49 protein-coding genes (1 of these 49 only partly in view) are annotated in these 57,058 nt (G+C 71.4%); 29 read left to right on the forward strand and 20 right to left on the reverse strand.

What is annotated here, in order from left to right; translation table 11 throughout:
* The 3 genes in view from ACZ7OU_RS15520 to ACZ7OU_RS15530 are tightly spaced (at most 53 nt apart) and all read right to left on the reverse strand, a layout consistent with a single transcriptional unit that may run on beyond the window.
* A protein-coding gene (locus tag ACZ7OU_RS15520; RefSeq protein WP_470241278.1) for an IclR family transcriptional regulator crosses the window boundary here: on the reverse strand, positions 1 to 19 show its 5' end (the start). Its footprint begins 752 nt before the window's first position; the window shows 19 of its 771 coding nt (coding positions 1-19); its start codon is at positions 17 to 19; its stop codon lies beyond the left edge, outside the window.
* Positions 20 to 72: 53 nt separating this feature from the next.
* On the reverse strand, positions 73 to 1,449 hold the full coding sequence (locus ACZ7OU_RS15525; RefSeq protein ID WP_470255480.1) for a GMC oxidoreductase: 1,377 nt from the start codon (positions 1,447 to 1,449) through the stop codon (positions 73 to 75).
* Between the two features lie 18 nt (positions 1,450 to 1,467).
* Positions 1,468 to 2,211: an SDR family NAD(P)-dependent oxidoreductase gene (locus ACZ7OU_RS15530; RefSeq protein ID WP_470255481.1), complete on the reverse strand. Its 744-nt coding sequence runs from the start codon at positions 2,209 to 2,211 to the stop codon at positions 1,468 to 1,470.
* Between the two features lie 105 nt (positions 2,212 to 2,316).
* On the opposite strand from ACZ7OU_RS15530, the gene ACZ7OU_RS15535 reads away from it, so the two are divergent.
* Genes ACZ7OU_RS15535 through ACZ7OU_RS15545 form a run of 3 tightly spaced genes read left to right on the forward strand, consistent with a single transcriptional unit; the run spans position 2,317 to position 5,798 of the window.
* Positions 2,317 to 3,360, forward strand: a complete 1,044-nt coding sequence (locus tag ACZ7OU_RS15535; protein WP_470255482.1) for an ABC transporter permease — start codon at positions 2,317 to 2,319, stop codon at positions 3,358 to 3,360.
* Positions 3,302 to 4,348, forward strand: coding sequence for a sugar ABC transporter substrate-binding protein (locus ACZ7OU_RS15540; RefSeq protein WP_470241274.1), 1,047 nt, complete (start codon positions 3,302 to 3,304; stop codon positions 4,346 to 4,348). Before ACZ7OU_RS15535 ends, ACZ7OU_RS15540 begins: the two co-directional genes overlap by 59 nt.
* A gap of 1 nt (position 4,349) precedes the next feature.
* On the forward strand, positions 4,350 to 5,798 hold the full coding sequence (locus tag ACZ7OU_RS15545) for a sugar ABC transporter ATP-binding protein (RefSeq protein WP_470255483.1): 1,449 nt from the start codon (positions 4,350 to 4,352) through the stop codon (positions 5,796 to 5,798).
* 40 nt (positions 5,799 to 5,838) lie between these two features.
* Here the strand turns inward: ACZ7OU_RS15545 and ACZ7OU_RS15550 are convergent, their stop codons facing one another.
* The gene (locus tag ACZ7OU_RS15550; protein ID WP_470255939.1) at positions 5,839 to 8,430 is read right to left on the reverse strand and encodes a glycoside hydrolase family 3 protein; all 2,592 of its coding nucleotides are present in this window, start codon (positions 8,428 to 8,430) and stop codon (positions 5,839 to 5,841) included.
* A 288-nt stretch (positions 8,431 to 8,718) separates the two neighbouring features.
* Positions 8,719 to 9,252 carry an Lrp/AsnC family transcriptional regulator gene (locus ACZ7OU_RS15555; RefSeq protein WP_470255484.1) on the reverse strand — a complete coding sequence of 178 codons (534 nt, stop codon included), beginning with the start codon at positions 9,250 to 9,252 and terminating at the stop codon, positions 8,719 to 8,721.
* A 68-nt stretch (positions 9,253 to 9,320) separates the two neighbouring features.
* Between ACZ7OU_RS15555 and pdhA the strand changes: the two genes are divergently transcribed.
* From pdhA to ACZ7OU_RS15585, 6 genes are read left to right on the forward strand one after another with little or no spacing between them, the layout of a single operon-like run.
* On the forward strand, positions 9,321 to 10,391 hold the full coding sequence (gene pdhA, locus ACZ7OU_RS15560; protein WP_470255485.1) for a pyruvate dehydrogenase (acetyl-transferring) E1 component subunit alpha: 1,071 nt from the start codon (positions 9,321 to 9,323) through the stop codon (positions 10,389 to 10,391).
* Positions 10,391 to 11,386, forward strand: coding sequence for an alpha-ketoacid dehydrogenase subunit beta (locus tag ACZ7OU_RS15565; protein ID WP_470241270.1), 996 nt, complete (start codon positions 10,391 to 10,393; stop codon positions 11,384 to 11,386). Before pdhA ends, ACZ7OU_RS15565 begins: the two co-directional genes overlap by 1 nt.
* Positions 11,379 to 12,554 (forward strand): dihydrolipoamide acetyltransferase family protein, encoded by a 1,176-nt coding sequence (locus ACZ7OU_RS15570; RefSeq protein WP_470255486.1) that lies wholly within the window; start codon positions 11,379 to 11,381, stop codon positions 12,552 to 12,554. Before ACZ7OU_RS15565 ends, ACZ7OU_RS15570 begins: the two co-directional genes overlap by 8 nt.
* Positions 12,555 to 12,610: 56 nt before the next feature.
* On the forward strand, positions 12,611 to 13,159 hold the full coding sequence (locus ACZ7OU_RS15575) for a hypothetical protein (RefSeq protein WP_470255487.1): 549 nt from the start codon (positions 12,611 to 12,613) through the stop codon (positions 13,157 to 13,159).
* Positions 13,156 to 14,142, forward strand: a complete 987-nt coding sequence (locus tag ACZ7OU_RS15580) for a hypothetical protein (protein ID WP_470255488.1) — start codon at positions 13,156 to 13,158, stop codon at positions 14,140 to 14,142. The genes ACZ7OU_RS15575 and ACZ7OU_RS15580 overlap by 4 nt, the downstream gene beginning before the upstream one ends.
* 45 nt (positions 14,143 to 14,187) lie before the next feature.
* A complete protein-coding gene (locus ACZ7OU_RS15585; protein WP_470255489.1) occupies positions 14,188 to 15,213 on the forward strand; it encodes a class I SAM-dependent methyltransferase in 1,026 nt (341 codons plus the stop codon).
* A 5-nt stretch (positions 15,214 to 15,218) separates the two neighbouring features.
* On the opposite strand, the gene ACZ7OU_RS15590 is transcribed toward ACZ7OU_RS15585, so the two are convergent.
* The 6 genes from ACZ7OU_RS15590 to ACZ7OU_RS15615 all read right to left on the reverse strand — a co-directional run bounded on the left by ACZ7OU_RS15590 (position 15,219) and on the right by ACZ7OU_RS15615 (position 22,088).
* Positions 15,219 to 15,719 (reverse strand): putative immunity protein, encoded by a 501-nt coding sequence (locus tag ACZ7OU_RS15590; protein ID WP_470255490.1) that lies wholly within the window; start codon positions 15,717 to 15,719, stop codon positions 15,219 to 15,221.
* 38 nt (positions 15,720 to 15,757) lie between these two features.
* Complete coding sequence (locus ACZ7OU_RS15595; protein WP_470255491.1) at positions 15,758 to 16,888, reverse strand: NAD(P)/FAD-dependent oxidoreductase; 1,131 nt, start codon at positions 16,886 to 16,888, stop codon at positions 15,758 to 15,760.
* Complete coding sequence (locus tag ACZ7OU_RS15600; protein ID WP_285475999.1) at positions 16,885 to 17,205, reverse strand: bifunctional 3-phenylpropionate/cinnamic acid dioxygenase ferredoxin subunit; 321 nt, start codon at positions 17,203 to 17,205, stop codon at positions 16,885 to 16,887. Before ACZ7OU_RS15600 ends, ACZ7OU_RS15595 begins: the two co-directional genes overlap by 4 nt.
* A gap of 182 nt (positions 17,206 to 17,387) precedes the next feature.
* The gene (betA, locus tag ACZ7OU_RS15605; protein WP_470255492.1) at positions 17,388 to 19,046 is read right to left on the reverse strand and encodes a choline dehydrogenase; all 1,659 of its coding nucleotides are present in this window, start codon (positions 19,044 to 19,046) and stop codon (positions 17,388 to 17,390) included.
* Between the two features lie 9 nt (positions 19,047 to 19,055).
* On the reverse strand, positions 19,056 to 20,624 hold the full coding sequence (locus tag ACZ7OU_RS15610; protein ID WP_470241262.1) for an amino acid permease: 1,569 nt from the start codon (positions 20,622 to 20,624) through the stop codon (positions 19,056 to 19,058).
* Positions 20,625 to 20,660: 36 nt separating this feature from the next.
* A complete protein-coding gene (locus ACZ7OU_RS15615) occupies positions 20,661 to 22,088 on the reverse strand; it encodes an aldehyde dehydrogenase family protein (protein ID WP_470255493.1) in 1,428 nt (475 codons plus the stop codon).
* A gap of 91 nt (positions 22,089 to 22,179) precedes the next feature.
* Here ACZ7OU_RS15615 and ACZ7OU_RS15620 point away from each other — a divergent pair, with 91 nt between their 5' ends.
* The gene (locus tag ACZ7OU_RS15620) at positions 22,180 to 22,758 is read left to right on the forward strand and encodes a TetR/AcrR family transcriptional regulator (RefSeq protein WP_470255494.1); all 579 of its coding nucleotides are present in this window, start codon (positions 22,180 to 22,182) and stop codon (positions 22,756 to 22,758) included.
* A 263-nt stretch (positions 22,759 to 23,021) separates the two neighbouring features.
* Positions 23,022 to 24,143, forward strand: a complete 1,122-nt coding sequence (locus tag ACZ7OU_RS15625; protein ID WP_470255495.1) for an aromatic ring-hydroxylating oxygenase subunit alpha — start codon at positions 23,022 to 23,024, stop codon at positions 24,141 to 24,143.
* Positions 24,144 to 24,149: 6 nt separating this feature from the next.
* Here ACZ7OU_RS15625 and ACZ7OU_RS15630 read toward each other — a convergent pair whose 3' ends face one another.
* The gene (locus ACZ7OU_RS15630; RefSeq protein ID WP_470255496.1) at positions 24,150 to 24,797 is read right to left on the reverse strand and encodes a GntR family transcriptional regulator; all 648 of its coding nucleotides are present in this window, start codon (positions 24,795 to 24,797) and stop codon (positions 24,150 to 24,152) included.
* Positions 24,798 to 24,855: 58 nt separating this feature from the next.
* Between ACZ7OU_RS15630 and glyA the strand changes: the two genes are divergently transcribed.
* The 9 genes from glyA (at position 24,856) to ACZ7OU_RS15675 (ending at position 35,935) form a co-directional block, all read left to right on the forward strand.
* Positions 24,856 to 26,130 (forward strand): serine hydroxymethyltransferase, encoded by a 1,275-nt coding sequence (gene glyA, locus ACZ7OU_RS15635; protein WP_470255497.1) that lies wholly within the window; start codon positions 24,856 to 24,858, stop codon positions 26,128 to 26,130.
* A complete protein-coding gene (locus tag ACZ7OU_RS15640; protein ID WP_470255498.1) occupies positions 26,127 to 27,341 on the forward strand; it encodes a sarcosine oxidase subunit beta family protein in 1,215 nt (404 codons plus the stop codon). Before glyA ends, ACZ7OU_RS15640 begins: the two co-directional genes overlap by 4 nt.
* Before the next feature lie 9 nt (positions 27,342 to 27,350).
* The gene (locus ACZ7OU_RS15645; protein ID WP_470255499.1) at positions 27,351 to 27,629 is read left to right on the forward strand and encodes a sarcosine oxidase subunit delta; all 279 of its coding nucleotides are present in this window, start codon (positions 27,351 to 27,353) and stop codon (positions 27,627 to 27,629) included.
* Positions 27,626 to 30,163 carry a 2Fe-2S iron-sulfur cluster-binding protein gene (locus tag ACZ7OU_RS15650; protein ID WP_470255500.1) on the forward strand — a complete coding sequence of 846 codons (2,538 nt, stop codon included), beginning with the start codon at positions 27,626 to 27,628 and terminating at the stop codon, positions 30,161 to 30,163. Before ACZ7OU_RS15645 ends, ACZ7OU_RS15650 begins: the two co-directional genes overlap by 4 nt.
* Positions 30,153 to 30,620, forward strand: a complete 468-nt coding sequence (locus tag ACZ7OU_RS15655) for a sarcosine oxidase subunit gamma (RefSeq protein ID WP_470255501.1) — start codon at positions 30,153 to 30,155, stop codon at positions 30,618 to 30,620. The genes ACZ7OU_RS15650 and ACZ7OU_RS15655 overlap by 11 nt, the downstream gene beginning before the upstream one ends.
* Positions 30,617 to 31,459 (forward strand): formyltetrahydrofolate deformylase, encoded by an 843-nt coding sequence (gene purU, locus ACZ7OU_RS15660; RefSeq protein ID WP_470255502.1) that lies wholly within the window; start codon positions 30,617 to 30,619, stop codon positions 31,457 to 31,459. Before ACZ7OU_RS15655 ends, purU begins: the two co-directional genes overlap by 4 nt.
* A gap of 13 nt (positions 31,460 to 31,472) precedes the next feature.
* Positions 31,473 to 33,908 carry a GcvT family protein gene (locus tag ACZ7OU_RS15665; RefSeq protein ID WP_470255503.1) on the forward strand — a complete coding sequence of 812 codons (2,436 nt, stop codon included), beginning with the start codon at positions 31,473 to 31,475 and terminating at the stop codon, positions 33,906 to 33,908.
* A 17-nt stretch (positions 33,909 to 33,925) separates the two neighbouring features.
* Positions 33,926 to 34,441 (forward strand): cyclodeaminase/cyclohydrolase family protein, encoded by a 516-nt coding sequence (locus ACZ7OU_RS15670; protein WP_470255504.1) that lies wholly within the window; start codon positions 33,926 to 33,928, stop codon positions 34,439 to 34,441.
* Positions 34,442 to 34,555: 114 nt separating this feature from the next.
* Positions 34,556 to 35,935, forward strand: a complete 1,380-nt coding sequence (locus ACZ7OU_RS15675; RefSeq protein ID WP_470255505.1) for a S1C family serine protease — start codon at positions 34,556 to 34,558, stop codon at positions 35,933 to 35,935.
* 16 nt (positions 35,936 to 35,951) lie between these two features.
* On the opposite strand, the gene ACZ7OU_RS15680 is transcribed toward ACZ7OU_RS15675, so the two are convergent.
* Positions 35,952 to 36,326 (reverse strand): MarR family winged helix-turn-helix transcriptional regulator, encoded by a 375-nt coding sequence (locus ACZ7OU_RS15680; RefSeq protein WP_470241248.1) that lies wholly within the window; start codon positions 36,324 to 36,326, stop codon positions 35,952 to 35,954.
* 86 nt (positions 36,327 to 36,412) lie between these two features.
* Here ACZ7OU_RS15680 and ACZ7OU_RS15685 point away from each other — a divergent pair, with 86 nt between their 5' ends.
* Positions 36,413 to 37,873 (forward strand): MFS transporter, encoded by a 1,461-nt coding sequence (locus tag ACZ7OU_RS15685; protein WP_470255507.1) that lies wholly within the window; start codon positions 36,413 to 36,415, stop codon positions 37,871 to 37,873.
* Positions 37,874 to 38,005: 132 nt separating this feature from the next.
* Here ACZ7OU_RS15685 and ACZ7OU_RS15690 read toward each other — a convergent pair whose 3' ends face one another.
* Positions 38,006 to 38,464, reverse strand: a complete 459-nt coding sequence (locus ACZ7OU_RS15690; RefSeq protein WP_470255508.1) for a carboxymuconolactone decarboxylase family protein — start codon at positions 38,462 to 38,464, stop codon at positions 38,006 to 38,008.
* A 47-nt stretch (positions 38,465 to 38,511) separates the two neighbouring features.
* Between ACZ7OU_RS15690 and pdxR the strand changes: the two genes are divergently transcribed.
* Positions 38,512 to 39,897, forward strand: a complete 1,386-nt coding sequence (pdxR, locus tag ACZ7OU_RS15695; protein ID WP_470255509.1) for a MocR-like pyridoxine biosynthesis transcription factor PdxR — start codon at positions 38,512 to 38,514, stop codon at positions 39,895 to 39,897.
* Positions 39,898 to 39,900: 3 nt separating this feature from the next.
* Here pdxR and ACZ7OU_RS15700 read toward each other — a convergent pair whose 3' ends face one another.
* Together ACZ7OU_RS15700 and ACZ7OU_RS15705 are read right to left on the reverse strand one after the other, a co-directional pair.
* Positions 39,901 to 40,254: a VOC family protein gene (locus ACZ7OU_RS15700; RefSeq protein WP_470241244.1), complete on the reverse strand. Its 354-nt coding sequence runs from the start codon at positions 40,252 to 40,254 to the stop codon at positions 39,901 to 39,903.
* 67 nt (positions 40,255 to 40,321) lie between these two features.
* Positions 40,322 to 41,122 carry a glycoside hydrolase family 25 domain-containing protein gene (locus ACZ7OU_RS15705; protein ID WP_470241243.1) on the reverse strand — a complete coding sequence of 267 codons (801 nt, stop codon included), beginning with the start codon at positions 41,120 to 41,122 and terminating at the stop codon, positions 40,322 to 40,324.
* A 259-nt stretch (positions 41,123 to 41,381) separates the two neighbouring features.
* Here ACZ7OU_RS15705 and ACZ7OU_RS15710 point away from each other — a divergent pair, with 259 nt between their 5' ends.
* Positions 41,382 to 42,962 carry a substrate-binding domain-containing protein gene (locus ACZ7OU_RS15710; RefSeq protein ID WP_470255510.1) on the forward strand — a complete coding sequence of 527 codons (1,581 nt, stop codon included), beginning with the start codon at positions 41,382 to 41,384 and terminating at the stop codon, positions 42,960 to 42,962.
* A 7-nt stretch (positions 42,963 to 42,969) separates the two neighbouring features.
* Positions 42,970 to 44,715, forward strand: a complete 1,746-nt coding sequence (locus tag ACZ7OU_RS15715; RefSeq protein WP_470255511.1) for a glycosyltransferase family protein — start codon at positions 42,970 to 42,972, stop codon at positions 44,713 to 44,715.
* On the opposite strand, the gene ACZ7OU_RS15720 is transcribed toward ACZ7OU_RS15715, so the two are convergent.
* Positions 44,709 to 45,359 (reverse strand): class I SAM-dependent methyltransferase, encoded by a 651-nt coding sequence (locus ACZ7OU_RS15720; RefSeq protein WP_470241240.1) that lies wholly within the window; start codon positions 45,357 to 45,359, stop codon positions 44,709 to 44,711. The genes ACZ7OU_RS15715 and ACZ7OU_RS15720 overlap by 7 nt on opposite strands.
* Before the next feature lie 126 nt (positions 45,360 to 45,485).
* On the opposite strand from ACZ7OU_RS15720, the gene ACZ7OU_RS15725 reads away from it, so the two are divergent.
* Entirely contained in the window at positions 45,486 to 49,496 is a 4,011-nt protein-coding gene (locus ACZ7OU_RS15725; RefSeq protein WP_470255512.1) for an alpha-(1->3)-arabinofuranosyltransferase, read from the forward strand.
* 27 nt (positions 49,497 to 49,523) lie between these two features.
* Here the strand turns inward: ACZ7OU_RS15725 and ACZ7OU_RS15730 are convergent, their stop codons facing one another.
* Complete coding sequence (locus ACZ7OU_RS15730) at positions 49,524 to 50,759, reverse strand: lipopolysaccharide biosynthesis protein (protein ID WP_470255513.1); 1,236 nt, start codon at positions 50,757 to 50,759, stop codon at positions 49,524 to 49,526.
* A 70-nt stretch (positions 50,760 to 50,829) separates the two neighbouring features.
* On the opposite strand from ACZ7OU_RS15730, the gene ACZ7OU_RS15735 reads away from it, so the two are divergent.
* Genes ACZ7OU_RS15735 through ACZ7OU_RS15745 form a run of 3 tightly spaced genes read left to right on the forward strand, consistent with a single transcriptional unit; the run spans position 50,830 to position 53,761 of the window.
* Entirely contained in the window at positions 50,830 to 52,512 is a 1,683-nt protein-coding gene (locus tag ACZ7OU_RS15735) for an MmpA family trehalose lipid delivery protein (protein WP_470255514.1), read from the forward strand.
* Between the two features lie 3 nt (positions 52,513 to 52,515).
* Positions 52,516 to 52,698, forward strand: coding sequence for a hypothetical protein (locus ACZ7OU_RS15740; protein WP_470241236.1), 183 nt, complete (start codon positions 52,516 to 52,518; stop codon positions 52,696 to 52,698).
* 4 nt (positions 52,699 to 52,702) lie between these two features.
* The gene (locus ACZ7OU_RS15745; protein WP_470255515.1) at positions 52,703 to 53,761 is read left to right on the forward strand and encodes a hypothetical protein; all 1,059 of its coding nucleotides are present in this window, start codon (positions 52,703 to 52,705) and stop codon (positions 53,759 to 53,761) included.
* Positions 53,762 to 53,831: 70 nt separating this feature from the next.
* Here ACZ7OU_RS15745 and ACZ7OU_RS15750 read toward each other — a convergent pair whose 3' ends face one another.
* Entirely contained in the window at positions 53,832 to 54,971 is a 1,140-nt protein-coding gene (locus ACZ7OU_RS15750) for a glycosyltransferase family 4 protein (protein ID WP_470255940.1), read from the reverse strand.
* 97 nt (positions 54,972 to 55,068) lie between these two features.
* Here ACZ7OU_RS15750 and ACZ7OU_RS15755 point away from each other — a divergent pair, with 97 nt between their 5' ends.
* Entirely contained in the window at positions 55,069 to 55,818 is a 750-nt protein-coding gene (locus tag ACZ7OU_RS15755) for a class I SAM-dependent methyltransferase (protein WP_470255516.1), read from the forward strand.
* On the opposite strand, the gene pgfA is transcribed toward ACZ7OU_RS15755, so the two are convergent.
* On the reverse strand, positions 55,815 to 56,882 hold the full coding sequence (gene pgfA / locus ACZ7OU_RS15760; RefSeq protein WP_470241233.1) for a cell envelope lipid trafficking protein PgfA: 1,068 nt from the start codon (positions 56,880 to 56,882) through the stop codon (positions 55,815 to 55,817). The two genes, ACZ7OU_RS15755 and pgfA, sit on opposite strands and share 4 nt — an antisense overlap.
* Positions 56,883 to 57,058 lie beyond the last annotated feature (176 nt).

A 57,058-nucleotide genomic window follows, 5' to 3' on the forward strand; every position in this document is an offset into this window, starting at 1 on the left:
ACTTCGGCGGGCCGCTCATCCCGTGATGATGATCCGGTGGCGGCGGGGAGGCAACGTCGCTGAGCCGAGCGGTCACCGGATCGCCTCGGCGACCTTCGCGGCGAGCGCGCGCACGGTCAGGTCCGGGGCCACCGAGAGCACGGCCGGCAGCAGGGACGCGTCGGCGACGTACAGGCCGTCGACGTCGTGGGATCGCCCGTCCGGGCCCACCACCGACCGGGCCGGGTCGTCACCCATCGGCGCGCCGCCCTGCGGGTGCGCCGCGAACAGGCCGCTCCACACGACGTCGCGGGCCCCGGCCGCGCGCAGGTGGTCCACCGCGAACTCCAGCGCCGCGGCCAGCCGTCGCCGCTCGGCCGTCGAGAACCGCTTGCCCACGACGACCTCGCCCCCGGCGCCGAGGCCGGCGACGGCGGTGTTGTCGTCGGTGACCGGCACCCGCAGACCCGTCCAGCCCGGATGGCCGCGCACGACCTCGGCCAGCCGACCACCCCACAGCGGCCGGTGCCCGGTGTCGACCAGGCTCGCGGCGAAGTCGACCGGGCCGGGCAGCGCGGCCGGTTCGACGGCGAACCCCGCGCCCGCGCGGGCGTCCGGTGACCGGGCGAGCAGGCCGTACACCAGCCGGGCCGGGCGCAAGCCCAGCGTCCGTCCGGTCAGCCGCGACGATGGTGAGTCGATCTCGGCGGTTTCGTGGGTGTGCAACAGGATCCGGGGCGTCGCGAGCGGGCCGGCGGCGAGCACGACGACCGGGGCGAGCAGCACTCCGTCGCCCCCGTCGCACGTGTAGGCGACGCCGGTGACCTTCGGGTGCGGCCCCGACGTGTCGACCAGGACGCGCCGGACCTCGTGCCGCCGGCGCACCCGTGCCCCGGACGCCGGCACCGGGCGTTCGTACCACGGTTCGAGGTCGGCCGGCCCGAACGGGCCCGCCGCGCCGAGCAGCCCGGTGCGCTCGTGGAACTTCGCGACGTCGGACGCGGGCGCGCGCTCGGCCTTCGCCGGGCCGGGCGGGGTGGGCGGCCCGATCGGCTCCTCGTCCACAGTGGACAGGAACCGGGCCGGCGCCGGGGTGCCGTCGACCAGCAGCACGTCGGCACCGCGCCCGGCCAGGTCGGCGGCGATCGACGCGCCGCCGACGACCACGACGTCCGCCCGGTCGGGGCCGCGCCGCCCCGGCGGGGCGTGGTCGCCGTAGCCCGCTTCGATCGCGAGGCGCCGGAACCGGTCGAAGGCGGCGCTGCCGGCCAGCCGCGACAGGGCCGGCGCGTCCGAGACGCCGGCCATGAGCCCGATCGCCGCGTGCACGGCGTCCTCCTCGGCGGGGGTGAGGGCGGGCAGGGTCGCGGCGAGGTACCGGTCCGGCCGGGCGGCGGCCGAGCCGGGGACGAGCAGCTCGCAGACCCGCGTCACCACGGCCGCCTCGCCGGCGCCCAGCAACTGGCTCACGCGGCCCCCTCGGTGCACTCAATGGAACGCCGAACCGCCGTCGACGTTCAGCGTCTGGCCGGTCAGGAACCCGCTGCCCTCGTCGCACACGTACCGCAGGGTCGACACCAGGTCCGCCGGGCTTTCGGTGCGCGGCACCGCCTGGCTCGCCCGGACCCGTTCGAAGCCGCCCTCGGCGCCGGTCGTGCGCGCGGCCGTCGCGGTCGTCGTCAGTCCCGGCGCGATCGCGTTCACCGTGATGCCTTCCGCGCCGACCGCGTTGGCCAGCGCGCGGGTGAACCCGACCAGGCCCGCCTTCGACGTCGTGTACGCGACCAGGTCCGGCGGCCCGAGGAAGACGACCGCCGACACGATGTTCACCACCCGGCCCCAGCCGGCGGCCCGCAGGTGCGGCAGCGCGGCCCGCGTCACCAGGAACGGGCCCTCCAGGTTGAGGCGCATGACGTCGCGCCAATCGTCCACAGTGGTCTCTTCGAAGGGGATCGGCGGGTAGATCCCGGCGTTGTTCACCACGATGTGCAGCGCGCCGAAGGCGGCCACGACCTGCTCCACGGCGGCTTCGACGGCGACCGGGTGCGTCACGTCCGCCGTCACCGGCAGGAACTCCCCGCCCGCGGCGACCACCCGCGCGGCCGTCTCGGCCTGGTCGTCCACGTCCCAGCCGGCCACGCGGTGGCCGAGCCCGGCGAGCGCCACGGCGAACTCCTGGCCGAGCCCGCGCGCGGCCCCGGTGACGACGGCGACCCGGCTGGTGGACGGCATGACGGGCAGCGTGGCGGCCGGTGCCGGGTCGCGACAAGGTCACCGTTTCACCCACCGAAACGCGCGTCTTGCCGAACCCGGGCCCGGCTGGTGACCTTCGCGGCTATGTCCACGCCCCCGTGGTACCGCCACGTCCTGCGCGACGAGCTCGGCGTCGTGCTGGTTCTGGCCGTCCTGGTGGGCGTCGTCGGGCTGGCGCACCCGGACTTCCTGCGCCCGGTCAACCTGCTCTCCACCGCGCAGAGCTCGGTCTACGTCGGCTTGATGGCCTGCGGGATGGTGTTCCCGCTCGCGATGCGCGAGGTCGACCTGTCGCTGGGCGGGCAGTACGCGCTCGGCATCGTGCTGGGTGCCGTGCTGATCCGCGACGGCTGGTCGCCGTGGCTCGCCCTGCCGGCGATCCTGGTCGTCGCGACCGTGCTGGGCTGCCTCAACGGCGCGATCACGACGTACCTGCGGCTGCCGTCGTTCATCGTCACCCTCGCCGCCGCGCTGCTCTTCCGCGGCGCCGCGCTCGCGCTGGCCGACGGCAAGCAGATCAGCGGCATGCCCCTGGACCACCCGTTCTTCAGCGTGCTCGGCGGCGAGCTGGCCGGCATGCCGGCGTCGGTCTGGGTGCTGCTCATCGCGACGATCGCGCTCACGGTGGTGTTCACCCGGACCCGGTTCGGGGCGCGGGTGCGGGCCGTCGGGTCGAACCCGGACGCCGCCGAGTTCAGCGGCCTGCCGATCGCCCGGACGCGGATCGCCGCGCTCGGGCTGTCCGGGTTCATGGGCGGCGTCGCGGCCGTGCTCGGGCTGGCGTTCTTCACCGCGGGCGACCCGACCGTCGGCAACGGCTACGACCTCACCGCGATCGCCGCCTGCATCATCGGCGGCACCCCGCTCGCCGGCGGGCGCGGCTCGGTGCCCGGCGCGGTGCTCGGCAACCTCATCCTCACCACCGTCGCGGCCAGCCTGGTGTTCCTGCAGGTGCCGATCAACTGGACGACGTTCGCCACCGGCGCGGTGATCCTGGTCGCCGTCGCCTTCGACAGCGTGCTGCGCCGGACGCGCGGTCACGGCCTGTTCCCCCGCTCGAGGAGGAAACATGAAACGCACCCCGATCCTGATCCTGATCACGTGCCTGACGCTGAGCGCCTGCGGTAGCTCGGGCAACTCGGGCGGCGGCGGTCAGCTGAAGATGGGCATCGCCGTCGCGAACATCAGCCTCAACTTCGCCCACGAGATGGTCGAGGGCGCGGAAACGGCGGCGCAGCACGAGGGCGGCGTCGACTTCAAGGCCGTCGGGCCGCCCAACACCGACGGCCCCGCCGAGCAGCAGCTGTTCACCAACCTCACGCAGACCAACCCGGACGGCGTGGTGCTGGAGAACCTCGACCCGCCGATCTTCACCCGGCCGGCCGCGACGGCGATCGACCGCGGGGTCCCGGTGGTCGCGCTCGACACCGCGCCCACCGACGGCAGCAAGATCACGTTCTACGTCGGCAACGACAACTACGACCTCGGCGTGCAGCTCGCATCCGAACTGCTGAAGCGGTTGCCCGCCAACCCGTCCGGGACGGTCGTCGTCGGCGTCCCGAACCCGGGGACGCCGGTGCTGGACAGCCGCGCTCGCGGGATCAAGGAGACGCTCGCCGCGAAGGCGCCCGGGATCAAGACGCTGGGGCCGTTCCAGACCTACAGCGACCCGAACCAGAACTACGGCGCGTGGGCCGCGCTGGTGCACGCGAACCCGTCGGCGCTGGCGTTCCTCGGCGTCGGTGACGCGGACAGCTACGACCTCGCGAAGATCAAGCAGACGGAGAACGGCAAGTACCTCGTCGCGGGCGCGGACGTCGACGCGAAGACGTTGCAGGGCGTCAAGGACGGCCTCGACTTCGTCACCATCGACCCGGAGCACTTCCTCAAGGGCTACGTCGTGACGGCGCTGCTGATCCGGTCGGTGAAGGAGAAGAAGCCGCTGCCGCAGGGGTGGCTGCGGATGCCGGGCCTGGTGGTCGACTCGTCGAACATCGACGCGGTGCTCAAGCGCCAGACGTCCACGCAGGCGGCGTACGACTTCTACAAGCCGGAGATCGACCGGATCCTGGCGAACCCCGCCGCGTCGATGCGGCCGCTGGCCGAGGCTCGCTGACGTGCTGCGCGCCACCGGCCTGACCCGGCGCTACGGCGGCGTCACCGCACTGTCCGAAGTGGACTTCGCGCTGGCCCCGGGCGAAGTGCACGCGGTGGTGGGGGAGAACGGCGCGGGCAAGTCGACGCTGGTGAAGATCCTCTCGGGCGTCCTTCGGCCGGACGCGGGTTCGCTCGCGCTCGACGGTTCGCCCGTGGCGTTCTCTTCCGCGCGCGACGCGGTCGGCCGCGGAGTCGCGCTGGTGGCGCAGGAGCTGGCGGTGTTCCCCGATCTGACGGTGCTGGAGAACCTGTTCCCGCTTTCAGCGCCCCGGCGGGGGTTGCTGCTGAGCCCGCGGCGGATGGCGTCGCTCGCCGCGCCGGTGCTGGCGGAGCTGGGCTTGGACGTCCCGCTGGACGCCCGGGCCGGTTCGCTGTCGCTGGCGGACCAGCAGCTGCTGGAGATCGGGCGGGCGTTGCTGCGGGACCCGGCGGTGCTGGTGCTGGACGAGCCGACGTCGGCGTTGCCCGCCGAGGCGGTCTCGCGGCTGATGGGCGTGCTGCGCCGGCTGCTCGCGCGCGGGGTGGCGGTGCTGTACGTGTCGCACTTCCTGGAGGAGGTGCTGCGGATCGCGTCACGGATCACGGTGCTGCGCGACGGCCGGTCCGTGCTGTCGGGCGTGGAGACGGCGTCGGTCGACCTGGACGGCGTGGTGGCGGCGATGCTGGGGGACCGCGTGGTGGTGCCCGTCGCTTCTCGTCCGCCGCCCCGGCCCCGGCCGCCCGCGGTCGTGGTCGAGGAACCCGCGTTCGCCGTGGCGGAGGGCGAGATCGTCGGCCTGGCCGGCCTGCAGGGCGCGGGACACCTGGAGGTACTGGCCGCCCTGTCCGGGCGGGCGCCGTCCCACGGCCGGATCCACATCGGCGGCCGCCCCGCGCCGCGCTCGGTGCGGGCCGCGGTCCGGGCCGGGATCGCGTTCGTCCCGAGCGACCGCAAGCGCTACGGGCTGATGCTCGACCAGCCGGTGTGGCGCAACACGAGCGCGGCCGCCTGGCTCGGCGCCGGCCGCGGCGGGTGGTGGCTGCGCCGAGCGTCCCACGTGGCGGCCGCTCAGCGGCACATCGAGCGGCTGCGCATCCGCGGCGGGCCGGAAGACCTGGTGGCCACCCTGTCCGGCGGCAACCAGCAGAAGGTGGTGTTCGCGAAGTGGCTGGAGGCGGACCCAGTGCTCCTGGTCCTGGACGACCCGACCCGCGGAGTCGACGTCGGCGCCCGAGCCGAGATGCACGCGGTGATCACTTCGCTCGCGGTGGCCGGGAAGGCGGTGGTGCTGGCGTCGACGGATTTGGTGGAGCTGTGCGAGCTTTGTGACCGGGTGCTGGTGTTCCAGCGGGGCCGGGTGGTGGCGCGGTTGACGCGGTCGGAGCTGTCCGAACGCGCGCTGAGCGTGGCGATGAACGCCGGAACGTGAACCGGGCCGGGAGCTTCGCGCTCCCGGCCCGGCCGGATACCTAGGTCAAGCTCGAACAAGGCCTCGCATCAGGATCTTTCGCCCCGTTCGGGACCCAGCGCACGTTCGCGAACGACGCCTGGAACGCCGCGTCCGTGTACACCAGGAACGGGGTGTTGATGTGCTCGAAGTCCAGCCCGTTGTTGAAGCAGGACAACGGGATCTTGACCGTCGTCTTCGGGCCGCCCGCGAGATCCGTGAACAGCTTCGTCGCGTTCACCTCCGAGAAGCACGGGTAGACGCAGTGCATGCTGATCACCGTCCGGTTGACCGGTGCCTGCTGGACCGTCGTGTCGAACTCCAGCGCCCCGTCCGCGTTGAGGTAGCTGCGCAGGTCGTTCGTGCCCGCCGTGTTCTGCATGTAGAGCTGAGCCGCTCCGGTGCCCGTCCAGGTCGCCTTCAGGCCGTCGCCCTGCACGTTGACGTCGGTCGGGACCGTGTTGATCTCGGGGTGGTCGGCCGTGCCGTCCGGGCCGATCACGGTGCCGCCCCAGTTCGAAGCCGAGCCGATCTGGCTGGTGTACGGCGCCACATCCGTGCGGTCGTAGATCGACAGGTCCTCGGTCGCCGTCCCGCCGCCGCCGGTGGACCCGCAGGTCGCCGGGCCGGGGGTCTCGTCCAGCTGGCCGATCGTGACGCGCTGGCCGCTCTTCAGGCCGTAGCCCAGCTTGAACAGCGGGTCGTAGTCCGGGGACCACGGGTTGAGCGGCGACTGGCACGCGCTCTTCGGCCACGAGTACGACAGCGTGCCCTGGTAGCCCGTGCCGTCCTTGCCCTTGACCAGCATGTCGGCGACGCCGCCGCCCTCGGTGCCCGGCAGCCAGGCCGCGACGAACGCGTCCGAGCGGTTGATCTCCTTGTTCATGTACAGCGGGCGGCCGCCGACGTACACGGTGACGACCGGGGTGCCCTTGCCGCTGACCTTGTCCAGCACGGCCAGGTCCTCGGGGTAGAGCTTCGACGCCTCGAGCGTCTTGCGGGTCAGGTCGCCGACACCTTCGGCGTACGGCGTCTCACCGATCACGGCGATGACGGCGTCGTAGCCCTTCGGGTCCACGGTGCCGGTGGCGTCGAAGGTGACGTTCGCGTCGCCGAGGTCCTGCTTGATGCCGGTCAGGATCGAGGTGGCGTTCGGGAAGTCGGCGTTGGTGTTGCCGGTGCCCTGCCAGCTCAGCGTCCAGCCGCCGGTCTGGTTCGAGATGTTGTCGGCGCTCTTGCCGACCACCAGGACCTTCGACTTCGGCTTGAGCGGCAGCACGTTGCCGTTGTTCTTCAGCAGCGTCTGCGACTCGCGGGCCGCGTCGCGGGCCAGCCAGTTGTCCTTCAGCGCCTCGTCGGAGTTGGCGTACGAGCGGTCGGACGGCTTCTGCGACTCGAAGAGGCCGTCGCGCACCTTGACGCGCAGGATGCGGGTGACCGCGTCGTCGATCCGCGACATCGGGATCTGGCCGCTCTGGACCTGGGCGATCGTGTTGGTGATGAACGCCTTCCAGTCCGCGGGCACCATCACGACGTCGATGCCGGCGTTGATCGCCTGCGGGCACGACGAGTTCGTGCAGCCGGGGACCTGGCCGATGGCGTTCCAGTCGGACACGACCAGGCCGTCGAAGCCGATCTTGCCCTTCAGGATCTCGTTCATGGCCTTGTCGCTGCCGGTCAGCTTGCCCTCGTTGATGCCGAGGTCCGGGTTGGTCCAGCTGTTGAACGAGACCATCACGGTCTGCGAGCCGGCGGCGAGCGCGCCGTAGTAGCCCTGGCCGTGGATGTTGATCATGTCGGCTTCGGACGACGGGTTGACGCCCTGGTCCTGGCCCTTGATCGTGCCGCCGTCACCGATGAAGTGCTTGGCGGTGGCGATCACGCCGTTGTAGCCGATGCGGCTGGTGGCGCCGTCCTGGAGGCCGTTGATGTCCTCGTAGCCGTAGGAGCGGGTGATCCGCGGGTCCTCGGAGAAGCCCTCGTAGGTGCGGCCCCAGCGGTCGTCCTGGACGACGGCGAGGGTGGGCGAGAAGGCCCAGTCCTGGCCGGTGGCGCGGACCTGGCGCGCGGTGGCGCCGGCGACGTCGCGCACCAGGCACGGGTCGTGCGCGGCGCCGAGGCCGATGTTGTGCGGGAAGACGGTGGCGCCGTAGACGTTGTTGTTGCCGTGCACGGCGTCGATGCCCCAGATGACGGGGATCTTCGTGCGGCTGGTCTTGGAGGCGTTCCAGTAGGCGTCGGCGAGGTTCAGCCAGTCCTGCTGGGTGGCGTGCTTGTTGCCGCCGGGCCACGCGCCGCCGCCGTTGAGGACGGTGCCGATGGCGTACTGGCGGACCTCGTCGGGGGTGATCGAGGTGATCTCGGGCTGCGTCATCTGCCCGACCTTCTCCTCGAGGGTCATCCCCGCGAGGATCTGGGCGACGCGCGCCTCATCGCCGGCCTTCCCCTTGAGCCGGCTGTCGACCTTGGGCCAGTCCGCCAGGGTCGGCAGGCTGTTCTCGATCTTGGCGCAGCCGTTCTTGTCCTTGGCAGGCTGGCCGATGACGGGCTGGGCCGGTGCGTCTGCTTGGGCGGGCGTCGCTTGGGCGATCCCACCCAGCAGGCTCAGGCTCATCAAGGTGACGAGCGAACTTCGGCGCGCACGGGACCACGCGCGTGATCTTCTGGCCATGGTCTGGTCCATTCTGCGGTGAACGGCGGCGGACCGGCCGATCCTCACCGGGCGAAGGGGACGGCGTCAATAGGTTTCGAGCTGGTTATTTCTCGACATAAAATAAGAGTCGGCGGGAGAGTGGCCACGCTTAGCCGGTGCGCCGGTGAAGGTCAAGGGCACTGCCGGGCAAGGGTTCTGCCCGGCGGTCGCGAGGATGGGTCCGTGCGGGTGATCCCGGCGGCGTTCGGCTCAGTGCAGTACTGAGCCCGGCAGCTCCTCGAAGATCAGCCACGTCCGGGTCGACCGGACCCCCTCCAGGGCCTGCAGGCGCTCCAGGACGACGTCGCGGAGGGTTTGGTTGTCCGGGGTTCGGACCAGCAGCAGGATGTCGAAGTCGCCGCCCACCAGGGCCACGTGGTCGACGTACGGGATCTCGTGCAGGTCCGTCGCCATCGTGCGCCAGGACGTCTGCTCCACCGTCACCATGATGTACGCCGACGTCCCCAGCCCGGCCCGGCGCGGGTCGATCCGCGCGCCGAAGCCGGTGATCACCCCTTCCGCCATCAGCCTCTCCAACCGCGCGTACGCGTTCGTGCGCGAGATGTGCAGCTTTTCGGCCAGCGCCCGGACCGCCAGGCGGCCGTCCGACGACAGTTCCGCCAGCATCGCCCGGTCGACCTCGTCGAGGGCCGGGGCCGTTCGTCCCGCGAGGCCGGGGACAGCCGACGTCGGGAAAGACGTTTGGTCACCGGAAGGCCCTTGAAAAGACTGTTTGTCGCTCATTTCGCCCAACCCTTGAACAGAAGGCCGCCGAGAACCACCATTCGAGCATCATATGTCTGCGAGAGGTGGTGCCCGTGGAAACCCTCCTGCCGTCTACGACGCCGGTGCGGTTCGTCGCCGAGGACGGGACGCGCGCCGACCGGCACGGCCGGTACGCCGAGCCCGCGAAGGACCGCCTGAAAGCCGCCTACCGGCTGATGGTCCTGGGCCGCCGGTTCGACGTCCAGGCGACCGCGCTCACCAAGCAGGGCCGCCTCGCCGTCTACCCCTCCAGCGCCGGCCAGGAGGCCTGCCAGGTCGCCGCCGCGCTCGCGCTCCAGGACAACGACTGGCTCTTCCCCACCTACCGCGACTCGGTCGCGCTCGTCGCGCGCGGCCTGAAGCCCGGCGAAGTCCTGACGCTGCTTCGCGGCGACGCGCACTGCGGCTACAACCCCACCGAGACGCGCGTAGCGCCCCAGTGCACTCCGCTCGCGACGCAGACTCTGCACGCCACCGGTCTCGCGCACGCGATGCAGCGACGCGGCGAAGACGCCGTCGCGCTCGCGCTCATCGGGGACGGCGCCACCAGCGAAGGCGACTTCCACGAGGCGCTCAACTTCGCCGCCGTCTTCAAGGCACCCGTGGTGTTCTTCGTGCAGAACAACGGCTACGCGATCTCCGTCCCCTTCGAGAAGCAGAGCGCCGCGCCCGCGCTGGCGTACAAGGGAATCGGCTACGGCATGCGCTCGGAGCAGGTCGACGGCAACGACGCCGTCGCGGTCCTCGCCGTCCTCGACGACGCCGTGAAGCACGCCCGCGAAGGCAAGGGCCCGGTCCTCGTCGAGGCCCACACCTACCGCATCGACGCCCACACCAACGCCGACGACGCCACCCGCTACCGCGACGCCGGCGAAGTCGCGAAGTGGCGCGAAGCGGACCCGCTCAAGCGGCTCGGGACCTACCTGAAAGACGACCTGACCGAAACCGACGTCGAGCGATTCCAAGCGGAAGCCGAAGAGTTCGCCGAGTCCGTCCGCGACACCCTGAACGCCGACGCCGAGCTCGACCCGATGTCCCTGTTCGACCACGTCTACGCCGAGCCGACCCGCCAGCTGCAGCGCCAGCGGGCGATGGTCGCGGCCGAGCTGGAGGCCTGATGACGACCACGATGGCGCAGGCGCTCAACGCGGCCCTGCGGGACGCGCTCAAGGACGACGACCGCGTGCTGGTCTTCGGCGAGGACGTCGGCACGCTCGGCGGCGTCTTCCGGGTCACCGACGGCATCACCGCCGACTTCGGCGAGGACCGCTGCTTCGACACGCCGCTGGCCGAGTCCGGCATCGTCGGGTTCGCCGTCGGGATGGCGATGGGCGGCTTCCGCCCGGTCGTCGAGATGCAGTTCGACGCCTTCGCCTACCCCGCGTTCGAGCAGATCACCTCGCACGTCGCGAAGCTGCGCAACCGCACCAAGGGCGCGCTGGAACTGCCGATGGTCATCCGCATCCCCTACGCCGGCGGCATCGGCGGCGTCGAGCACCACTGCGACTCCAGCGAGGTCTACTACACGCACACGCCGGGCCTGCGCGTCGTCACGCCGGGCACCGCGCAGGACGCCTACGACCTCCTCCGCGACGCCATCGAGTCACCCGACCCGGTCGTCTTCCTCGAGCCGAAGGCCCGCTACTGGTCCGGCGAAGAGGTGAGCTTCACGCGCACCGGCCCCGCCATGGACCAGGCCGTGGTGCGCAAGACCGGCAAGGACGTCACGCTCATCGCGTACGGCCCGATGGTCGCCACGGCGATGGAGACCGCCGAAGCCGCGAAGGACGAAGGCTGGGACGTCGAGGTCGTCGACCTGCGTTCCTTGAGCCCGTTCGACGACGAGACCGTGACGGCGTCCGTGCGCCGCACCGGGCGGGCCGTCGTGGTCCACGAGGCCGCCGGCTTCGGCGGCTACGGCGCCGAGGTCGTCGCTCGCGTCACGGAGCAGTGCTTCCACCAGCTGCACGCGCCCGTGCTGCGCGTGACCGGGCTCGACATCCCGTACCCGGCGCCGAAGCTCGAGCGCCACATGCTGCCCGGCGTCGACCGGATCCTCGACACGATCGCGCGCCTGCAGTGGGCCGACACCCCGGTGGTGGCCGGTGCCTGACTTCCTGCTGCCGGACCTCGGCGAAGGCCTGACCGAGGCGGCGATCCTCACCTGGCACGTCGCGATCGGAGACACGGTCAAGGTCGACCAGATCGTCGTCGAGGTCGAGACGGCGAAGGCCGCGGTCGAGGTGCCCGTGCCGTTCGCCGGCGTCGTGTCCGCACTGCACGGCGAGCCGGGGCAGCTGCTGCCGGTCGGCGCGCCGCTGCTGTCCGTCGGCGGGTTCGCCGAACCGGGCGTCACGACGTCCAGCGGCAGCGGCAACGTCCTCATCGGCTACGGCACCGCGCCGACGACCCGGCGCAAGCGTGTCCGCCGCGTCGAAGCTCCCGCACCGAAGGCGAAGGCGCCCGGCGTGATCTCGCCGTTCGTCCGGAAGCTGGCGTCGGACAACGGGATCGACCTCGCGAAGCTCACCCCGACCGGCCCGGACGGGATCATCCGCCGCGCCGACGTCGAGGCGGCGCTCGAGAAGCCCGTCGCCAAGGGCAAGCGGATCCCGCTCACCGGGGTGCGCAAGGCCGTCGCGGACAAGCTGACGACGTCCCGGCGCGAGATCCCCGAAGCCACGGTCTGGGTCGACGTCGACGCGTCCGAGCTGGTCGCCGCGCGGGTGGCCCTGAACGCCAAGACGGACCGGCCGGTGAGCCTGCTCGGGCTGATCGCGCGGTTCGCCGTCGCGGGCCTCAAGAAGTACCCCGAGCTGAACTCGCGCGTGGAGGGCGACGAGATCGTCCTGCTGGACGAGATCCACCTCGGGTTCGCCGCGCAGACCGACCGCGGGCTGGTCGTGCCGGTCGTGCGGGACGCCGGTGAGCTGTCGACGCGGGACCTCTCGGCGGCGATCGGCGACCGCGCCCGCACGGCGCGCGACGGCAAGCTCACGCCCGCGGACCTCACCGGCGGGACGTTCACGGTGAACAACTACGGCGTCTTCGGCGTCGACGGCTCGGCCGCGATCATCAACCACCCCGAGGCCGCGATCCTCGGCATCGGCCGGATCATCGACCGGCCGTGGGTGGTCGACGGCGCGCTCGCGGTCCGGAAGGTCTGCGAGCTGACGCTGGCCTTCGACCACCGCGTCTGCGACGGCGGCACGGCGGGCGGGTTCCTGCGGTTCGTCGCGGACTGCGTCGAATCGCCGGTCACGGCACTGGGCGACCTGTAGCGACTCACCGTGCGCAGTGAGTCGGTGGTGACGGTCGTGGCACTTAAAGTGTTCGCGTGACGACTCCAGCCCAGCACGACCGGGACCAGGCGGAAGCGCGCGTGGGCCGGCTCAAGCAGGACCTGCGCGGCGGGCTGGCGACCCCGCCCGCCGACGTCGAGGCGATGGACGAGCTCGTCGCGACGGCCCACCGGCTGCTCGACTCCGAGGTGGCGTTCGACGACGCGAAGCACCGCCTCGCGAACGCCGAGCTCGAGTCGCGGCACGCGGCGACGCAGCGCGCGGTCGTCTACTTCGCGGCCGCGCCGGTGCTGGTGCCGCTGGCCGCCGCGGCGATGGTGCTGTTCGACGTGCTGTCCCCGGTGTGGCTGCTGGCGCTCGTCCCGCTGTTCGCGGCAGGCCTGTGGATCGGCTTCGCCCCGGTCCGGCGGGTCGGTGACGTCATCCGCGAGCGGACGCGGGCGGCGTGGGCGGGCAGCGTCACGGCCGGGCTGCTGGTGGGCGCGCTGGTCCCGTGGTCCGGGGCCGTCGTCGCCACGATCCTGACGGCGCTGGGCGTCGCGGCCACGTGCGGGCTGCTGTGGCGGGAGGGCCGGATCCCGTGAGCCACGGCTACGCGACCTACGGCGACGATCCCGAGTTCACGCAGGAGTACGCCGAGCCCGTCGACTCGACGCGGCAGGACCTCGACGAGCTGTTCGCGGCCGTCGACGGGCTGCGCGCGGCCGTCGAGGAGTCCGACGACCGCGTGCGGCAGGAGGTCGCCGACCTGACCGACCGCGTCGAGCGGAGTGGCGGCGACCGGCAGGAGGACCGCATCGACCTGCTCGGCCGGCAGCTCGAACGGCTGCGCCAGCAGGTCCAGGCCCTGGAGCGCGCGGTGCGCGTGGCCGACGGCGTGCCGCGGATCAACCTCGACGAGGTCGGCACCGAGACCCGCGCGCTCGCGGCCGAGGCCGCGCGCTGGGACGACCTGCACAAGGAGCTCGTCACGAAGGAGCAGCGCGCCCGGCAGGAGCAGGAGCTGCTCCGGCTGGATGCGGTGCGGGCGGCCCATTCCCGGTGCGACGCCGACCTGGTCGAGGTGATGCGGGTGCTGGCGTCGACGGATCGTGCGTCCCGCGCTCGCGGGGACGCGGAGTCGACGTTCCGCGCGCTGTCGACGCGGCGCCGGACGCTGCTGGACGAGGAGATCCCGGCGGCCGTCTCGGCGGCGGACCAGGCGAAGCTGGCGTTGCGCGAGGCGGACGCGGTCGAGGCGCGGATCATGCCTCAGCTGGAACGCGCCGAGCGAGCGTGGCACGACCTGCAGGTGCGGCTGCGCACCCGCATCACGGACGCGCTCGGCTCGAACGCGCTGCTGCCGGCGTGGTTCGGCCACGCGCTGGGGGTCGCCCCGCCGTCCGGGACGTCCGGCGACGCGTGGATTCGCACGGCGGCTTCGGTGCTGGCTTACCGGGTGACGTTCGGGATCAAGGACCCGGCGCTGCCGCTGGGCCCACCGGCGGGCGAGGACGCGGACACGTCCGAACGCCGCTGGACCTGGCGGGCGAGGCTGGAGTCCGATCTCGACGAGCTGGCCCTCTAGCCGGTTCCGCACCGGCCGGCGACGGTGATGAACTACGTTTCGATCATGTCCTACCGAGACGCGACGGCCCACTACACCTCGCCCAAAAGGCGTGATCCGGTCAAGACGATGCTCGAAGAAGTGGTCACCCACCGAGTCCTGCGTGATGCCCTCTCCCGGATCCCGCGTGCGCCCGGCCGGCCGTTGCGGGTGCTCGACGTCGGGTGCGGCACCGGCGACGGCCTGGCGCTGCTGACCGAGCGGCACGGCGCCCTCACCCCGCTGACCGACGAGCACACCCTCGACTACCTCGGCGTCGACATCGACCCCGACATGGTCGACACGGCCCGCGCCCTGCACGCCGGCCGGCGGGCGGAGTTCGTCGTCGCGGACATGCGGTCCGAACTGCCCGCGGGCGACTTCGACCTCTACCTCTCCTGCGGCGTGCCCTACTCCCACCTTCCCCACGAGGACGTCGTCGAGGTCCTGACCGGCGTCATGCGGCGGATCGTCGAGACCCGCGACCGCGCCGTGCTCGTCGTCGACGTCCTCGGCCGCTACTCCGTCGAGTGGACGCCGAAGTGGCCGGAGACCCGCTGGTCCTACAACATGAGCTTCTTCGAGGATGCGACCGAAACCCTTCACGACCGGATGAGCTTCTTCGACCGCGGGTCGCTCGACGCGGCGCTCGTCGAAGCCGCGATCCGGGCCGGGGCCCGGCTGAGCGGGACGACGTTCACCGACCGGTCGATCCTCGCCGGCCGGCACACCGCCACCCTCGCCTTCAACCCGGCGATCCCGCCCTACCGCACCCTCCTCAACGAGCTCGCCCGCGGCACCACCGACGTCGACCCCGCCCGGCTGCGGTTCGAGCCGCCCACCGGGACCGCGCCCCGGCCGGTCGAGCTGTTCTTCGCGGCCTTCGCCGAACGCTGGAACCGGATCATCGCCACCGGAGACGTGCGCTCGCCCGAACGCGCGAAGCAGCTGGCGACGTCGCTCTTCGCGTGGGAACAGCAAGCTCAGCAAGGCCTCGGTACCGGGCACTCCCTGATGGCCACCGTGGTCGTGGAACGTCCCACCCTCGCCTGAGGGAGTCAGGCGCGGAGGGCGGACTCGAGCTGCCGGTGCAGCTCGCCGAGCCGGGACTTGCCCGGCTTGCCGGGCGGGAAGCGGCGGAGGAGGTCGGAGACCGCCGGCGGTGCGTGGTCGAGGGCCCAGCGGATCTCCGCGTTCGCGTCACCGCCGGCGAGTTCGCACGCCAGCGCTGCCTGCTGGGCGGGGCCGACGATGTGCTTCACCTGGTGCGGCGACGCCAGCGGGTGCAGGTAGGCCGCGCCCGCCGCGCCGACGGCCGCGCGGGCGGCGGCGGAAGCGGCGGGGTCGGAAGTCTCGCCCGCCGCCTTCAACGCCGCCCACGCCACCGTGCGAAGCAGCTTTGTCCGCGCAGCGCCCGAAGCGAACTCCCGCGCCGCGGAGATCGCGGAAGCCGGACGGGGATCGTCGGGTACCCGGGTTTCGTACAGCGGCAGCGCTCGCGAAGCGCAGTCGGCGGCCCAGCCCGTCAACGCCCGCAGCTCATCGAGAGTCAGGTCCATGCGGGTGAAGCGTATCTTTGAACAGCCGGTTGAGACTTTCAGACGACCGCCGGCTGCCGGAGCGGACGGCGCAGGCGGTTGAACAGCTTCGCGTTGTTCAGCGCGAACACGCCGACCGTCGCACCGTCCCGCTGCCACACCGCCGCGAACGACGAGGACGACAGGTCGCCGTCGACCACCGAAAGCGTGTCGTCCGGGCGGGGGTGCCCGGCCAGCTGCAGGGTCCCCGCGTACTGGTCCGACCAGACGTACCCGCTCGGCGAGTACGTGCGCGACGTCTGCCCGGCGAGCAGGTTCGCCACCGCGACCGGTGCCTGCTCCGACGCGTTCGTCCAGTGCTCGTGCCGCCGTCCCGCGTACCGGGCCACATCGCCGACCGCGACCACGGACGGCAGCTCCGTCACCAGGCCCGCGTCCACGCACACCCCGTCGGAGACGGTCAGCCCGGACCCCGCCAGCCAGTCGGTCGCCGGGGTCATGCCGACGCCCACGACGACCACGTCGGCCGGGACGAGCGACCCGTCGGCCAGGTGGACGCCCGCCTCGGACATGCCCTCGACCCGGACGCCGCAGCGCAGGTCCGTGCCGTGGTCGGCGTGCAGCCGCGCGCACACCGCCGCCAGCTCCGGCCCGAGCACCGGCGCCAGGGGAGCGGCCAAAGCCTCCAAGACGACCACGTCGAGGCCCAGCGAACGGCACGTCGAGGCCACCTCGGCCCCGATGAACCCGGCGCCGACGATCGCCACCCGCACCCCGGACACCAAAGCCGCGCGCAACGCGAGAGCGTCGTCGAGTGTCCGCAGCGTGTGGGCGCCCTCGAAGCCCGGCAGCGTGCGCGCCCGGCCGCCGGTGGCGATGACGACGCCGTCCGCGTGGACCGACCCGCCGTCCGACAGCAGCACCCGGCGCGCGGCCGGGTCCAGAGCCGTGGCGTGTACGCCGAGACGGAAGTCCAAGGCCAGCGAAGCGAGGTCGCCCGCGTCGAGCAGCTCCAGCGACGCCTGCGACGCCGTCCCGGCGAGGAACGCCTTGGACAGCGGCGGCCGGTCGTAGGGCAGGTGCGCCTCCGAACCGATCAGCACGATGCCGCCGTCGTAGCCCTGGGCGCGCAGCTCCTGCGCGGCGCGGACCCCGGCGAGCGACGCGCCGACGACCGCGATGCGCTTCACGCGGCGTCCTCGCGAGCCACGCCCTGGACGTAGATGACGCCTTCGTCGACGAGGACCGAGTACGTGCGCACCGGCTCCTTCGCCGGCAGGCAGCTCGGCACGCCCGTGCGCAGGTCGAACAGCGCCGCGTGCAGCGGGCATTCGACGAAGCAGCCCTCGAGCCAGCCGTCGGCCAGGGAAGCGTCCTGGTGAGTGCACGTGTCGTCGATGGCGTACAGCTCGCCGTCCTCGGTGTTGAACACCGCAATGGCGGGCGACCCCGGGATCCGGACGGACTCACCCGGGGGCAGCTCGTCCACCGTGCATGCGCGAATCATGAGTCCTCCGAGACAGTTGCGCATTGAGGAACATCGACTGTGATCCGCAACAAAGTCTGAGTCCCGTGAAGCGCGTCGTCAAGGGGCTACGGCCGGGTAGTTTCCGTTACCCGCTAACGGATAATCCGGGCACGTCGAAGGCCCGTACCGAGGATGGCGGTACGGGCGCTACGACGTCCGGGCTAGTTCTCCCCGTGCCGGTAGAACGGCGTCTTGATCGGGGCCAGCGGGGTGTTGCCGAGGATGAGGTCGGCCGCCTTCTCGGCGGTCATCATCACCGGCGCGTAGATGTTGCCGTTGGGGATGTAGGGCATCACCGACGCGTCGACGACGCGCAGGCCCTCGGTGCCGTGCACCCGCATGGTCTGCGGGTCGACGACGGAGCCCTCGTCCACGCCCATCTTCGCGGTGCACGACGGGTGCAGCGCGGTCTCGGCGTCCTTGGCGACCCAGTCGAGGATCTCCTCGTCGGTCTCGACGGACGGCCCCGGCGAGATCTCGCCGTCGTTGTAGGGGTCCATCGCGGACTGGTTGAGGATCTTCCGAGCCACCCGCACGGCTTCGACCCATTCCTTGCGGTCGTTCTCCGTGGACAGGTAGTTGAACTTGAGCGCCGGGTGCTGCCGCGGGTCGGTCGAGGTGATCTTCACCGAGCCGCGGGTGTCGGCGTACATCGGGCCGACGTGCACCTGGTAGCCGTGCCCTTCCGTGGGCGCCGAACCGTCGTAGCGGATCGCCACCGGCAGGAAGTGGAACATCAGGTTCGGGTACTTCACCTCGTCGTTCGAGCGGACGAACCCGCCGCCCTCGAAGTGGTTGGTCGCGGCCGGCCCGGACCGCAGGAACAGCCACTGCGCGCCGATGAAGGGCCGCTTCCACTTCGCCAGCGACGGCTGCATCGACACCGGTTGCTTGCAGGAGTACTGGATGTACACCTCCAGGTGGTCCTGCAGGTTCTCGCCGACACCCGGCAGGTCCTTGACGACGTCGATGCCGAGCTTCTCCAGGTCGCCCGCGTTGCCGACGCCGGAGAGCTGCAGCAGCTGCGGGCTGTTGATCGCGCCGCCGCAGAGGATGATCTCCTTGCCGTACACCTCACCCGGCATGCCCCGGCCCTCGGCGTACTCGACACCGATCGCGCGCGTGCCCTCGAAGAGGATCTGCGACACGAACGCATGCGTCTTCACCGTGAGGTTGGGCCGGTTCTCCACCGGGTGCAGGTACGCGCCCGCCGCGGACAGCCGCCGTCCCTTCCGGACGTTGCGGTCGAAGGCCGCGAAGCCTTCCTGCCGGTAGCCGTTGACGTCGTCGGTGCGCGGGTAGCCCGCCTCCTCTGCTGCGTCGAAGAACGCCTGGAACAGCGGGTTCGACGCCGGACCGCGCTCCAGTTCGAGTGGCCCGTCGTGGCCGCGCCACTGCCCGTCGGGGGCATCGGCGAGGCAGTTCTCCATCCGCTTGAAGTACGGTAGGCAGTGGGCATAGTCCCAAGTGGACATTCCGGGGTCGCCGGCCCAGCGTTCGTAGTCCATCGGGTTGCCGCGCTGGAAGATCATCCCGTTGATGCTCGACGACCCGCCGAGGACCTTGCCGCGCGCGTGGTAGATGCGGCGGCGGTTCATGTGCGGCTCGGGCTCGCTGCGGTAGCCCCAGTCGTAGAACTTCGACCCGATCGGGAAGGTCAGCGCGGCCGGCATGTGGATGAAGACGTCCCACTTGTAGTCGGCCCGCCCGGCCTCCAGGACCAGGACCTTGTTCGAAGGGTCCGCCGACAGCCGGTTCGCCAGCGCGCAGCCCGCCGAACCACCGCCGACGATGACGAAGTCATACGCATCGGAACTCATGGGTCCTCCTCAGCCGGGTAGCGAATCCGGAGCGTTGTCGGGCATGTGTTCGGGGCTCGTGTGCGACGAACCCCAGGTGCGGCGCCGGACGTACAGCATGATCGCACCGATGATCACGATCAGCCCGGTGACGATCACCGCGCCCCACTGGAAGTACCAGTGGTCGTCGCCGTACACCTCGGCGCGCGGCCAGATCAGGTTGACCGTCATCCCGGCGCCGTAGAGGACCGCGACCAGGTTCACCAGCGTGCCCCAGCGGCCGAGCTTGAAGTACGGGCCGTGGTCCGGGCGCGGCCACTGCCCGCGCAGGCGGCGCAGCAGCAACGGGCCGGTGACCATCAGGTAGGGGATGTAGAACAGGATGATCGCGGTCGAGGTCAGGATGAAGAACGCCCGCTGGTTGCCCAGGTTGATCAGCAGCACCACGACGGTGAGGCCGCCGGTGAGCAGCGCCGGCAGGACCGGCGTCTTCGACCGCGGCGACACCTTCGCCATGGCCTTGCTGAACGGCAGCCGGCCGTCGCGGGCCATCGCCCACGCCATCCGGATCGCCGCGGTCTGCACCGCGAGGCAGCACACCGTGATCGCGATCGCCGAGCAGATCAGGAAGGCGTCGCCGAGCCCCTCGCCGAGCGTGCTCTTCAACAGGTACGGCATGCCGGAGGTGCTCAGCTCGTCGGCGTTGATGTCGCCGACGGCCATCATGCCGACCAGCATCACCAGGCCGCCGACGATGAACGACGCCGTGATCGCCCGCAGGATCGCGCGCGGCGCGTGCTTGCGCGGCTGCGTGGTTTCCTCGGCGAGCGAGCCCGCCGTGTCGAAGCCGTAGAAGACGTACGCGCTCATCAGCGACGCCACCAGGAACGCCCCGAGGTACCCGAGTGAGTGACCGTCACCCGTGGCGTGCGTTTCGAAGACCACCTGCGGGCCGCGCTTGATGTGGATGGCCAGCGCGATGATCAGCAGGATGACCGCGGACAGCTCCACCGCGACGCCGAAGTTGTTGATCTTCGCCATCAGCTTGACGCCGATGACGTTCACGATCGTGGCGAACACGACCAGCACCAGGGCCAGGATGATGGCGTTCTGCGCGCCGCCCGGGGTCGACGTCAGCCCGGCGTCGGAGTCGCTGCCGACGATCTGGAACGCGGTCGAGACCTGCGGCAGGATGATCTGATAGGCGACCGCGACGGCGCCGGCCGTCACGATCGCGCCGATGATCATGATCCAGCCCGCGAGCCACGACGTCGCGGGCTTCGCGATCTGTTTCGCCCACTGGTACACCGACCCGGCGAGCGGGAACTGGCCGGCGAGCTCGGCGAAGCACAGCGCGACGGCGAGCTGGCCGAGGAAGACCAGCGGCCAGGTCCAGATGAACGCCGGTCCGCCCGAGGCGAAGCCGAAGAAGAACAGCTGGAACACGCCGGTCATGATCGAGATGTAGGAGAACCCGGCGGCGAAGCTGGAGAAGGAGCCCAGGGAGCGTTCGAGCTCCTGGCGGTAGCCGAACTTCTCGAGGTCGGAGCTGTCGTCCGGGGCAGGCCCCCCGCCCGCCGGCTTTTCTTGCGTGGTCATGGCTACGTCCTCACATCGTGGGTGGGGGAGGGATTTTCAGCCTTTGAACCAGTGCTGCGGAACCGGATCGATGTTCTGGTAGACGTGCTTGTGCTCCTGGTACTCCGCCAGCCCGGACGGTCCGAGCTCGCGGCCGATGCCGGACTTCCCGAACCCGCCCCACTCCGCCTGCGGCAGGTAGGGGTGGTAGTCGTTGATCCACACGGTGCCGTGGCGCAGGGCCCCGGCGACCCGCTGGGCGCGGGACGCGTCCGACGTCCACACGGCTCCGGCGAGCCCGTACTCGGTGTCGTTGGCCAGCGCGATCGCGTCGGCCTCTTCGGTGAAGCGTTCCACGGTGACGACCGGGCCGAAGACCTCTTCCCGGACGATCGCCATGTCCCTCGTGCAGCCGGAGAACACGGTCGGCCGCAGGAAGAAACCGTTTTCGTACTCCGGTCCTTCGGGCCGTTCGCCGCCCGCCCGGAGCGTCGCGCCCTCCTTGAGAGCGCTTTCGATGTACCCCTCGACCTTGGCGCGGTGCTGCGCCGAGACGAGCGGGCCCGTCTCGGTCGCGGGGTCGAGGCCGTCGCCGACCCGGATCCGGTCGGCGCGCGCGGCGAGGTCCGCCACGAACCGGTCATGGATCCCATCCTGGATGATCAAGCGCGCGCCCGCCGAGCAGACCTGTCCCGAATGGACGAACGCGGCCATCAGCGCGTAGTCCAGCGCGGTGTCGTAGTCGGCGTCGGCGAAGACCACGTTCGGGTTCTTGCCGCCGAGTTCGAGGGCGACCCGCCGGACGCCCTTCGCGGCGGCCGTCATGATCTTCTCGCCGGTCGCGTAGCCGCCGGTGAAGGAGACGAGGTCGACGCCAGGGTGCTCGACCATCGCGGCGCCGACGTGGCCCGGCCCGAGCAGCAGGTTGACGACGCCGGGCGGCGTGCCGGCCTCTTCGAGCAGGGCGACCAGCTTGATCGTGGTCAGCGGCGTGACCTCGCTCGGCTTGAGCACGATCGTGTTGCCCGCGGCCAGCGCGGGCGCGACCTTCCACGACATCTGCAGCAGCGGGTAGTTCCACGGCGCGATGAGCGCGCAGACGCCGACCGGCTCGTGCACGATCCGGCTGACGACGGTGGCGCTGCCCGCGTCGACCAGGCGTCCGGCGTCCTTGCCGGCGAGGTCGGCGTAGTAGCGGAAGACATTCGTGACGTCGTCGATGTCGATGCGGCCTTCGCCCAGCGTCTTGCCGGTGTCGAGGCTCTCGGTGCGGGCGAGTTCTTCGCGGTCGCGGACCAGCAGGTCGGCTACTTTGCGCAGCAGTTCGCCGCGCTCGGTCGCGGTGGTCCGGCGCCACGGACCGTCGTCGAAAGCCTTCCTCGCGGCTCTGACCGCGACGTCGACCTCCTCGGGCCCGGCTACGGCGACCTGCTCGATCACCTGGCCGGTCGAGGGGTTCAGTACGTCGAGGTAGCGGTCCGTCATGCGGCCCTTCCCGGATCGGTAGTGGCTGCTCAGTGCCTGGAGTGCGTACATTTGTACGCGAAGCGTGTACAGATGTCCACAAGGGGGCTTGATGGCGAAGAGCGAACCCGGCGCGACGCGGCGCCGTGGTCCGAACGACCCCGAACGGCGGGCGCGGATCGCCAAGGCGGCGATCGAGGTGGTCGCCCAGCGGGGGATCGACGGGCTCACGCACCGCTCGGTCGCCGCGGCGGCCGGCGTCCCGCTCGGCTCGACGACCTACCACTTCGCGACGCTGGACGACCTGCTGGAGGTCGCCCTGCACGAGGCGGCCGAGAAGAACGTCCACGCGTTGAAGGAGTGGGAGTCGGCGCTCGCGCCGGACGCCGACTTCGCCGCGGCGCTCGCCGACCTCGTCATGGGGTACATCAACGAGCAGTACCGGGACACGGTGGTCGAGTACGACCTGTACGTCGCGGCCCTGCACCGTCCCCGGCTCCGGGCGGCGAGCGCGGCCTGGGACGAGGCGCTGATCGCGTTCTTCGGCTCCCGCACGGACCCCCTGACCGGCCGCCTCCTGGCCGGCCTGTTCTGCGGCCTCCTGATGCAGGCGGCCCTGGCCGACCCCCGCCCGACCCGCGACGAGATCGAAACCCTCTTCCGCCGAGCCATCCACGGCCCCGTGGCCTGACCCAGACGGACGACACGCGTACCTGGCCGGACGACACGCGTACCTGGATGGACGACACGGCACTCGGCCGGTGTGTCGTCCATCTGAGTACGCGTGTCGTCCGGCTGTGTACGCGTGTCGTCCGGAACGTGCCGGAAATCTTGGCTGGGCAGTGAAAAACGTGGGTTGACATCGGGTCTGGGTGGCAGTCACTCTGTTCCGGAGTGAGCAACAAGACGCGTTCTGCGCAACTCCCGAACTGATCCGCGGAGAGGACCACGCCGGTGACCACTACCGATCTGCCGCCGAGCCTGCTCGCCACGCTTCCCGGCAGCTACTACACCGACCCGGCGATCTTCGCGCTGGAGCAGGCGAAGATCTTCGAGGCCGACTGGTTCTGCGCTGCGCGCAGTGCCGACCTCGCCGGGCCCGGGGCGTTCGAGACCGTGCAGATCGGCAAGGAGAGCCTCCTCGTCTCGCGCGGGCGGGACGGGAAGCTGAACGCGTTCCTCAACGTCTGCCGCCACCGCGGCGCGCGGCTCTGCACGTCCGAAAGCGGCACCGTCAAGCGCGCCTTCCAGTGCCCGTACCACGCCTGGACCTACGGCCTCGACGGCAAGCTGGTCGCCGCGCCGAACCTCACCGGGATGCCGGACGTCGACCGCACCACCTTCGGCCTCACCCGCGTCCACCTGCGGGAGTGGCTCGGGTACGCCTGGGTCTGCCTGGCCGACGAGCCGCCGCCGTTCGACGGCAGCGTCGTCGCCGCGGTCACCGAACGGCTCGGCGGCGCCGAGGCGATCGAGGCGTACGGCGTCGACGGCCTCGCGCTGGGCAAGCGCATCGAGTACGACGTGAAGGCGAACTGGAAACAGATCATCGAGAACTTCATGGAGTGCTACCACTGCGCGACGATCCACCCCGAGCTCACCGAGGTCCTCCCGGAGTTCGCGGACGGGTACGCCGCGCAGTACTACGTCGGCCACGGCGCGGAGTTCGGCGGCGACGTCCGGGGCTTCACCATCGACGGCAGCGAGGGCGTCGACCGGCTGCCCGGCGTCACCGAGGACCAGGACCGCAAGTACTACGCCATCACCATCCGCCCGCAGGTGTTCGTCAACCTGGTGCCGGACCACGTGATCCTGCACCGGATGTTCCCGCTGGCCCCGGACCGGACGCTGGTGCGCTGCGACTGGCTCTACCTGCCCGGCGTCGTCGAGTCCGGCCGCGACCTGACGCGCTCGGTCGAGCTGTTCCACCGCGTCAACCTGCAGGACTTCGAGGCGTGCGAACGCTGTCAGCTCGCCATGGACTCACGCTCGTACGCCGGCGGCGGGGTGCTCGTGCCCAGCGAGCACCACATCGGCGAGTTCCACGACTGGGTCCGCGGCCGGCTCGGCGTCTGAAAACGGCTAGATCAGCGCCCGGATGGCGGCCTCGAACCCGGTGACGTGCTCCAGCGTCAACGCGGCCGCCTTCTCGGCGTCGCCCTCGATGATCGCGGTGAGGAGCGGGACGTGCTCGTCGACGTGGCCGGCCATCCCGGACAGCCGGGGCACGAACACGCACCAGATCCGGGTCGCGAGGTTGTCGTACCGGATCAGCGTGTCCTCGAGGAACGGGTTGTGCACGCACCGGTAGATCGCCCGGTGCAGGGCGAGGTCGGTGCGCAGCAGCTCGGCGTTGTCCCCGGCCGGGACGCCGGCGTCGAGCTGCGCGCGCAGCTCGGTCAGGGCCGCCCGGTCGGCCTCGGTCGCGCGCCCGGCCGCGGCGGCCGTCGCCATCGGCTCCAGCGTGCGCCGCACCTCGGAGATGTGCGCGAGGTCGGAGATGTGGACGTCGGTGGCGAACGTCCCGCGCCGCGGGTAGGCGACGACCAGCCGTTCGGACTCGAGGCGTTTCAGCGCCTCGCGGATCGGCGTCCGGCCCATGCCGAGGGTGGTGCCGAGCTCGTCCTCGTTGAGGGGGGAACCCGGGGGGATGTCGAGCATGACGAGCCGGTCGCGGATGAAGCGGTACGCCTGTTCCGCGAGCGACGGGGGATTGACCTGGGGATGCACGCCGCTTAGCCTACATCGACGATTGATATATCAGAAGTCGACCAGACGGAGTTTTGGGATGACCGCGACGATCGACCCCGTGCTCAACCGGACCTTGGCCGACTACGACCCGGCCGTGGCCGACGCGATCGGCGCCGAGCTGCGACGCCAGCAGTCGACGCTCGAGATGATCGCTTCCGAGAACTTCGCCCCGCTCAGCGTGCTCCAGGCCCAGGGCTCGGTGCTCACCAACAAGTACGCCGAGGGCTACCCCGGACGTCGCTACTACGGCGGCTGCGAACACGTCGACGTGCTCGAACAGCTCGCCATCGACCGGGTCAAGGCCCTGTTCGGCGCCGGGTTCGCCAACGTCCAGCCGCACTCGGGCGCGCAGGCCAACGCGGCCGCGATGGCCGCGCTCATCAAGCCCGGCGACAAGATCCTCGGCTTGTCGCTCGCCCACGGCGGCCACCTGACGCACGGTATGCGGATCAACTTCTCCGGCCTGCTCTACGACGTCGCCGCGTACGAAGTGTCCGAAAAGGACTTCCGCGTCGACATGGCCGAGGTCGAGCGGCTCGCGAAGGAACACCGGCCGAAGCTGATCATCGCCGGCTGGTCGGCCTACCCGCGTCAGCTGGACTTCGCCCGCTTCCGGGAGATCGCCGACGAGGTCGGCGCGTACCTCATGGTCGACATGGCCCACTTCGCCGGGCTGGTCGCCGCGGGCCTGCACCCGTCGCCGGTGCCGCACGCGCACGTCACGACGACCACCACGCACAAGACCCTCGGCGGCCCGCGCGGCGGCGTGATCCTGACGAACGAACCCGCGCTGGCCAAGAAGGTCAACTCCGCGGTGTTCCCCGGCCAGCAGGGCGGTCCCCTCGAACACGTCATCGCCGCCAAGGCCGTCGCGTTCAAGATGGCCGGCGAACCCGAGTTCGTCGAACGCCAGCAACGGACCCTGCGCGGCGCGAAGCTCCTGGCCGAACGGCTGCTGACCGAAGACGGCATCTCCGTGCTGACCGGCGGCACCGACGTCCACCTGGTGCTCGTCGACCTGCGCGACTCCGAGCTCGACGGCAAGCAGGCCGAAGACCGGCTCCACGAGGTCGGCATCACCGTGAACCGCAACGCCGTCCCGTTCGACCCGCGGCCGCCGATGGTCACCTCCGGCCTGCGGATCGGCACCCCGGCCCTGGCCACGCGCGGCTTCGGGGACGCCGAGTTCCGCGAGGCCGCCGACATCATCGCCGAGGCCCTCAAGCCCGGTTGCGACGTCGGGAAGCTGCGGGCCCGCGTCACCGCGCTCGCCGAGGCGTTCCCGCTGTACCCCGGGGAGGAGACCCGATGACCGACCTGCCGGAGCACCCGGACTTCCTCTGGGACAACCCCGAGCCCAAGAAGGCCTACGACGTGGTCGTCGTCGGTGGCGGCGGGCACGGCCTCGCCACCGCGTACTACCTGGCCAAGGTGCACGGCATCACGAACGTCGCCGTGCTGGAGAAGGGCTGGCTCGCGGGCGGCAACATGGCCCGCAACACCACGATCATCCGCTCCAACTACCTCTGGGACGAGAGCTCCGGCATCTACGAGCACTCCCTCAAGCTGTGGGAAGGGCTCGAAGAGGACCTCGGCTACCCGATCCTGTTCAGCCAGCGCGGGGTGCTGAACCTCGCGCACAGCCTGCAGGACGTCCGCGACAGCGTCCGCCGCGTCGAGGCCAACAAGCTCAACGGCATCGACGCCGAATGGGTGGACGCGGCCGGCGTCAAGGAGATCTGCCCGATCGTCAACGTCTCCCCGGACGTGCGTTACCCGGTGCTCGGCGCGACCTTCCAGCCGCGTGCGGGTATCGCAAAGCACGACTACGTCGCCTGGGGCTTCGCGCGGGCGGCCCACGAGCTGGGCGTCGACCTCATCCAGAACTGCGAGGTCACCGGCATCTCCACGGTGGACGGCCGGGTCACCGCGGTCGAGACGTCGAGGGGCCGGATCGCCGCGGGCAAGGTCGCGCTGTGCGCCGCCGGGCACTCGTCGGTACTCGCGAAGATGGTGGGCCTCGACCTGCCGCTGGTCTCGCACCCGTTGCAGGCGCTGGTGTCCGAGCTGCTGGAGCCGATCCACCCGACGGTCGTCATGTCGAACGCCGTGCACGTCTACGTTTCCCAGGCGCACAAGGGCGAACTCGTGATGGGCGCCGGCATCGACAGCTACGCCGGCTACGGCCAGTGCGGCGCGTTCCACATCATCGAGGAGCAGATGGCCGCCGCGCTGGAGCTGTTCCCGGTGTTCGCGCGGGCGCACCTGCTGCGGACGTGGGCGGGCATCGTCGACGTCAGCCCGGACGCGTCGCCGATCGTCGGGCTCACCCCGGTCGAGAACCTGTTCCTCAACTGCGGCTGGGGTACCGGCGGCTTCAAAGCCACGCCGGGGGTGGGAGACGTCTTCGCGGCGACCATCGCGCGGGGCAAGCCGCACGAGTACGCCGAACCGTTCACGCTCGACCGGTTCACCACCGGTGCCCTCGTCGACGAGCACGGCGCCGCCGCCGTCGCGCACTAGGAGTCTTTGATGCAGCTGATCCCCTGCCCGTGGTGCGGGCCGCGTGAAGAGGCCGAGTTCCACTACGGCGGCCAGGCGCACGTCGCCTACCCCTCGGACCCGGCCGCGATGTCGGACGAGGAGTGGGCGAAGTTCCTCTTCTTCCGCGACAACCCCAGCGGGCCCTTCGCCGAGCGCTGGAGCCACTCCGCGGGCTGCCGCCGCTGGTTCAACGCCGTCCGCGACACCCGCACCCACGACCTGAAGGCGGTCTACCGCCTCGACGAGCCCAGGCCGGTGATCTCGTGACCCGACTGTCCGGCGTCCCGCTGAAATTCACCTTCGACGGTCGCGAGCTGACCGGGTTCCTCGGTGACACCCTGGCTTCCGCGTTGCTGGCCAACGGTATCCACCGGGTCGCGACCAGCATCAGGTACGGCCGGCCGCGCGGCATCGCCGGCGCCGGCGTCGAGGACTCGAACGCCTTGGTGCAGATCGAAAAGCCGTTCCCGGAGCCGATGCTCAGCGCGACCACCGTCGAGCTGTACGACGGTCTGGTCGCGCGCGGCCTGTCCGGTCAAGGTCGCCTGGCCGCCGAGCCGGACCCGGCCCGCTACGACGCGAAGCACGCCCACTGCGATGTCCTGGTCATCGGTGCCGGGCCCGCGGGCCGCGCGGCCGCTGCCTCCGCGGAAGGGCGTGTGCTGCTCGTCGACGACCAGCCCGACGGCGAAGCGCCCGAAGGTGTCCGGTTCCTCTCGCGGACCACGGCGTTCGGCGTCTACGACGACGGGTTCGTGCTGGCCCTGGAGCGCCGGGGTGAACCCGCCGCGCCCGAACGGATCTCGCGTCAGCGGGTGTGGCGGATCCGGGCGAAGCGGATCGTCATCGCCACCGGCGCCCACGAGCGGCCGATCGTGTTCCCGGACAACGACCGGCCCGGCATCATGCTCGCTTCGGCCGCGCGCACGTACCTGAACCGCTACGGCGTCCTCGCCGGGCGGCGCGTGGTCGTGTTCACCACCAACGACTCCGCGCTCGACGCCGCCTCCGAACTGGCCGAGGCCGGGGCCGAGATCGTGCGGATCGTCGACGCTCGTGAGGGCTACGGCGTCATCGGCACCGACGGCGACGACCACATCACCGCCGCCCACGTCGCTCCGCTGGGCTCGCTGGAGGGGGAGCGGGTGCCGTGTGACCTGCTGCTCGTGTCCGGCGGCTGGAACCCGGCCGTGCACCTGTTCAGCCAGGCCCGGGGCAAGCTCCGGTACGCGCCGGAGCTCGGCTCCTACGTCCCGGACGGCGACCTGCCGAACGTCAGCGTCGTCGGCGCGGCGGCGGGCGAGGGATTGCCGGAAGCGAAGATCCTCTGGCAGGTGCCGGCCCCGGAGTCCGATGTGGACACCAGGTTCGTGGACCAGCAGCGGGACGCGACCGTCTCGGACGTCCTGCGCGCGACCGGTGCCGGGCTGCGCTCGTTGGAGCACATCAAGCGCTACACGACGATCGGCACCGCGCACGACCAGGGCAAGACGTCCGGCATGCTCGCCGCGGGCATCACCGCCGAAGCGCTCGGTGTCGACTTGGCGACCCAGCGGCCCACGACGTTCCGACCGCCGTACACGCCGGTGTCGTTCGCCGCGCTGGCCGGGCGGAACCGCGGTGACCTGCACGATCCCGTGCGCGTCACGACGATCCACCCGTGGCACGTCGAGCACGGCGCCGAGTTCGAGAACGTCGGCCAGTGGAAGCGGCCGTGGTACTACCCGCGGCCGGGCGAGTCGATGCACGACGCCGTCCTGCGCGAATGCCGCGCCGCGCGCACCGACGTCGCGATGATGGACGGGTCCACTTTGGGCAAGATCGACGTCGAGGGTCCGGACGCGGGCTGGTTCCTCGACATGCTCTACACGAACATGATGAGCAACCTCAAGGTCGGCCGAATCCGTTATGGCGTCATGTGCAGTGTGGACGGCATGGTCATCGACGACGGCACGGTCATCCGCGTCGGCGAGGAGCGCTTCCTGGTCACCACGACCACCGGCAACGCGGCGATGGTCCTCGAGTGGATGGAGGAGTGGCTCCAGACGGAGTGGCCGCACCTGCGCGTCTACGCGACGTCGGTCACCGAGCACTGGACCACGATCCCGCTGGTCGGACCGCGCTCGCGGGAAGTCCTCGGCCGCCTGGCGCCGGACCTCGACGTCTCCAACGAGGCCTTCGGGTTCATGACCTGGCACGACGCCGAAGTCGCCGGGATCGCCGCCCGCGTCTGCCGGATCAGCTTCTCCGGCGAGCTGGCGTACGAGATCAACGTCCCCTCGTGGTACGGGCTCGCGCTCTGGAAGTCCATAGTGGACGAAGGTGCCACGCCGTACGGCACCGAGACCATGCACGTCCTGCGGGCCGAGAAGGGCTACCCGATCATCGGCCAGGACACCGACGGGACGGTGACCCCGCAGGACCTCGGGATGTCCTGGGCGGTCTCGAAGAAGAAGGCGGACTTCCTCGGCAAGCGGTCCTTCGCCCGCGCCGAGAACAACCGCCCGGACCGCAAGCAGCTGGTCGGCCTGCTGCCCGTCGACCCCTCGGTGCTGCTGCCGGAAGGCTCGCAGATCATCGAAAGCGAAGTCGTGCCCGAACCTCCCGTGCGGATGCTCGGCCACGTCACCTCCAGCTACGACAGCGCCGCGCTGGGCCGGACGTTCGCGCTCGCCCTGGTGCGCTCCGGACGCGAGCGCGTCGGCGAAACGCTGTACGTCCCGGTCGGCGACGACGTCGTGCCGGTGACCGTGACCGAATCCGTGCTCTTCGACAAGGAAGGAGTCCGCCGTGACGGCTGAAGCGGTCGAAGAACCGTTCCGCACCCAGCTCACCGTGCGCCTCCGCGACGGGCACGCCCTCCTCGGCGTCGACCTGCCCGGGCCGTGCACGTTCACCAGCGGCCACGGCGTCGACATCCTCTGGATGGGTCCCGACGAGTACCTGGTGCTCGCCGAACCCGGCCGCCAGGCCGAGCTGGAAGCGTCGCTTTCCCGGGAAAGCGATGTCGTCGTGGATGTCTCGGCGCAGCGCAACGTCGTGCGGCTCACCGGGGAGCACGCGCGGGACGTCCTGGCCCACGGGTGTTCCCTCGACCTGGAGGTCGCGCCGCCGGGTACGTGCGTGCAGACGTTGTTCGCGCGCACCGGGATCGTGCTCATGGTCCGGAAAGAAGGTTTCACGGTCCTCGTGCGGCAGTCCTTTTCGGACTACTTCCACGCCTGGCTGGCCGACGCGAGTCTGGAGTACGTCTCGTGACCTTCACCTTGACGCTCAAGTGTCCCGAGCGCTCGGGCATCGTGCACGCCGTCACGACGTTCCTCGTCGGGCAGGGCTGCGACATCGTCGAGCACCAGCAGTTCGACGACGACGTCCGCGGCTCGCTGTTCCTGCGCACGTCCTTCACCTGCACTGAAGAGTCCACAGTGGACGACTTAACGCGGGCGTTCGCGCCGGTGGCCGGGGACTTCGGGATGGAGTTCGGGTTCTCCGACGGGACGCCGCCGCGGGTGCTGGTGATGGTGTCGAAGTTCGGGCACTGCCTGAACGACCTGCTCTTCCGCTGGCGCGCGGGCGGCCTCGGTGCGGAGATCGCCGTGGTCGTCTCGAACCACGAGGACCTGCGGCCGATGGCCGAGGCGGCCGGCGTCCCGTTCGTGCACGTCCCGGTCACGGCGGAGACCAAGCCGGAGGCCGAGCAGCGGCTGCTCGACCTGGTCGGGGAGTACGAGGCCGACCTCATCGTGCTCGCGCGGTACATGCAGGTGCTGTCCAACGAGCTGTGCCAGAAGCTCGAAGGCCGCGCGATCAACATCCACCACTCGTTCCTGCCCGGGTTCAAGGGCGCCAAGCCCTACCACCAGGCCTACGACCGCGGCGTCAAGTACGTCGGCGCGACCGCGCACTACGTCACGCCCGACCTCGACGAGGGCCCGATCATCGAGCAGGAGGTCGCGCGGGTCGACCACACCTACTCACCGCGCGAGCTCGTGACCGTCGGGCGTGACGCCGAAGCGCTCGCCCTCTCCCGCGCGGTCCGCTGGCACTGCGAACGCCGCGTCCTGCTCAACGGCAACAGCACTGTTGTGTTCCGGTAGTTAGGAGTCCGTCATGACCGCACCGAAAGTCGTGATCATCGGCGCCGGCATCGTCGGCGCGAACCTGGCCGACGAGCTGACCACCCGGGGCTGGTCCGACGTCACCGTCCTCGACCAGGGCCCGCTGCCGCGCACCGGCGGCTCGACGTCGCACGCGCCCGGCCTGGTGTTCCAGACCAACACCTCCAAGAGCATGACGGAGTTCGCGAAGTACACCGTCGGGAAGCTGCTGGACCTGGACTGCTTCCTCCAGGTCGGCGGCATGGAGGTCGCGACGACGCCGGCGCGCTGGGAGGACCTCAAGCGCAAGCACGGCTGGGCGACGTCGTGGGGCGTCCCGGGCTCGATCATCGACGCCGAGGAGTGCGTCCGCCGGTGGCCGCTGCTCGACGGCTCGCAGGTGTTCGGCGCGCTGCACACGCCGACCGACGGGCTGGCGCGGGCCGCGAAGGCCGTCGAGGTGCTGGCTGAGCGGGCCACCTCGCGGGGCGCTCGGTTTGTCGGGTCGACCCGCGTGACCGACGTCCTGCAAGCGGACGGCCGCGTCACCGGGGTCCGGACCGACCAGGGTGACTTCCCGGCCGACGTCGTCGTCTCGTGCGCCGGGTTCTGGGGCCGCGAGATCGGCGCGATGGTGGGCATGGACGTGCCGCTGCTGCCGCTGGCGCACCAGTACGTCAAGACCGGCCGGGTCGACGAGCTGGTCGGCCGCAACACCGAAGCGGTCGAGGCGAGCCTGCCGATCCTGCGCCACCAGGACCAGGACCTGTACTTCCGCGAGCACGTCGACCGGATCGGCATCGGCTCCTACGCGCACCGGCCGATGCCGGTCGAAGAGTCCACATTGGACCCATCGGTGACCGAGACGGCCATGCCGTCGATGCTGCCCTTCACCGAAGACGACTTCGCGCCGTCGTGGGAGGAGAGCAAGCTGCTGCTGCCCGCGCTGCGGCAGACCAAGGTCGAAGAGGGCTTCAACGGGATCTTCTCCTTCACCCCGGACGGCCAGTCGCTGGTCGGCGAGTCCGCCGACGTCCGCGGCTTCTGGCTCGCCGAAGCGGTGTGGGTGACGCACTCCGCGGGCATCGCCAAGGCCGTCGCCGAGCTGCTGGTCGACGGGCAGTCCGAAGTGGACGTCCACGAGGTCGACGTCCACCGCTTCGAGGACGTCCAGCTTTCGCCGTCCTACGTGAGCGAAACTTCACAGCAGAACTTCGTCGAGGTCTACGACATCCTGCACCCGTTGCAGCCCAAGCTTTCCCCGCGTGACCTGCGCGTGTCGCCGTTCCACGCCCGGCAGCGCGAGCTCGGTGCGGTGTTTCTGGAGGCGGGCGGCTGGGAGCGGCCGCACTGGTTCGAGGCCAACGCGCCGCTGCTGAAGAAGCTGCCGCACGACGCGCTGCCGCCGGCGCGGGACGCCTGGTCGGCGCAGTTCCACTCGCCGATCGCGGCGGCCGAGGCGTGGCACACGCGCAACGGGGTGGCGCTGTACGACATGACGCCGCTGAAGCGCGTCGAGGTCAGCGGGAGCGGGTCACTGGAGTTCCTACAGTCGCTGACCACCAACCAGCTGGACAAGTCGGTCGGGTCGGTCACCTACACACTGATGCTGGACGAGGCGGGCGGCGTCCGCAGCGACGTCACGGTCGCGCGGCTCGGGCCGGAGCTGTTCCAGGCCGGGATCAACGGCAACATCGACGTCGACCACCTCGTGAAGCACGCACCGGCCGGGGTGCAGGTCCGGGACATCACCGGCGGGACGTGCTGCGTCGGCGTCTGGGGCCCGCTGGCGCGTGACCTCGTGCAGCCGCTGAGCGGGGAAGACTTCTCGCACACCGGGTTGAAGTACTTCCGGGCCCGCCGGGCGCGGATCGCCGGGGTGCCGGTCGTCGCGATGCGACTGTCCTATGTGGGCGAGCTCGGCTGGGAGATCTACACCGGCGCGGACAACGGCCTGCGGCTGTGGGACGCGCTGTGGGCGGCCGGGCAGCCCCTCGGCGTCATCGCGGCCGGGCGGGCGGCGTTCAACAGCCTGCGGCTGGAGAAGGGCTACCGGCTGTGGGGCACCGACATGACGACCGAGCACGACCCGTACGAAGCCGGGGTCGGCTTCGCCGTGCGGCCGGCGAAGGGTGACTTCCTGGGCCGGGACGCGATCGAAGGACGTGGCGAGGACACCGCGTCGCGGCGGCTGCGGTGCCTGACAATCGACGACGGCCGCACGGTCGTGCTGGGCAAGGAACCGGTGTTCGTGGACGGGGTCGCGGCGGGCTACGTCACGAGCGCGGCGTACGGCTACACGATCGGCCGGCCGATCGCGTACGCGTGGCTGCCGGCGTCGTCCGACGTCGGCAGCGGGGTGGAGATCGAGTACTTCGGCCGCCGGGTCGCGGCCACCGTGGCCGCCGAGCCGCTGGTCGACCCCGGCATGGAACGGATCCGGCGCTAGGTGGAAAGGCACAGCCCATGCGTGATCAGATCATGAGCGACTTCCTCAAGGCCCTCGCCTCCGACGCCTCCCCGGGTGGCGGGGCGACGGCGGCGCTGCACGTCGCCCAGGCCGCGGCGCTGGTCGGCAAGGCGTCGCCCGACGGGCGCGAAGCCCGGGCGTTGAGCATGCACGCACTGCGGCTGGCGGAGAAGGAAGCGCACGCGGCCGCCACCCTCACCCGGGCGCTCCGGCGGCCGGCGGGTGAAGCGCGGGACTCGGCGGTGGCCGAAGCGCGCCGGCGCGCGTGCGAACCGGCGGCCGAGGTGATCACCGCCGCGGCGGCGGTGCTGGACCTCGCGGACCGGGTGCCACCGGACCCGCTGGTGGCCACCGACCTGGCGGCGGTGGCGGAGGCGGCCCGCGCCGCGGCGATGACGGCCGGGGTGAGTATCGAGATCCACGCCGGAGTGGCCCCCTTGGAGGTGGCCGCGGTGACCGAGCGCGCGGACCGTCTGACCGCCAGTGTCCGGAAGGCGGTGGTCCCGGCGTAACGGCTCCTGATCGCGGGTACATCCACAGCAACTCCATGGAACGACGCCAGGAAATTCTCAGGATCGAGGCGAATCCTGGAGCGGCCGGAGGCTTGTCGAGGGCTGGAGCTGTGCATGAGCGAGTACGACCGAGGACCGCAGGGTGGCGGCGAGTACCCGTACGGCCACTACCCACCGGGCCAGGGCTACTACGACCAGCCGCAGTACTACGGGCAGCAGCCCCAGGACCGGCAGTACCCCCAGGAGCAGCCGTACCCCCAGGACCAGCGGTTCTACGGGCAGCAGCCGTACGACCACCAGTACGGCCAGGCCCGTGACCAGTGGGGACGTCCGTACCCGCCGCAGTACACGCAGCCGGGCTACGGCTACCCGCCGCCCGTCCCGCCGCCCCCGCGGCGGCGGCCGCTCCGCGCGCTGACGGTCGCCGTCGTCGCGGTCGCGCTCGCCGTCGTGGCCGGGCTCGGCATCGGGCACCTCATCTCCTCGAACAGCCCCACCGCGAGCGGCAACCAGAACTTCGGCTTCTCCGGGCAGCCCAGCGCCGCGGCCACCGCACTCGACGCCGACGCCGTGGCCGCGAAGGTCAACCCGGCCATCGTCAACGTCAACACCGAGCTCGGCCTGCAGGGCGCCGCCGCGGCCGGCACCGGCATCGTCCTCACCTCGGACGGCGAGGTGCTGACGAACAACCACGTCGTCGCCGGCGCGACCAGCATCAAGGTCACCAGCATCGGCACCGGGGACACGTACAAGGCGCACGTCGTGGGCTACGACCGCAGCGAGGACATCGCGGTCATCCAGCTCGAAGACGCGTCCGGCCTGCCCACCGCGAGCATCGGCGACTCGTCGACGGTCAAGGTCGGCGACCAGATCCTCGGGCTCGGCAACGCCGGCGGCAAGGGCGGCGACCCCGTGCCCGCGCCCGGCACGGTGACCGCGCTGGACCAGTCGATCACCGCGTCCGACGAGTCCAGCGGGTCGTCCGAGCAGCTCACCGGGCTGATCCAGGTCCGCGCGAACATCGAGTCCGGCGACTCCGGCGGCCCGCTCGTCAACGCGAACGCGCAGGTCATCGGCGTCGACACGGCCGCGTCGACCGGCTACCAGCTCAACGGGCGCCGCAACGGCGGCACTGGTCAGGGCTTCGCCATCCCGATCAACCAGGCCGTCGACATCGCGCACAAGATCGTCGCGGGCACGGCGTCGGACAAGATCCACATCGGCAAGACGGCGTTCATCGGCGTCTCGGTCTCCGACGGCCAGGGCGCCCGGATCCGCGACGTCGTCGCGCGCGGGCCGGCACAGCAGGCGGGCCTCGCGGCCGGGGACGTGATCACCGCGATCGACGGCAAGGCGATCGACTCGGCGACGGCGCTGACGAACGTGATGGACACCCACCACCCCGGCGACAAACTGACGCTGACGGTGACCAGCGCGGCCGGCGGCGCTCAGCAGCAGGTTCAGGTGACGGCGGCCGAAGGGCCCGTGGGCTGAGTCAGCGCAGTGTCTCTCAGCGCAGGGTCTCGTTGAGCACCTCGCGGTGCGTCCGCTTCGCCGCGAGGTACCGCTCCCGGCCGGCGTCGGTGATGGTGACGAAGATGCCGCGCCGGTCCAGCTCGCACAGCGCGCGCTCGACCAGGCCTTCCTTCTCGAGGCGGGCGACCAGCCGCGAGGTGGCGCTCTGGCTGAGGTGGATGGCGCCGGTGAGGTCGGCCGAGCGGCACTTGAAGTCGCAGGTCGCGAGCCGTTCCAGGGCTTCGAACTCGTTCGCGCCGATCCCGTGGCGCTCCTGCAGGCGGCACTCGAGCGCGGTGAACACGGCCGAGTAGCGGGCCAGCAACTCGTGCCACTCCTGGACCAGACCTTGTTCAGCGACGTCGCTCACGGCGACCAACTTAGCATGCACGCACATCAGATGCAAATACATTAAATGCTTAGACATTAGATGCGTGTGCATGTACTGTCGCCGACATGAGCTCTTCCGTGTCCTTGTCCACCACCTCGACCCGGTGGGACGCACGTCTCTGGGGTGTCCTGCTCACCGTTTCGATCGTCATCGGCCTCGACGCGCTCGACGTGTCGATGGTCGGGGTCGCGCTCCCCGCGATCCAGGCCGACCTCGGCCTGTCCACCAACGCGCTGCAATGGGTCGTCAGCGGCTACGTCCTGGGGTACGGCGGGTTGCTGCTGCTCGGCGGGCGCACCGCCGACCTGCTCGGCCGCCGCCGCGTGTTCCTCGTGGCCGTCGCCGTGTTCGCGCTGGCCTCGCTGCTCGGCGGGCTCGTCGACGACGGCGCGCTGCTCATCGCGAGCCGCTTCATCAAGGGCCTGGCCGCCGCGTTCACCGCGCCGGCCGCGCTGTCCATCATCACCACGACGTTCCAGGAGGGCCCGGCCCGCAACAAGGCGATCAGCATCTTCGCCGTGTTCGGGGCGAGCGGGTACTCCGCCGGGCTCGTGTTCTCCGGCCTGCTGACCGAGGTCGGCTGGCGCTGGACGTTCCTGCTGCCCGCGCCGATCGCGCTGGTCGCGTTCGCCGCCGCGTGGAAGCTGATCCCGAGCTACGCGCGGGAAGAGGGCCGCGGCTACGACTTCCCGGGCGCGATCACCGGCGCCGCCGGCTCGCTGCTGCTGGTGTTCGGCGTCGTCGAGGCACCCGAGATCGGCTGGGCCGCGCCGCGCACGCTGATCACGTTCGCCGTCGCGCTCGCGTTGCTGGTGACGTTCGTGGTCATCGAGAAGCGCAGCAGCCACCCGTTGCTGCGCCTGGGAATTCTTCGCTCGGGACCGCTCGCGAGGGCGAACCTCGGCGGCGCGCTGTTCTTCGGCGCGTACATCGGGTTCCAGTTCGTCGTGATGCTGTACCTGCAGCGGGTGCTCGGCTGGTCGGCGCTGCAGACCGCGCTCGGTTTCCTGCCGGCGGCGCTGATCGTGGCGTTCGGCTCCCCGCGCATCGAGCCGCTGATCGACCGGGTCGGCACCCCGCGCACGATCTTCGCGGGCGTCGTCGCGCACGTGCTGGGGTACGCGCTGTTCCTGCGGGTGGACGAGCACTCGGGGTACGCGGCCTTCGTGCTGCCCAGCATGATCCTGCTCGGCATCGGCTTCACGCTGGCGTTCTCCTCGCTGAACATCCAGGCCACGGCCGGGATTTCGGACAGCGAGCAGGGCTTGGCGGGCGGCCTGCTGAACACGTCGCTGCAGGTGGGCGGCGCGATCGGGCTCGCGGTGGTGACGGCGGTCCTGACCGCCAACGGCGGCCGTGAGGCCTCCCCGGCGGCACTGCTCACCGGCTTGACGCCGGCGTTGAGCGTGGTCACCGGCATCGCGGTGCTGGGGTTGCTGATCGCGATCAGCGGCCTGGTGGCCCGGAAGCGAGAGGCGGAGGAACCGGTCCTGGAGCCGGAAGACCTGCTGGCTCTCGCGGACTGAGGGAAAGCGGAAGAGCCACCATCTCGGGGGATGGTGGCTCTTCCGCATTTCACGCCGGGACGACCTCGGCCCGCCGGGAACCGCTGAACCGGAGTGCGGCCAGCAGCGCCGGCACCGCGCCCGGCCGGCGGGTCACCGGGCCACCCGCTCGTCCGTGCCGGGCACCTTCGCCGTCGTGATGGCGATGCGGTTCCACGTGTTGATGGTGAAGATCAGCGCGAGGAGCTGGGCCAGCTCGTCCTCGCCGAACTGGCCGGCGGCCCGGGCGTAGACGTCGTCGGGGACGCCGCCGGCGATCAGCGTCACGGCTTCGGTCAGGGCCAGCGCCGCCTGCTCCTGCTCGCTGAAGAAGTGACCGGCCTCGTGCCACACCTGCACCATGTGCAGCCGCTCCTCGCTCTCGCCGGCCTTGCGGGCGTCCGAGGTGTGCATGTGCAGGCAGTAGGCGCAGCGGTTGAGCTGCGACGCGCGGATCTGGACCAGCTCGACCAGCGCGGGGTCGAGGCCGGCGCGGGCGGCGGCGTCGAAGCCGATCAGGGCCTTGAAGGCCTTGGGGGCGGACTTGGCGAAGGTGAGGCGGGAGTTCGTCATGACCAGAAATCTAGGGCCCGGTTGACCGCCGTGTAGGGTGCATTTCCGTGGCAGATTCATGGGTCAATTCCGGGGTCGACCTCCACCTGGAGCTGGCGGGCGGGAGCAAACGGGCCGCGCTCATCACCGCCCTGCGCGACGCCGTCCGCGGCGGCCGGCTCGCCCCGGGCACCCGGCTCCCGCCCTACCGGTCGCTGGCCGCCGACCTCGGGCTGGCCCGCAACACCGTCGCCGACGCCTACGCCGAGCTGGTCGCCGAAGGCTGGCTGACCGCCGTCCAGGGCTCCGGCACCCGCGTCGCCTCACGGGCCGAGCCGCTCCCGTCGGCCCGGACGCCGAAGACCGCACCGGGCGCTCCGGCGCCGCGGTACAACCTGCGCCAGGGCCAGCCGGACGCGACGTCGTTCCCGCGTCCCGAATGGCTCGCCGCCGCGCGCCGCGCGCTGAGCGTCGCCCCGCACGACGCCTTCGGCCCCGGCGACCCGCGCGGCCGGCGCGAACTGCGGGAAGCCTTGGCCGGCTACCTCGCGCGGGCCCGCGGCGTGCGGACGGCGCCGGAGCGGATCGTCGTGTGCTCGGGGTTCGCGCACGCGCTGCGGCTGCTGTTCCCGGCGGTCCTGCCCGGCCCGCTCGCGGTCGAGGCGTACGGCCTGGCGTTCCACCGCGCGATCCTCGCCACGGCCGGCGTCGAAACGATTCCCCTTGCCCTGGACGAAAAAGGTGCCCGCGTCGCGGAGCTGGACGTGCCGGCGGTGCTGCTGACCCCCGCCCACCAGTTCCCGACCGGCGGCCCGCTGCACCACGACCGCCGGACCGCGGTGGTCGACCACGTCCGCGCGACCGGCGGCCTGCTCATCGAGGACGACTACGACGGCGAGTTCCGCTACGACCGCAAGCCGGTCGGCGCGGTCCAGGGCCTGGACCCCGAGCACGTCGTCTACGTCGGTTCGGTGAGCAAGAGCCTGTCACCCGCTTTGCGGCTCGGCTGGCTGGTGCTGCCGGAGCACCTCGTCGACGCGGTGCTGGCGGTGAAGGGCGAGCGCGAGGCGTGGGCGGGCGTGCTGGACCAGCTGACGCTGGCGGAGTTCCTGGCCTCGGGCGCGTACGACAAGCACATCCGGCGCATGCGCCAGCGGTACCGGCGCCGCCGCGACCTCCTCGTCGGGGCCTTGGCCGAACGGGCACCGCACGTGGTGCCGACCGGCATCGCCGCCGGCCTGCACGCGGTGCTGCGGCTACCGCCCGGCACCGAGCGGTCCGCGGTGAAAGCCGCTACGTGGCAAGGACTCGCGCTCGACGGCCTGGCGGCGTTCCGGCACCCGGCCAGCACGATGTCCACAATGGACGGACTGGTGGTCGGCTACGCGACCCCGTCCGAGCACGCGTACCCGGCGGCGGTGGACGCGCTGTGCCGCGCGCTGCCACCCGCGTGACGGTCAGGCCGGCTGCCACAGTTCGATGCGGTTGCCTTCGGGATCGGTGACCCAGCCGAACCGGCCGACGCCGTCCATGTCCTGGGTCTCCTCGGCCACGTCGGCGCCCTTCTCGCGGAGCTGGGCGAGCATGGCGTCGAGGTCGCGGACCCGGAAGTTGAGCATGGTCTGCTGGGAGCGGGCCCCGAAGTAGTCGGTCCCGGCCTCGAACGGCGCGAAGACCGTCGGCCCCGGCTCCTGCTGCCACAGGCCGTGTTCGTCGGCGCCGAGGCCGAGGGCGTCCCGGTACCAGGCACCCAGTGCCGCCGGGTCCGCCGCGCGGATGAAGTACCCACCGATGCCGAGCACGCGTTCCATGCCGCGATCCTGCCAGCGCGGCGGGGAGTCCGGGGCCGCCGACACGCGGAAGGCCCCGGACCCCGGGTCACCCGACGATGTCGAGCTCGAACGGTTCGGCCGAGCTGTAGTTGATGTCGGCCCACACCGCGCCCGGCAGGTCGTAGCGGCGGTGCGACGTCAGCTTGTTGTCGTAGCCGGCGATCTGCGTGGGGTTGTGGCCGACGCCCTGGTGGTCGCTGCCCCAGGCGTAGATGTCGCCGACCCACATCGGTGTCGCGAAACCGTCGCCGCCGAGCCGTGGCCGGATGATGACCGCCGCACCCGGGCTGCCGGACAGGAACACCCGCACCGTGTTGTCGCTGGTGTTGGGCGGGGTGACGGTGATGCGCTCCATGATCTCCACTCCAGTCGAGGCGGATCCGTTTCCGTCCACTCCGGGCCAGTAGTCGGCCACGGACGAGACGTCGTAGCCCGGGGCGACGTCGCCCCGGTACTGCTTGGCGATCGCACCGGCCGGGATGGCGGGATCGCCGTTGTAGTGGGCGATCCAGTAGTGCGGTTCGGCGACGCCGGCCGACGAGAACGCCGAGCGCACCGAGGGCCAGGTCGAGAGGTTGCAGTAGATGGTGGGGTCGGCGCCGGCCGCGCGGCGCATCCGGACCCAGCCGGGCGCCTCGCCCGGGGTGGCGTCGCCGGGTTCGACGTCCAGGACGTGGCCGTCGTTCGTGCTCGCCTTCTTGACGATGGTGACCTTGACCGCGTTCGGGAACCGCGCCCAGTCGGCGGCCGACCACGGTTCGAGCTTGATCTTGTCGATGTATCCCGCGACCATCTGCGCGCCGGCGGGGATGTGGGCGGCCGTGACCGCGTCGTACATCGTGCGCACGGGTTACGTCTCCGTTCGGTGCCGTTCGCCGTTTCGGGGACGGCGAAATCGTCTCCGCGATCCGCCATCGTGCTTCTACCCATGTGGGACGGGCGTCAAGCGCGAATGTTACGTCGTTTCCTTCCGTCACCAAATCGGCCGCATCGCGCGATTCTTTCACCACGGGCTCACGGGGTGATGGTGACTTTCCGCTATCGGTACTGGCTTCCCGCTCACCCGGCTGGCAAGCTGCCAGGACTCCACGACGGAAGGTACGTGCATGGCGGCACACCCAGCGCGGGCCCGGCGCGTCGACGCGCGGGTCGTCGTCCTGAGCGTGCTGCTCGTGGTCGCCCTGCTCGCCTGGTTCGGCGTCGACTACCTGCGCGACCGCCTCGCCGCCGGCGGCTGCGACACCACGACGCCGGTGCGCATCACGGCGGCGCCGGACGTCGCGCCGGTGCTCACCGCGCTGGCCCGGACCGTGCCGGGGCCGGACTGCTATTCCGTCGAGGTCACGGCGTCCGCGTCGACGGCCACCGCGACCGCGCTGGAAGCCAACGGCGCGAACGGCCCCGACGTCTGGGTGCCGGAGTCGAGCAGCTGGCTGCTGCAGGCACGCGACGGCGGCGCGTGGAACCTGCCCGAGTCCGGGCAGTCGGTGGCGAGCTCGCCGGTCGTGCTGGCCCTGACCGACGACGTCGCGAAACAGGCCGGCTGGCCGGGGAAGTCACCGTCCTGGTCGGACGTCCTCGCGGGAAGCCCGGTCGGGCTGCCCGACCCGAGCCGCGACCCGGCCGGGATCGCCGCGCTGATCGGCCTGCGGCAGCTGACGAAGGACGCGCCCGACCCCGCCGCGGCGTTCACCGAGGAGATCCGCAAGGTGTCGGCCGTCAAGGAGCCGTTCACCGCGTCGCCGGCGTCGGAGCAGTCCGTGCTGGCGCGCAAGCTCGTCGCCGCCTACCCGGCGGCCGGCGTGCCGAGCTTCGACTACCCGTACGTCGTGCTGCCGCGCGCGTCGGAGGCTTCGCGGTCGGCGGCCGAGCGGTTCCTGCGGCTGCTGCTCGACCAGACCGCGACGAAGTCGTTCGCCGACGCCGGGTTCCGCACGCCCGCCGGGCAGCTGCTCGGCGACCGGCCGCGCGACACCCGCACGGACGCCGCGCCGCGCCCGGCCGGGCCACCCGCGCCGGACGCGATGTACGGCGTGCTGCAGGCGTGGGCCGGGGCGAACCTCAGCGCCCGCGTCCAGGTGCTGCTCGACGTGTCCGGCTCGATGGCCGCCACCGTCCCCGGCACCGGCCGCAGCCGGATGGCGCTCACCCTCGAAGCCGCGACGCAGGGCCTCGGGCTGTTCAAGCCGACGACGGAAATCGGCCTGTGGCTGTTCTCGACCAAGCTCGACGGCGACAAGGACTACAAGGAACTGCTGCCGATGCGGTCCATCGCGCAGCAGCTGGCGGGCGGCGGGGTGCAGACGCTGCAGGCGGTCAAGCCGAAGGCGGGCGGCGCGACCGGGCTGTACGACTCGATCCTCGCCGCCTACCAGAACGCCCGTCAGAACTGGCAGCTCGGCCGGATCAACGTCGTCGTCGTGATGACCGACGGCCGCAACGAGGACAGCGACTCCGTCGGGCTGCCCGGCCTGCTCAGCGAGCTGGGCCGGCTGCAGGACCCGCGGAAACCGTTGCCGGTGATCGGGATCGGCATCGGCCCCGACATCGACGCGAGCGAGCTGAAACAGGTTTCGGCGGCGACCGGCGGAGAGTCGTTCACGACACCGGATCCGCGCAAGATCTCCGACGTCTTCTACCAGGCGCTGAGCACGCTCATGTGCCAGCCACCCGCGTGCAAGAAGTGAGGAACCCGTGCTGGAGCTGACCGAAAAGCCCGCGCCACGGGTGACGCGAAGACCGTCCGCCGTCGTGCTGGCGGCGTTCGTCGCCGGTGTGGTGCCGTTGGCGTTCCACACCTGGGCGGCGCTGCACGGGAGCTTCGCGCAGGACGACTTCGTCATGACCTACCGGGCCGCCGTCGCCGGGCCGTTCGACCTCGGGTACCTCTTCCAGGACTACCACGGGCACCTGACCCCGGGCGGGTTCTTCGTCGTGGCGGTGCTGACGTGGTGGGCACCGCTGAACTTCCCGCTCATGATCCTGCCGGTGCTGCTGATGCGGGCGGTCGCGACCGTGCTGTTCTGGTGCCTGCTCGTGCGCTGCTTCGGCCGCCGCTGGGCGATCCTGGTGCCGTTCACCGTGTTCACGGCTTCGACGCTGCTGCTGGTCCCGACGTTGTGGTGGGCGTACGGCATCCAGATCGTCCCGGTGGTGCTCGCGGCCGTCGGGGCCCTGTACTGGCACGTCCGCTACCTGCGCGAGGGCGGCCGGTGGTGGATCGGGACCTTCGCCTGGACGCTGTTCGGCCTCGCGTTCTACGAGAAGGCCGTGGTGGTCCCGCTGTTGCTGGCCGGGGTGACCGTCCTGCTCGGACAGTCCTTCCGGGAGCGGTGGCGCTACTGGGCGGGGCACGCGGGGCTGCTCGTCGCGTTCGTCGTGGGCTACCTCGCGCTGACCTCGAGCCAGGTGGCTCCCGGCGGCACGCCGATGACCGCCGGGACCGTCGCCGACCTGACCGGCCGGATGCTCGGCGACACCTTCCTGCCCGGGCTGGCCGGCGGGCCGTGGTCCGGGCCGGGACCGGGCGCGACCTGGGCGCCGTCGCCGTTCGCGGTGGTGGTCCTGCTGTTCGCCGCGGCACTGGCGCTGATGATCGCCGGTGCGCGCGTGGGCGGGCGCCGGGCCTGGCGGGCGTGGGCGCTGCTCGGGCTGCTGCTCGCCGTGGACGTCGGGCTGCTGGCGTTGACGCGGTTGCGCGAAGTCGGCCCGGCCGCCGGTGACGATCCGCGGTACCTCGCCGAACTGGCGTTCGTGGCTGCCCTTTGTGGAGCGTTCGCTTTCCTGACCCCGGGCGAAGTTGCGCCGTCCGGCGGAAAGCGTGAACGGCCGATCGCGCTAGTAGTCTGCGTGCTTTTGCTCGCCAGTTCCGCGGTGGGATTTTGGCGGCTCGCCCCGGCGCTGCGGTTCGAGCATTCCGCGCAGTACCTGGCGAACGTCCGGGCGGCCGTCGCCGAGGACCCCGATCTGGTCTTCTACGACACGTTCGTCCCGTCCGATGTGGTCCACGAGTGGTTCGGCGCGGACTCGCAGGCGTCGCGGGTGGCCGGCCTGATCCCCGGCACGCACTTCGACCAGCCGACGAACCGGATGCACCTGCTCGACGCCACCGGCACGCCGCACCTGATCACCGGGGTGGCGGCGGAGTCCCGCGGGGTAACGGGACCGGTGCCGAACTGCGGGTACACGGTCGGCGAGACCCAGGTGAGCGTCCCGCTCGACGCGCCGGTGCTGGGCCGGCACCTGCTGAAGATCGACTACTTCACCTCCGACGGCGGCGAAGGCCTGGTGGACCGGACCCCGGTGTGGTTCCAGGCCGGGCTGCACTCGCTGTACCTGCCGGTGGACGGCCTCTTCGACCACATCGGGATGCGGCTGTCGAGCCCGGGCGCGCCGGTGTGCGTCGCGAAGATCGAGGTCGGGAAACCGGTTGCTCAGTAAGGGTCGTACGGGCTGTCGTGGCCCAGCAGCCGGGCGACCGGCCGCAACCGCAGGCGCAGCAGCACCTTGATGACGACGTTGCGCAGGAACCACGGCAGCTGCGCGAGCACGCGCACGCGGTCCGCCGTGGACGGTGGGCTCAGCTTGAACCGCGCCAGCGACGTCGCACGGTCCACAAAGGTGTACCGGCGTCCGAAGAGGACCTTCGCGATCGTGCCGAGCGTGACGCCGATCGAGGAAAAACAGTCGTGGACCAGGATTTCCGCGCCCGGCGGCAGGTGGTCCGACCAGCGCAGGTCGTCGGTGTAGGTCCAGTAGTCGTGCTTGCCGTCGATGTAAAGCAGCTGTAGGGGCCGGTCCCAGTGAGGCCGCAGTTCCGTGCTGTAACCGGCGACGAGCTCGACGACGTCGTCCAGCCCGGCTTGGCGGATGTTCCGCTCGAACAGCTGTCGCGTCGGCGATCCGCCGAACAACCTGCCGTCCACGAAGGGGTCGACGGCGATCACCGTGGCGCCGGCTGTGCGGGCCGCCGCACCGAGGACGATCGTGGATCTGCCCTGGTGGCTGCCGATTTCCAGGATGACGTCACCCTTTTCGAGCCGGCACGCGGCGTTCCACAGCGCTTCGCCCTGCGCGCGCGTCATCCAGCCCTTGACCGGCTCGGCCAGAGCCCAGGCATCTTCGAACGAGATGGCGCACCTGCCAGGAGTTCGGGGGACTCGGAAAATCGTCGGCACATCGTAGCCAGGTTTCCGCCTAGTATCTACCGGATGGTAACCGCCACCCGCGAACGGTCCCGGGACGACGCCCCGCCCTCGGGGGGTGCCCGGAAGTTCTCGGTGGCCGCGTTCTTCCGCCGGCCCAGCACGTGGATCGTGCTGGCGCTGACCACGTTGTCGTTCCTGCAGATGCCGGGGAAGACGACGTTCGACACGAAGCTCGACCTCGCCGTCGACCCGCTCGCCTTCCTCGGTCGCGCGCTGCACCTGTGGAACCCGCAAGCCACGGCGGGGGAGCTGCAGAACCAGGCGTACGGCTACCTCTTCCCGATGGGCCCGTTCTTCGGGCTGTGCCAGGCCGCCGGCGTGCCGGCGTGGATCGCGCAGCGGCTGTGGGGCGCGGTCCTGCTCTCGGCCGCGTTCGGCGGCGCCCTGCTGCTGGCGCGGGCGATGAAGCTCGGCACCGAACGCACGCGGCTGGTCGGCGCGCTCGGGTACGCGCTCGCGCCGCGCATGCTGACCGAAATCGGCGGTCTGTCCGCGGAGATGCTGCCCGCGGTGCTGCTGCCGTGGGTGCTGGTGCCGCTGGTCCGGGCCGGGACGATCGGCTCGCCGCGGCGGGCCGCCGGGCTGTCCGCCGTCGCCGTGCTGTGCATGGGCGGGGTCAACGGCGCGATGGTCGTGATGGCGCTCGTCCTGCCGGGACTGTGGCTGCTGACCCGCAAGTGGACGCGCCACCACGTCGAGCTGGTCCTGTGGTGGTTCGTCTTCGTCGTCGGCGCGACGCTGTGGTGGATCCTGCCGCTGCTGCTGCTCGGCGAGTACAGCCTGCCGTTCCTGGACTACATCGAGTCCGCGACGAACACGACCGCGCCGATGTCGCTGTTCGAGGTGCTGCGCGGGACCAACCAGTGGGTCGCCTACGTCGTGCAGGGCACGCCGTGGTGGCCGGGCGGCTGGTCGCTGATCGACAACCCCGTGCTGATGCTGGCGACCGGGCTCGTCGCCGGCGTCGGCCTGCTCGGGCTGACCCGGCGCGGCCTGCCCGAACGCCGGTTCCTGGTGCTGGGCGTCGTCACCGGCCTGACGCTGCTGACCATCGGCTACGTCGGCACGCTCGACAGCCCGCTCGCCGAGCAGGTCCGGCACCTGCTCGACGGGCCGCTCGCGCCGCTGCGCAACGTGCACAAGTTCGAGCCGGTGCTGCGGCTGCCGCTGATGCTGGCGTTCGTGCACGGCATCGCGAGCCCGGTCCGGGTGAAGTCCGCGCGCCGGTTCCTGCGGCCCGCGCTGGGCCTGCTGCTGGTGCTGGTGATGGCGGCGCCCGCGTGGCTGCTGAACCTGCGTTCCGGGCCGGGCTGGGACGACGTCCCCGGCTACTGGTACGACGCGATGGGCTACGTCGCCAAGGCCGACCCGAACGCCCGGACGCTGCTGCTGCCGGCCACCGGGTTCGGCGAGTACGAGTGGGGCCGCACGGTCGACGAGCCCGCGCAGGCGATCGCGAAGAGCCCGTGGGCGGTCCGCAACCAGGTGCCGCTGGGGTCCGAGGGCAACACCCGGCTGATGGACTCGGTCGACGCGGCGCTCGCCGACGGCCGTGGCGACCCCGGGCTCGCCGCGTTGCTCGCGCGGTCCGGCTACCGGTTCCTGCTGCTGCGCAACGACATCGACCGGGTACGGAACACCGCGCCGCCGATCGCGACGCTGCGCGCGGGGCTGGCCGGCTCGCCCGGCATCGGCAAGGCGGCGGAGTTCGGGCCGCTCGAGATCTACGAGGTCGAGCAGGCGGTGCCGCTCGCCACAGCGACGTCCACAAAGGACGTCCCGACGGTGAGCGGCGGCCCGGAGAACCTGCTCCCGCTGATCGACTCCGGCCAGCTCGACCCGGCGACGCCGACCGTGCTGACCGGCGACGGCGGTTCGCCCGGCGGACCGCGGCTGGTGACCGACGGCCTGCGCCGCGCCGAGCGGAACGTCGGCGGCGTGCGCGACAACCTCAGCCAGACCCTGACCGCCGGCGAGGCGTTCCGCCAGCAGCGTGCCGCCGGTGACGTCTTGCCGTTCCCGGGCGAGGAGCACCAGACCGTCGCCGCCTACCGGGGCATCCGCGCGGTGACGGCGTCGACGGCCGCGTCGTTCGCCGACGCGTTCGGCGGGTCCGACCCGGGGCACCAGCCGTTCGCGGCGATCGACGGCGACCCGCGCACGGCGTGGCACTCGTCGTCGTTCACCGGGCCGGTCGGCCAGTGGCTCGAGGTCGAGCTCGACACCCCGCGGCTGGTGAACGCGGTGGACCTGCAGATGGTGGACGACCTGCGCGTCGGCTGGCCGCCGACCCGGATCCGGATCACCACCGACAACGGCTCGGTCGACCAGCAGGTGATCCGCGGTGCCGGGGCGCACAGCTACACCGTCGCCGCCGGCGTCACCCGCAAGGTCCGGATCACGCTGCTGTCGCTGGTGGTCGGGCGGCAGGACGGGAACGTCGGCATCGCGGAGCTCGCCATCCCGGGCACCGAGCCGCAGCGCGCGCTGGAAGTCCCGGCCGACCTGCCCGCCGGGCCGGCGCCGGGGTTCGCGTTCACGCGTGGCGCCCAGCCGCGGTACGCGTGCCTGCAGTCCGGTGACGCCGTGCGGTGCGACGCTTCCGCCGCGCGGGACGGCGAAGAGCCCGACGGCATCCGGCGGCTGTTCAGCACCCCGGCCGAGCAGACGTTCCTCGTCGGCGGCTCGGTGCTGCCGGCCGGCGGCGGCAAGAACCCGGTGCAGCTGCCGGGGGTCACGGTGGCGTCGACGTCGCAGCTGGCCGGCGACCCGGCGGCGGGCGGGTTCGCGGCGGTGGACGGCGACGCCGGCACGACGTGGCGTCCCGACGCGACCGACCTACGCCCGGCGCTCACCCTCGGCTGGACCGGTCCGAAGCAGATTTCGGGGCTGCACATCGGAGTTTCGCCGTCGAGCGGGGCTCGCGCGCCGCGGCAGGTGCAGCTGATCGGCCGGTCGGCGTCGCGCACGGTGCAGCTCGACGCGAGCGGGTCGGCGTCCTTCGAGCCCCTGGACACCGACCAGCTGCAGATCGTGCTGCCCGGGGACGACGACGACCCGGCGGCTCGTTCCGTGGTGGGGATCGGCAATCTCTCCCTCTCCGGTTCCGAGGGACTGCTGCCCGGACCGGACCCGGCGTTCACGGTGCCGTGCGGGTCGGGGCCGAACATCCACCTCGACGGGCTCGACTACCGGACGTCGGTCCAGGGGACCCTTTCCGACATCACCGCGCACCGGCCGCTGGCGCTGACGATGTGCCGCGACTCGGAGGGTGGGATCTCGCTGCCGTCCGGCGGGCACGAGCTGCGGACGGACCGGTCGGACTCGTTCGTCGTCCAGGACCTGTGGCTGCGTCCGTCGGTCCAGGCGGCGCCGGTCGTGCACCGCGCGGTGCAGGTGGAGAAGTGGGAGGCGGCGTCGCGGTCGGTGAAGGTGGCGCCGGGCGCGGAAGCGGTGCTGGCGGTCCCGGAGAACGCGAACGCGGGCTGGGTGGCCACTTTGGACGGCCGCGAGCTGACCCGCACCCGCGTCGACGGCTGGCAGCAGGCCTGGATCGTCCCGGCCGGTGCGGGCGGCGTGGTGTCACTCGCGTTCACGCCGGACTCGTCGTACCGGACGTCGCTGCTGATCGGCGCGCTGGCGGTTCTGCTGATGCTGGTGGGCGTCTTCTGGCCGGCCCGGCGACGGCCGTTCGCGGTGGCGGCGGGCGGCGCTCTGGTCCCGGTGGTGCTGATCGTGCTGCTGGTGGCGCTGGGCGGGATGCTGCCGGTGGTGCTGCTGATCGCGTGCCTGCTGGCGCGTCAGTTCTGGGAGCGGGCACCCCGGTACCTGGCGTTCGGCGGGATGGTCGTCGCGGCGGTGGTCTCGGTGACGGGCCGGGTGCTGGGCCACGGCCAGGAGTGGGCGTACGGCCCGGTGACGCAGGCGGCGCTGCTGCTGGCCGCGGCGGCGATGGTGGCGACGTGCGTGGACTGGTTCACCCGCAAGGAGAACCCCACGGAGCCGGCCAGCTAGCGCGGGTCGTGAGTGAGAAACAGTGTTCTAACCCTGTTTCTCACTCACGACATCCTGGCGACCGGCTACTCGGCGGGCCCGCAGCTCCAGCACGAACCCGGCGACCGCCAGCCCGCCGGCGCAGCAGGCAGCCACCGTCACCACCTGGGTCGCCGAGGCGTGCAGCCAGGCCGTGATCAGCACCGCCTCCACGCCCACCGCCGCCCACATCAGCACCGCCACCCGGCGGTCCCCGTCGGCCAGCCGCGCGTACAACAGGATCTGGACCAGCGCCAGCATCGACCCGGCCAGCGCGAACGGCCACACCGGCATCGTGCTCCCCGCGTACCGCGCGCCGCCGATCAGCGACAGCAGCGACGGCCCCAGCACCAGCGAAGCCAGCAGCACGACGGCGTCCAAAGACGCGCACACCGCCAACGCCACCGGCAGCACCCGCCGCCGGCCGGCCGAAGCCGCGAACCGGGGGAGCACCAGGACCCCCACCGCCTGCGGCAGCCAGTACGCGATCTTCGTGACGATCGCCCCCAGCGCGTACTCGCCGGCGGACGACGACGGCAGCGTGTGCCGCGCCAGCACGAGGTCCAGGTTCACCAGCAGCACCAGCGCCAGCATCGCCTGCGCCGTGTGGAGCACCTCGACGCCGTGGCGGTCGGCCCAGCGGGGGCGCGGGCGGCCGCAGACCTGCCAGCCCGCCACGACCACCGCCAGCGACCCGAGCGCCGTCCCCGCCAGCGCCCCCGTGGGAGTGCCCGTCACCAGCAGTCCCACCAGCGACCCGCCGACCTTGCCGGCACCTTCCAGGGCGATCAGCCCGGCCAGCAGCGCGAACCGGTGGCCGCCCTGCAGCAGCCCGTGGAACACCCCCAGCAGCGTCAACGGCCCGAGCGCGGCCGTCACCAGCAGCGCCGGCGTCAGCGAACCCAGGTGCAGCAGGAGCACCAGCAACGGGCTGAGCGTCAACGCCGCCGTCGCGACGATCCCGCTCGTCATCAACCCCAGCGCGAACAACGACCCCTGGGCGAGCGACGGCGAGCGCGCGACCCGCAGCGCCACCACCGTCTGCAGCCCCATCGCCGGGACGACGCCGATCACCAGCACCGCCAGCAGCGAGCTCAGCTCCCCGAACGCACCGGGCGCGAGGATCCGCGCGGCCGCGAGGCTCAGCACGTAGCTGCCCGCGTTGTTGCCCGCGAGCGCGAGCGAGACGAGGATCGCCGCGACCCGGTTACCGGTCCGGGCCGGCACTTCGGTGTCTAGGCTCAAGTTCGGGCTCCCGTTACCGGCGGGTAATTTCCAGGGACCATAACCGCGCGGACAGCGGAAAGGAAGGGCAGTGGACGCACCGAGCAGGCGGTTCGCGCTGCCCGTCGTATCCCTCCTGCTGGCGTTCGCCGTCTGCGCGCCGCTGCTCGGCCGCGGGTTCGTCCTCTCCTACGACATGGTGTTCGCGCCCCGGCAATACTTCGTGCCGGACGCCTTCGGGATCGGCGGCACGCTGCCGCGGTCCGTCCCGGCCGACGCCGCCGTCGCGCTGGCGACCACCGTGCTGCCCGGCGACATCGTCCAGAAGATCGTCCTGCTCCTGGCCATCTTCGCCGCCGCCCAAGGCGCCGGCCGGCTGGTCCCGACCGAACACCTGGGCACGCGGCTCGTCGCCGCGACCGCGTACGCGTGGACGCCGTACGTCGCGGAGCGGCTGTTCATCGGGCACTGGCCGCTGCTGCTCACCTACGCCTGCCTGCCCTGGATCGTGCGTGCCGGGCTCGCCGCCCGGAAGCACGAGCCGAACGCCCTGCCGAGGCTGGTGCTCGCGTGCGCTCCGGCGGTGCTGACGCCGCCGGGCGGGGTGCTCGCCGCCGTCGTCATGGCCGTCGCCGCCGGGTCCCGCCGCCTCTGGCAGACCGTCGCGATCGCCATCGTGCTCAACCTGCCGTGGCTGGTCCCGACGTTCCTCGACGCCGGCGGCACGTTCTCCGACCCGGCCGGTGTGACGGCGTTCAGCGCCCGCCCCGAAAGCTGGGGACCGGCGCTGCTCAGCGTGCTCGGCCTGGGCGGAATCTGGAACGCCGAAACGGTGCCCGGCAGCCGGTCCATGCCGCTCATCCCGGTCCTGACGCTGATCGTCGTCGCCATCGCGGTGGCCGGCCTCCGCCCGCTCACGCAGCGGTGGGGGAAAGCGCCCGCCCGCTCGTTGTTCGGCCTCGGTGTCGCGGGCGTGCTCCTGGCGTCACTGGCGACCCTGCCGGGCGGCGACGCGCTGCTGTCCGCGGCCACCCGGCACGTGCCCGGCGCCGGACTCCTGCGTGACGCCCAGAAATGGGTCGCCTGGTGGGCGTTGCCGCTCGCGCTGGGCTTCGCGCTGGCCATCGAAGTCGCCGCGGCCAAGCTGAAAACCGAGCGGGGACGCGTCGCGCTCGTGACGGCGGCGGCGGTCTTCCCCCTGCTCACCATGCCCGACCTGGCCTGGGGCGGCTGGGGACGGCTCGGCACCGCGCAGTACCCGGCCGACTGGCAGGCGGTGTCCGAAGTGCTCGGTGACCGCCCCGGCGACGTCCTGACGCTGCCGCTTTCGGCGTTCCGCGGGTTCGCCTGGAACGACGACCGCACGCAGCTCGACCCGGCGCCGCGCGTCCTCCCGAAACCCGTGCTGATGGACGACACGCTCCAAGTGGGACAGGAGCGCGTCGTCGGGGAGGACCCGCGCATCGGCGACGTCCGGGCCGCGACGTCCGCCCGTGAGCTCACCGACGCGGGTATCGGCTGGATCCTCGTCGAGCACGGGACTCCCGGCTACGTGGACTCGCGGTTGCTCGCCGACGCGACACCGGTGTGGTCGGGTGAGTGGCTGACGCTCTACCGGACCCCGGGTGTGCCCGCGGTGAAAGCGATCTCGTGGGCGCCGGCCTTGCTGGCGAACGGAGTAGCGCTCGCGTCGCTGTGCGTCGCACTGTTGTGCCGCATGTTACCGATGCGTACATTGGGCCGCGGCAGGAGTTCCCCGCCGCAGAAGGAGTGACACGTGGGCACGATCATCGGCGTGGTCGCCGCCGTCATCATCGGAGGCGGTCTGGCGACCGGAGCGGGGTTCGCCCTCACGCAGGGCGCCGACCCGGACAGCGCGGCCCAGGTGCAGGAAAAGCTCAACGCGCAGGTGAAGTACAACCCGGCCGACCACCCGAACAAGCTCTACGGGAACCGCTGACGCGGTGACCCGGCTCGCCTCCGACCACGCGCACCGCGTCGTCGGGCTCTACGGCGACCCCACCGTTTCCTGGAGCATCCTCCTCGAAGCGGACCTCGGCACGCCCGCACCCGAACCGGAGAAGCTCCGCGCCCGGCTGGCGGCCGCCGTCCAGCAGCACCCGCATCTCGGTGCCGTGCCCGAAATCGAGCCGGCCACCGACCTGCCGGCCACTCGCGACCGCTTCGCTTCGGCGCCCTACGAACGAACCGCGCCGCTTCTGCGCGTCGGCGTCGGCGAATCCACGTTGCTCATCGCCGCACACCACGGCGCCCTCGACGGCTTGGGGCTGCTTTCGCTGCTCGGCGTCCTCCTCGACGTCCCGGTTTCCTCGGCGGCGAAGGGGATCGGCGAACGCGCCGGCGGCAAACCCTTTGCCCTTTCGGCCGTCCAGCGGCTCGCTGAGGCGCTTTTCGCGCCCCCGGGCCGGATTACGCCGGACCGGGCGGCCCCGGCGTCGGGTGACGTCTTCTGCGCCCGGCACGAGCCACGGCTGCGCCTGGGGGCCGCGGGGTTCGTCGCGGCCGCCGCCCGCGCCGCCGAAAGCTGGAACCGCGCGCACGGCGCCCGCACGGCCCGCGTGGTGGCCGCGCTGGGCGCGTCGTGGCGTTCGGGTGCGGCGCCGGAACCAGTCCACGACAGCGCGTTCTTCCGCCTGCGGCTCAAGCCCGGCGCGGACGTGGCCGCGGTGCTCGGCGCCCAGGAGCCCGAGCCGGACTTCCCGGCCCGCAGCAGCAGGTTCGCCCGGCTGGGCACGCGCCTGCTGGCGAGCCGCCTCGGCTCGACGTTCCTGGTGTCCAACCTGGGCGTGGTGTCCACGGGGGACACGGTGCGCTCGTTGGCGTTCTACCCGGCCGCGAGTGGACGTTCAGGCGTGGCGTTCGGCGCGGCGACCACCGGCGGGACGACGACGGTGACGGTCCGGGCCCGCCGGCGCGACTTCGACGCGCCCGCAGCGGCTCGGCTGTTGGAGGAGTTTCGCGCCGCCGTTCAGGAGGCCAGCGCGGGGCCGCGCGCGTCCTGATTCAGGACCCGCCGCCGCGACTTCGACGCTCTGCGGCGGCCTGGCCGCTCGGCGAGTTCCGCGGCGCTGTTCAGGAGGCCAGCGCCGGTCCGCGCGCGACCTGACCCAGGACCCGCCGCCGGGGCGCCGGAAGCCCGGAGACGTCCTGGACCAGCGACTCGAACTGCCCGACGCTCACGTCCCAGCTGAACCGCCCGGCCCGCTCGGCCCCGGCCAAGCCCATCTCCGCCCGTCGCAAGCCGTCGGCGAGGAGGCCGTCGACCTGGGCGGTGAAGTCGTCGAAGTCCTCGGCCAGCAGGCCGGTGCGACCCTCCACGATGGACTCGGCCACGCCGCCCGCCGCGCGGTAGGCCACCGACGGCACGCCGTGCGCCGCGGCCTCCATGATGACGATGCCCCAGCCCTCCTTCACCGACGGGCACAGGTGCAGCCACGACCGCGCGAGGATCTCGTGCTTGGCCTGCTCGTCGACCCAGCCGTGCAGGACCACGCGGTCCGCGACCCCGCGCGAAGCCGCGTGCTCGCGCAGCACCTCGTCCCACGGCCCCTGGCCCACCACCTCGAGCTTCAGCGAGGGCCAGCGCCGCGCGAGCTGCGCGACGACGTCGATGGCGTGCTCGATCCGCTTGTGCGGCACCAGCCTGCTCACCGCGACCAGCGTCGGCGAAGCGTCCCGTTCGGACGTGCACACCGGCGGCGTGTCCAGGCCGTTCGGCACCACGGTCACCCGCGAACGCTCGATCCCGAGGCCCGCCAGCTCCGCCTTGGTGACCTCGGAAACCGTGGCGTACCGGCACTTCCGGAACAGCCACGGCGCCAGCCGCGACTCGATCCACCAGCCGACCCGGCCCAGCGTCTCGCCGAGCGCGCTGATCCACTGTTCCTTGTGGACGTGGTGCACGAGCACCAGCACGGGACAGCCGGCGACCAGCCTCGCGAAGAACGGCATGCCGTTCTGCACGTCGACCACCAGGTCGGCGCGGGCCCGGCGGATCGCGCGCAGCGCGTGCGCGTACACGCCGAACTTGTTGCCGCGGCGCCGGTAGCGGACGCCGTCACGCCATTCGCCGTCGGTCGCGCCCGGGTAGGCGGCGCACTGGATTTCGACCCGGTACCCGGCTCTCGCGAGCCCTTCGGCCATCCGCTCGACGTACCGCTCCGACCCGCCGCCTTCGGGGTGGCCGGTGTCGCGCCAGTTGACGAGGAGCACTCGAGGTCGTTCCATCGGGTTATCCAAACTGTAGCGACGATGCTAGGTTACCGGTGCGTACACAGTAGAGGAACGTATTCGGGAAAGCGACGGTTCAATGGTAGGCAATCCGGTTCTCGACCGGCCTCATCGGGCCACGCTGAGTCGTTCCGTCACGCTCTTCCGCACCTTCCTGACCGAGCAGACCGACCCGGACGGCTTCTATTCGACGCTCGCCGCCGACTCGGTCCGGCAACTGGCGGCACACGCTCCGCTGTCCGGCCGTACCGTGCTCGACGTCGGCGGCGGACCGGGCTATTTCTCCGACGCCTTCCGCGCGGCCGGCGCGGTCTACCTCGGCCTCGACCCGGACGTCGGCGAGCTGTCCGCGCGCGGCGAGCCCGGCGAGAACATGATCCGCGCCAGCGGTACGGAACTGCCGGTGCGCAGCGGTTCCGTCGACGTCTGCTACTCGTCGAACGTGCTCGAGCACGTCAGCGAGCCGTGGGTGATGCTCGACGAGATGTGCCGGGTGACCAAGCCCGGCGGCACGGTCTTCGCGTCGTTCACGCCGTGGTACTCGCCGTGGGGCGGGCACGAGACCGCGCCGTGGCATTTCTTCGGCGGTCACTACGCCCGGCGGCGGTATTCCCGGAAACTGGGGAAGCAGCCGAAGAACAAATTCGGTGAAAGCTTGTTCCCGGTCTCGGTCGGCGGCGCGCTCCACTGGGCGAAGACGACGCCGCTGGCCGATTTAGTGGCCGGGTATCCGCGTTATCACCCGAGCTGGGCGATGTGGATCGTGCGGATTCCCGGCCTTCGCGAAATCGCCTCGTGGAATCTGGTCCTGGTGATGCGGAAGCGCTAGCTACCCGCGTAGGCGACCTGACGCCGCCGGTGCGACGTCGGGGGCTCCGGCGGGCGGCGGCGGGCCAGCAGGATGATCGCGACGATGATCAGCACGCCGCCGCCGATGCCGAGCCAGAGCGGGCCGGTGCTCGACAGGAACTCCAGCTTGCCCTTGTTCGCGTTCACCTGGTCGACCATCTGCGCGATGGTCTTGCCGTTGTAGGCGAGCGTCCCGTCGAACACGACCGTCGAGCTGCCGCTGGTGCCGACGCGCAGCTCCTGGTGCTGCTGTTGCTGCTGCTTGACCTGGATCCCGGTGACCGGCTCGACCCACATCGTGTTGACGCCGCGGTAGTAGAGGTCGGCGTCCACAGTGGCCTGGTCGGAGCCGACCAGCGAGCCGGGCACCTTCTTCGAGTCGAGCTTCGTGTCCGGGATGTCCTGGACGAACTTGTAGGTCTCGATCCCGTTCACCGTCTCGGTGCCGGTGTACCGGGCGGTGACGGCCGCGCCGGTGTTGTCGTCGTAGACCTTGTAGTCCTGCTGTTCGGTGCCGAAGGGGAACTTGAAGTTCAGGCCGGGCTGCGCCTTCTCGACGTTCGTCTCGGGCGGCTTCTGGCCGTCCTTGTCGGCCTTGTCCTTCAGCTCGGTGACGTAGCTGCTGGCGGCGTCGCACTGCGGGTTCGCCGCGCCGCGCGGCTCGTATCCCTCACCGGTGCGCCGGTCGAAGCAGACCTGGCGCTTGCTCGCGCTGAGCACCGTGTTGTCGGCGTCGTCGGTGACCTGCACCGCGAGCAGCCAGACCGCGTAGTCGGTGTCCGCCTGCATCTCCGGCGCGGCGAAGTTCGCCTGGACGTGCGCCACCGCGGTCAGCTTGGCGTTCTCGCGGATGTTCGACACCGGGCCGGAGCCGTCGTCGGTCACGGCGAGGACCTTGCTCGCGGTGCCTTCGAGCACCGACGTGGAGTCCTGGTCGAGCGGCACCTTGGCGAGCTTGGGGTAGACGTACGTGGGGAGGAGCACCGCCCCGGCGACCGCGAAAACGCCCAGTGCCAGCAAGATCAGGCCGAAAGCACGTCGCAACGGTCCTCCTGGGTAGTCTTCGTCGACACGCAAATTACCCGGCGGTAATCAGGTGCTGCGGATAGTGGCCCGCGCCACGCCGCGCGTCAAAGTGTGACCCGCGGTCACAGCCACCCGGTGCGACCGGAAGGTGGCATGTACGCCGCCGTTCGGACCAAGCGACCAAACAAGTTTGT

The organism is Amycolatopsis sp. NPDC114505, from assembly GCF_055633615.1.

Excerpts from the sequence above, each read along its gene's own strand:
- ACZ7OU_RS15670 (WP_470255504.1), top strand. The coding sequence starts at position 33,926 with ATGCGTGATCAGATCATGAGCGACTTCCTCAAGGCCCTCGCCTCCGAC.
- ACZ7OU_RS15600 (WP_285475999.1), bottom strand. The coding sequence starts at position 17,205 with ATGATTCGCGCATGCACGGTGGACGAGCTGCCCCCGGGTGAGTCCGTC.
- glyA (WP_470255497.1), top strand. The coding sequence starts at position 24,856 with ATGACCGCGACGATCGACCCCGTGCTCAACCGGACCTTGGCCGACTAC.
- ACZ7OU_RS15685 (WP_470255507.1), top strand. The coding sequence starts at position 36,413 with ATGAGCTCTTCCGTGTCCTTGTCCACCACCTCGACCCGGTGGGACGCA.
- ACZ7OU_RS15725 (WP_470255512.1), top strand. The coding sequence starts at position 45,486 with ATGGTAACCGCCACCCGCGAACGGTCCCGGGACGACGCCCCGCCCTCG.
- ACZ7OU_RS15645 (WP_470255499.1), top strand. The coding sequence starts at position 27,351 with ATGCAGCTGATCCCCTGCCCGTGGTGCGGGCCGCGTGAAGAGGCCGAG.
- ACZ7OU_RS15610 (WP_470241262.1), bottom strand. The coding sequence starts at position 20,624 with ATGACCACGCAAGAAAAGCCGGCGGGCGGGGGGCCTGCCCCGGACGAC.
- ACZ7OU_RS15530 (WP_470255481.1), bottom strand. The coding sequence starts at position 2,211 with ATGCCGTCCACCAGCCGGGTCGCCGTCGTCACCGGGGCCGCGCGCGGG.
- ACZ7OU_RS15540 (WP_470241274.1), top strand. The coding sequence starts at position 3,302 with ATGAAACGCACCCCGATCCTGATCCTGATCACGTGCCTGACGCTGAGC.
- ACZ7OU_RS15620 (WP_470255494.1), top strand. The coding sequence starts at position 22,180 with ATGGCGAAGAGCGAACCCGGCGCGACGCGGCGCCGTGGTCCGAACGAC.
- ACZ7OU_RS15665 (WP_470255503.1), top strand. The coding sequence starts at position 31,473 with ATGACCGCACCGAAAGTCGTGATCATCGGCGCCGGCATCGTCGGCGCG.
- ACZ7OU_RS15615 (WP_470255493.1), bottom strand. The coding sequence starts at position 22,088 with ATGACGGACCGCTACCTCGACGTACTGAACCCCTCGACCGGCCAGGTG.
- ACZ7OU_RS15640 (WP_470255498.1), top strand. The coding sequence starts at position 26,127 with ATGACCGACCTGCCGGAGCACCCGGACTTCCTCTGGGACAACCCCGAG.
- ACZ7OU_RS15690 (WP_470255508.1), bottom strand. The coding sequence starts at position 38,464 with ATGACGAACTCCCGCCTCACCTTCGCCAAGTCCGCCCCCAAGGCCTTC.
- betA (WP_470255492.1), bottom strand. The coding sequence starts at position 19,046 with ATGAGTTCCGATGCGTATGACTTCGTCATCGTCGGCGGTGGTTCGGCG.
- ACZ7OU_RS15720 (WP_470241240.1), bottom strand. The coding sequence starts at position 45,359 with ATGACGCGCGCGCAGGGCGAAGCGCTGTGGAACGCCGCGTGCCGGCTC.
- ACZ7OU_RS15590 (WP_470255490.1), bottom strand. The coding sequence starts at position 15,719 with ATGGACCTGACTCTCGATGAGCTGCGGGCGTTGACGGGCTGGGCCGCC.
- ACZ7OU_RS15675 (WP_470255505.1), top strand. The coding sequence starts at position 34,556 with ATGAGCGAGTACGACCGAGGACCGCAGGGTGGCGGCGAGTACCCGTAC.
- ACZ7OU_RS15565 (WP_470241270.1), top strand. The coding sequence starts at position 10,391 with ATGACGACCACGATGGCGCAGGCGCTCAACGCGGCCCTGCGGGACGCG.
- ACZ7OU_RS15700 (WP_470241244.1), bottom strand. The coding sequence starts at position 40,254 with ATGGAACGCGTGCTCGGCATCGGTGGGTACTTCATCCGCGCGGCGGAC.
- ACZ7OU_RS15755 (WP_470255516.1), top strand. The coding sequence starts at position 55,069 with ATGGTAGGCAATCCGGTTCTCGACCGGCCTCATCGGGCCACGCTGAGT.
- ACZ7OU_RS15585 (WP_470255489.1), top strand. The coding sequence starts at position 14,188 with ATGTCCTACCGAGACGCGACGGCCCACTACACCTCGCCCAAAAGGCGT.
- ACZ7OU_RS15550 (WP_470255939.1), bottom strand. The coding sequence starts at position 8,430 with ATGAGCCTGAGCCTGCTGGGTGGGATCGCCCAAGCGACGCCCGCCCAA.
- ACZ7OU_RS15710 (WP_470255510.1), top strand. The coding sequence starts at position 41,382 with ATGGCGGCACACCCAGCGCGGGCCCGGCGCGTCGACGCGCGGGTCGTC.
- ACZ7OU_RS15555 (WP_470255484.1), bottom strand. The coding sequence starts at position 9,252 with ATGAGCGACAAACAGTCTTTTCAAGGGCCTTCCGGTGACCAAACGTCT.
- ACZ7OU_RS15535 (WP_470255482.1), top strand. The coding sequence starts at position 2,317 with ATGTCCACGCCCCCGTGGTACCGCCACGTCCTGCGCGACGAGCTCGGC.